Genomic DNA, 49,098 nt, shown 5'->3' with positions numbered 1-49,098 from the left:
CCGGAGCGGACGGCGCAACTGGACCGCCGGGGCCAACGGGCGCTCCCGGGAGCGGCGTAGGAGGATTTGTTGAAACCGTAAAAATAGGCGATATTAATGAAAATATTCCCTTTAATGCGGGAGCCGGCAATAACCAAGCCATCGGGGCTCTTATTTTCAACGGACCGGAAACCGTCATCTCGAATCTGTCGGTTTATATTACGCAGGACGGGGGTGCCGTGACGGGAGCGTTCCAGCTGGCCGTACTGCTGCCTCTTACTACGGATACGTCGCAGGTCATTGGCGTGACGGCCGTGGTCGACTCTATCGCCGACGGGTTAATGACGTTCCGGCTCATATCGCCTGTAACGTTGGCGGCTGCCTCCATTTATCACTTCGCCGTATATAATACAATCAACGGATCCGAAATCGGAGGGAGATTAACTGGATTAGGCACGACCATCGACGCGCCGCCCATCAATTTCAGATCGCAGAATCTAAGCGGGTTTACCATTGGCGATATTATCAATACAAGTGACGAAAGTTTGCAATTATCTCCATGGATTGCAGGTTTCTAAGTTCCGATTCTCCCCTGAGCTTCTAAGTTTTCTGGAAGCTCAGGGGGTTTGTTTTTGTTTAGCTTATTGTCTGATTGTCGTCTGTGACAGGCCGCCGCTCTGTGATAAGATGAAGAAAAATGCTTTTGGAAGGAGCTCCGCCTTCATGATTCCTATCGATAAAATAAGTGCCGAACGCGCTCTGCAAGCGTTCGTCGGCTCCGATGCCTACATCCATAGCGAAGCCACTTCCTTCACGTTCGTCCGCAACTTTAAAGTAAACGTGACGCATGCCTTTCTGGCCGGAGACGGTCCCTACCGCGCCGCGCTGCGGTTCGACGGTCATGGCTGGCTGCGGACGGAAGCTCTTACTCATTATGAGCAGGATGGGAACGGCCGGCTGCTGCTCGCCGGCTTCGATGACAGAGGCCGCATGAATGTGGCATTCCATCTCGGAAAGGAGCCGTTTCCCGAATGAACACGCCAGACAAAACCAAGCAACGGAAGCTTCTCGCGGTATTCGCTCATCCCGATGATGAAACCTTTATTTGCGGAGGGACTCTTGCGAAATACGGAAGCGCGGGCGTCGAGATGACGCTGGTGAGCGCTACCCGGGGAGAAATGGGCAGACGGATGGGCAACCCGCCTTATCTGAACAGGGAGACGATGCCGGCCGCCCGGGAGCAAGAGCTGCGGCAGGCATGCGAGATCCTCGGCATCTCGCGGCTGCAGTTCTTCGACATTCGCGACAAAACGGTCGAGTTCCACGACGCCGCCGAACTCGAGGCCCGGATCGGCGCCATAATCGACGAGCTCCAGCCCGACGTTGTGCTCACGTTCCACGAGACGCTGGGCGGCCATCCCGACCATTGCGCGATCGGCAAAGCGACGAAGGCCGCTTACATGCGAAGCGGCCTCGAAGGCGGACTCTATTATATCTCGTTCGGCAGCACGATGGCCAAGCCCGAGCGTTCCGGATACACTCGCCAGGACATCGTCAAAATCGACGTAAGCAAGCATAAGCGAACGAAGCTTGACGCTTTCCGCGCGCACCGCTGCCAGACGGAAATCGACGAGTGGGTTTGGCTGCCCGACCATGAGGCGATGTCCTACTTCGGCGATTATGAATATTTTATCGTTGGCGACGGAAGGGCTCCGAGAAGAAGCCCGGTTGATTTGTTTTAGCTTAGGGATTAGACCAGATCCTCCAAAGCCGTCGTCGCGAGATTTTGGATGACCGTGCTGTCCATCGGCGGGTTGTGAAGACCCGCCCGGACGTCGCGGTAATACCGCTCGAGCGGGCAGCTGCGGGACAGGCTCGCACCTCCTACAATGCGCATCGCTTTGTCCACGATTCGAATAGCATGGTTCGTGACGGTGTATTTGGCAAGTCCAAGCTCGGGTCTAAGCCCTGGCCGATTCTCAGACTCCCGGTCCCAGCGGTCGGCAGCGGCGTACAGCATCGTTCTGGCAATCCGCAGCTCGGCCTCCATCTCGCCGATCGTCTGCTGGACGGCCGGCAAGGACGAGATGGGCTTATCGAGGTAGTTCGGCTGGTACGTTCGGGCATAATGCAGCGCGTAATCCCGGGCAGCCAAAGCGATGCCCATGTAGCAAGCGGGAATATGCAGCAGCCAGCCGCCTCCGTCGTCGATGCCTTTCCCCTCAATCCTGTCGCCGTCCGCGACAAATGCCTCTTCCAGCACGACGTCGTGGCTGCCGGTGGCGCGCATGCCAATCGTATCCCACGTCTCCACAAGCCGCACCCGCTCCGACTGGCGGACCAGAAATTCGCTTGCCGCGCCTTCTTCCGGGATATAGGCCGTCACAACGAACCGGTCCAGTATCGGGGACAGCGTGCTGAACGTTTTGCGACCCGTCAGCTTCCAGCCCCCGTCCGTCCGTACCGCAACCGTCTCCGGCCTGCCGCCTCGGCTCGGACTGCCCGTCGCCGCTTCGCTCGCGAACGTGTTGATCATCGTGCCGTCCCGTACGACCGATTCGCATAATTCGGCGAACAAGGGGCGCTGCCACTTCCCCGTCGCTCCGAAATGGAACACCTGTCCCAAATGCCAGCCTACCGCAAGCGCCGTAGCGCCATCACCATAAGCGAGCCTCTCCTGGAACTGGACAAGCTCATACAGGGAAATGGCCTCGCCCCCGAACTCGGCCGGAACGGTCAGCTTCAAGCAGCCCGCTTCCTTCAGGTCGGCGAAATTTTCGAAGGGGAAGGAGCCCTCGCGGTCATGACGTTCCGCCCTCTGCGCGAATCGCGCTGCGAGCTCCTCCGCTATTTTCACCCGTTCACGTTCCGTATCATTACGAACGAACTGATCGATATACCGCGTCATCGAGCCTCACTCTCCTTACCAATCCGACTATTATGTAAGTATTAAGCAGACCACGAAATGGATCCGTGAAAACCAAACGATCTGTCTCGAGGACTTTCTTAGAACCTCCATAATGTCTTCCTCCATGAGGGATAAATATATAGAAGCCTAACCTATAAATACTACTGCCCCTTCTCTCCGAAAAGCATTAGGAAGCTCTGCCTCAAGTAATTCTATTCTTTCAATTATTTTTATTATTCTTTCATCGGAAAGGTTTATTTGTGCCCATTCCTTTATTTGAGATAGCTCTTTCATCACGAACGGTAAGTCTTCTTTCTCCATATCTAATCCTACAGAAAACACATTAACCCATTTTAAGTCCAGTTCTCTGATAGCAGGAATCCAACATTCTTCGAAAAAAGCCTCCGACGCTACAGGAAGGTAGAATTTTTTTTCAAACTCATTTTCCGAGTTGAGTATCATAGCTGCAATAGACATTAATTTTTCCCTCCAAATATTACTTCAAATGTGTGGTCAGGAAATTCTTTTCTTAGTTGATTCAGGCTGTTCTCGACAGCCTGCCTAAGTTCAGGCGTATCTCCATCTAATCTAAAGACGAACTTACGAATATTTTGAATTTGGTTTAGCGAGGGTACATCCTGCGAACCATTTTTCGTCGGTCTAGTCGCAACGGCCTCTTTCAGGTTTTGTATTCTTTTTCTGGTCTTTTCTAGTATTTGCTTATCAGCAAACTGTTGAGGAGTTTGGGCAGGTAAACCTGTTTTAGGATTGACTATGTTTAGGCCTTTTGCTGTTTTATCCTCATAAAAAACACCGTTCTTCAAATCAATTTCGTCTAACTCGCCGATTGGTCTTCCATTCTTATCTACAATTTCAACTTCTTTTATCGGCTTGGCAGTACCCAACCCCCTAGGTACCCCAGGCTTCGCAGGAGGAACAGGCTTAACCGAATTCAGCCCGTTCGTGCCCGAGTTCCTGCCCCGGAAGCCTCCCCCGGCGACAAAGCCCAGATTCGGATTGCCTCGTCCGCGCAGGGCCCATAAACTTAGCAGGGACGCCGCTACCGCGATCGCCGCGTCCAATTCAGCTTGCTGCAACGCCAGCAGCTGGCGGAATTCCGAAGCCGCGAGCTCGGCCTCTCTATCATTCGGTCCCGTCAATCTAGCATACCAAATTTCGAAGTCCTCTTCATCGCTGTCCTCGAACACCTTCAAATACCATCTGCGAACATCTTTTTCCGTATCTTCGCTTATTCCTTCGTTCCGGTGCTCAAGGATATAATCCAGCGTAAAATCGACCTCGGTACGGGGTTTCCACTCCTCTGGCACCGGCCGTTGCGGCGGGTGAGCGATATAGATGGCCATCTCCGCAAACGCGTAGCGCGCCTTCGAATCCGTATTCATCTCAACTTTATTCGTTTGCGTCAGACGGCCGAACCATTGTTCGAAGTCTTTATGCTCTGCATACTTGTATACGTCATCGTACAATTCCCGAAAATACTCTTTCATCTCCGCAAACTCAGGATCTCCCTCGCGCAGCTTCATCGTTTCTTGCATGAGGAATTCAATCTCCCGGTTGCGCGGATATATAGGCTGAAGCACTTCCTCCAGCTTGGCTTCATCCATCTTCAATCCCGCAAGCTCGTCCTCAAGCGGGTTATAGTCATCCTCCGAGAAGGGATCGCTGCCGTTATACAAAAACCGCAGATCCGCATCCGAGCCGCTATACGCCTCCGAAATGCCCAATTGCCGCAGCTTCGCCCGCGCTTCCTCCGCCCTTTCATGCTGCTCATCCATGTAGTCCGTAAACCCGTATGCCGCGTAGATGTCCCCGGCTTGCTGGCTTTTGGCGATAACGATTAGGGCATTATTGGTCTCGGCCAATACCTCCCTGGCCTCTGCCTGCTCGACTTCCGTTCCATTCTTCAGCCGATCCAGCCATTCGGCCACTTTCGGTTCGTCTCCGATTTTGGATACGTTGGCGATTAGTAATCGGTCGAATACTTCCCTTAGGAACTCTCTGACATTTTGAATGCGGAACCGCGGCTGCTCGTCACTCTCTACGGCCACCTCTTTCGGCTGCGCGGCCTGCCACGCGCTATTCGCGATCAGGGTCAGCCTGGGAAGGCTTCTTCGTACAACTGACGGTAAAACAAACCGAGGACGAGCTGCCAGCTTCACACGGTTCGCCGCCTCTTGTTCTATCTCTCTATATTCCCGCGATACTTCGAGCAGCGCGCGGGATTGCTGATCCATCTGTTCCAGGATGGCATTCATTTGCTGCCGAATTTGCTCTAAGCAGGCTCCAATTCTATGGGCGGTAGGCCGTGACCGCAATTCGGGATAGGCCGCGTAGACTTGCTCGACCAGCTGCTTAGCCTGATTCGATCTCCCGTATACTGCTCCCTCCAGCCGATTGCGCTTCTGCTTCAACTGCTGGGACAAGCTTTCGATGCGATCGGGATTCGAGTGTAGGTTCATCTTTCGAAGCCCTCCATTCTCCTCACTAAACATACACAAACTGGGTATTCTCCTCAATTATGCTATCCCTTGATTTACCACGCGTCAATGATTAACATTCGACATGATTGCTTGCGCAAGGAGGTTCGCATCGGCTGTTACTAAGCGCTACAATAGATAAAAAACAATCGGAGGACGCCACCCATGAACTCGTCGCGCATCGCGGCTTATAGCGAAATGATTGCCCGGCTTCCCGAGCCTCCATGGAGGAGAGAGGATCTGCTTATTCCAGAGCTGCTGCTGGAAACAGAGCCGAAGCACAGACTTCAGCTGTACTACGCTCCTTACGATGATGTTAAACCGGCAGCTCAGGTGATGATCGTCGGCATTACGCCGGGCTTCACCCAAATGTCGCTGTCGCTCCAGCAGGCGAAGCTGGACCTCGCGGCAGGCGTTCCCCTTGATCGGATTGACCGCAGGGCCAAGCTCGTAGCCAGCTTCGCCGGCTCGATGCGGACGCATCTGCTCTCGATGCTGGACGAGCTCGGCCTTCCCGCTCTGCTTGGCATCAAGGATAGCAGCGAGCTGTTCGGTGAAAGGAGCGAGCTGCTCCACACCACGTCCGTCATTCGTTATCCTCTATTCCGAGATGGGGACAACTACACGGGACATCAGCCCAAGATGCTCGCGTCGGAGCTGATCCGCCGCTATGCGCTTGTTGACTTTGCCGAGCAACTGGCCGCCGTGCCGGACGCGATCGTCATTCCGCTGGGCAAGTCCGTTTCGGATGTGCTGAGGGCTATTGCCGAGGGAGCGGATCCGGTGAACAGCGGAGGGCATCGCCTCGACTCGGCAGCCGTTCAATCAAGCAGCAGCCTCTTGGAACGCTGCCTCCTCGACTTCCCCCACCCGTCAGGGGCGAACGGCCACCGCAAGAAGCAGTTCGAAGCGTTGAAAGACGAGCACCGCCAGAAGCTTGAGCGGTGGTTTGGCGCGAGGCGTCTCATCTGACGCCTCTGCAAGCGTGATTTTCACTGCTGCAGCATTCGCTGGTCGGCAGCTCCACGCTGCAAGCGTGATTTTCACTGTTGCAGCGGGTGCCGGTTGGCAGTTCGACGCTACAAGCGTGATTCCACTGCTACAGCGAACGCCGGACTTTCTCCACCCTCGCGAAACCGACTTTCTTGCCTTCCGCCCACTTTCGACAAAAAACAAGTATAATTTTTACAGCAACACCTAAGTTCTCTTGGGTAGTTGACCCTCCCCCGCTTGTATTACGATGTAAGTGCTTTCATTTTTATGATAGCGCTTTACAAAATTGTATAGGGGGAATGTATCTACATGAATCGGAAGATGAGGCCCATCCTCTCGCTTCTGCTCGCGATCGCCCTGCTCCTTCCTTCCGGCTGGCTTGCTCCGGCGGCGGAAGCGGCGGATCCGGCAGGAACGGACACCGTAGTGATTTATCACGAGGACTTTGCAGACGGCAAAGGACTTGCCGCGCAGTCAGGCGGCGCAACACTGACTCCGGTCACCGGTAAAACGTTTGAAGGCAACGAAGATGGAGCTGCCCTGCATGTTACAAATCGTTTGAATACATGGGACGCAGCCGACTTCAAATTCGCCGATATCGGTCTCTTGAACGGCCAAACTTATACGGTAACCGTCAAAGGTTTTGTTGATGCAGGTGTCGATGTCCCTGCCGGCGCGCAAGCCTTTCTCCAAACCGTCGACAGCTATAAGTGGTATGACGGCGAGAATTTCGCTGCGGGCTCCGCTTTTACGCTGACCGCGGATGTCACGGTCGACACGAGCAAGGATTTGGCCATTCGCGTGCAATCCAACGATTCCGGGAAAACGGTTCCGTTCTATATCGGGGATATTATGATTACGCAGCCAGCCCCCGAAGAAGGCGACCTCGATCAGACTGGCATCAACGCCGATTTCGAGGACGGCATCGGAGCTTGGGCCATCCGCAGCAATAGTGGAGACGAAAGCTCCTCGCTTACAGATGAGGATAATCATACAGCGAACGGGACAAACAGCCTGAAGTCGACAGTCTCGACGCAATACAACGGTCCGATCCTGGACGTTATGGGCAAGATGCATCGCGGCCATAAGTACCGCTTGTCCGCCTGGGTCAAGATGGCTTCCGGTGAGCCGAACACGTCCCTGCGCATCAGCGTACAGAGCGGAGATAGCACCTTCGCGAACGTATCCGCGAATGGATCGGCAACCGACGACGAATGGCTGGAGCTAACGGGTGACTTCACCTTGACGTCCACCCCGACCGTGTTGAAGGCCTACGTAGAGACGGCTCAAGAGCCCGCAGACGCCGTCACCTTCTACATGGATGACTTCAAAATCACCCATCTCGGCGCCGTAGCGGCTCCAAAGCCGATTCAAAATTTAACGCCGATCAAAACTGTTTACAAAGACGACTTCCTGATCGGCGCCGCGGTTGGCGATGCGGAGTTTGACGGGAAACGTCTGGAGCTTCTGACAAAGCACCACAACGTCGTAACGGCGGAGAACGCCATGAAGCCGGATTACGCCTACAACGCGGAGAGACAATTCGACTTCACCGCGGAGGATGCCCTCGTAGCCAAAATCAAGGAGCAAGGACTCTTGCTGCACGGCCACGTGCTCGTCTGGCATCAGCAGATGCCGCTTTGGCTTAGCACGGGGGCGGATGACAAACCGCTGAGCAGAGAGACGGCGCTTGCCAATTTGCGCAATCACATCACGACGGTTATGAAGCACTTTAAAGGCGACGTCATCTCATGGGATGTCGTCAATGAAGCAATGAACGATAATCCGCCGAATCCGACCAACTGGAAAGCGTCGCTGCGCAACTCGCCATGGAAAGCGGCCATCGGTGACGATTACGTCGAGCAATCCTTCTTGATCGCAAGAGAGGTACTGGACGACCCGACTAACGCGAGCTGGGCTTCCGGCATCAAGCTCTACTACAACGACTATAACGACGACAACAAGAACAAAGCGACAGCCATCGCGAACATGGTCGAGGAGCTCAACAACAAGTACGCCGCAGCCCACAACGGGAAAAAGCTCATCGACGGCATCGGCATGCAAGCACACTACAATCTGAGCACGAAGCTTGATAACGTGAAAGCCTCTTTAGAACGGTTCATCGAGTTAGGCGTTGAAGTCAGCGTTACGGAAATCGATATTACGGCTGGCTCCGACTCCACAATGACGGAGAAAGAAGCCAAAGCTCAAGGCTACCTGTACGCGCAGCTCATGAACCTTTACAAAGAGTACGCGGACCATATTGCGCGCGTCACGTTCTGGGGCCTTAATGACGCAACGAGCTGGAGAGCTTCCCAGAATCCGCTTCTGTTCGACGCGGACCTGCAAGCGAAGCCCGCCTACTACGGCGTCATTGACCCGGTCAAGTTTATGACGGAGAATCCGCCGGTAACTACCGTCGCCAATCAGTCCACCGCGAAATACGGCACGCCTGTCGTCGACGGAACCATCGACGCGATCTGGAGCGAGACGGCTTCGATGCCGATCAACAAATTCCAAATGGCTTGGCAAGGAGCAAGCGGAACCGCAAAAGCGCTATGGGATGAAGACAATCTGTATGTTCTATTCCAGGTGAACAACGCCGAACTGGACAAAACGAGCGCGAACGCTTGGGAGCAGGACTCCGTTGAGGTGTTCCTGGATCAGAACAATGGGAAAACGGCGTCTTATCAAGCAGATGACGGACAGTACCGAGTCAACTATGATAACGAAACCTCCTTCAACCCGCCTAGCATTGAAGAGGGCTTCCAATCGGCAACCAAGCTCTCGGGAAGCAACTATACGGTCGAGTTGAAAATCCCGCTTACGGCCATAACGCCGGCCAAAGACGTGAAGCTCGGCTTCGACGTGCAAATCAATGACGGCAAAGCCGGCGCCCGCCAAAGCGCCGCAAGCTGGAATGACACGACCGGTCAAGGTTATCAAGATACATCCGTATACGGCGTGCTGACGCTTACGACGGAATCGAGCACGACTCCAACCTACCCGGTCATAACCGTCCCAGGCCCGCAAGGAAGCGTGGAGCAGTCCGAAGGCGGAGTCGTCATTAAGCCTGTCGTCAAGAACGACAATGGCCGCGTATCGGGCCAAATTTCGAGCGACAATCTGAAAAAGGCGCTCGAGCTGGCTGCCTCCTCCACGGAAGGCAATAAACAAATCGTTGTCGAAGTGCCGAAGCAAGCAGGCGCGAACGCGTACGAAGTGCAGCTGCCGGCTCAGAGCCTGAACGGCGAACAAAGCTTCGTGCTTCACATGCAGACCGAGCACGTGACGATCGCCATTCCAAGCAACATGCTGGCCAATGAAGAAGCGGGAAACGCGCCTGTCTCCGTGCGTGTAGCCAGAGCTTCGTCGGAAAGCATCGATGCTGCGACCCTCGAGAAGATCGGTGACCGCCCGGTACTCGATCTGAGCGTCAGCATCGGTGACAAAACGATTGAGTGGAACAACCCGGATGCGCCGGTCACCGTCTCGGTACCTTACGAGCCGACGGAAGACGAGCTCGCCAATCCGGACTCGATCGTGGTCTGGTACATCGCCGGCGACGGCGAAGTGATCTCGATTCCGAACGGGCGGTACGACGCCGCAAGCGGAACGGTTGTTTTCCGGACGACTCACTTCAGCACGTACGCGGTAGCATCTGTCGTCAAGAGCTTCGAGGATCTGGCTGGCGTGCCATGGGCACAGCAAGCGATCGACGCCATGGCGGCCCGCGACGTCATTAAGGGAACCTCCGAGGATACGTTCTCGCCAACCGACTCTATGAAACGAGCAGATTTCATTGCTCTCCTTGTTAGAGCGCTAGAGCTGCAAGGCGCAGGAGCAGACGGAGCCATGTTCAGCGATGTGAGCGAAACCGACTACTACTACCGCGAGCTTGCCATCGCTCAGGAGCTTGGAATCGCGAATGGCTTCGAGGACGGCACCTTCAGACCGGAGAGCGCGATCTCCCGCCAAGACATGATGGTGCTCGCCGCGAGAGCGCTTGAGGCAGCAGGTATGCTAATGGAAGATGGCGGAGATTTAAGCGCTTATTCCGATGCTGCCGTATTAGCCGATTATGCGGCCAACAGCGCCGCAAGCCTCGTCGGGTCGGGCATCGTGAACGGCAAGAACGGCAAGCTCGCGCCGAACGAGGCGTTGACTAGAGCCGAAGCAGCCGTCATTTTGTACCGGATCTGGCAGCTGTAAGAAGCCGATCACTGCCTGGCAACAATCAAGGAGCCGAGCCATTCAACCAATGGCTCGGCTCCTTTTTTTGTCTGCGGAAAATACAGTACTTGTCTGATGGCATTATTAATGGTATAAGTTTGCAATTTTACCTTAATGCGATAATATATTTGAGGAAGCGTTGCTCCTGGCGCTAAGCGGGGAAACTAGGAAACGCATGCACCTAGCATAGATGAAATATTGCATTGGGAGTGTGATACTCGTGCTTACAAATAGACCACACCAGAATGATTACAATATTTTTTTTGATAGATATGTAAAGCTTCTGGATAACGGAGACCTCATTGAAATTTATAACCAGCAAGAAAAAGCAGTAATCACGATGGTTGAAAGGTTATCTGATAGCGATGCAGACTATCGTTATGGGACAGAAAAGTGGAGTATTAAAGAAGTACTAGGTCACTTGTGTGATGCGGAAAGAATGTTTAACTACTGGATGTTCTGCATAGCAAGAAATGAGTCCAATCCAATTGCTTCGATTCATATCGGAAGATATGTTGAACAGGCTGATTTTGCAAAACGCCCCATATCTGAGGTACTTGAAGAATGGGCAAGCATTAGAAAGTCCAGCCTTACACTGTTAAAGAGTTTGCAACCCGAAGACTTTCAGAAAAAAGCTATGTTTCGAGATTATCCGACTACCGTGCTAGCCATAGCTTGTATTATACCCGGGCACGTTCAACATCACATTCATGTCTTACAAGAACGATATCATGTAAAGTAATCCCTCTTCTATTTACCGAAGTGTAAATTCAATCCCTTAAGCGAAGACAGCTTTACGACGGTCAATTTGCCTGCGATGATGCCGTAGGTACGGTGATTCGTTCGATCGGAATAGGAGTACACCCACATTTTTTTCGATTCGTCGAACCCCATGTACTTCATGAACTCCAGTCTTCTTCTTAGATCCTTTATCGTCATGGCTCTCCCCGTATTCTGCGTAGTGTTACTATATCATTCGGGCTAAGTCAGCGTTTTAGGGGGATATGCCGACAATATTTTTTTATCTAATGCCTATGTGCATTAACACAAGAAATTCTTTAATCACTCCATTATCGGAGTACCAATTAAACGGTAAAATGACGTAGTAAGCAATTGGCATTTAAAGTCATATTCCGATGAAGGCTGGTATGGAGATGAGCGTAAATTACGATTCGAGTCTTGAAGGGATTACGACAGAGTCGCTTCAAGAGTTATTTCTTTCGGTAGAGTGGGAGTCAGGGAAGTATCCCAACGAGCTGTTACAAGCAATTAAAGGCTCTCATTCGATTGTTGCGGCTTGGGACGGGGATAAATTGATCGGAATGATAAATGCTCTATCGGATGGTGTATTGACCGTATATTTTCACTATATGTTAGTCAATCCGAGCTATCAGGGAGAAGGAATCGGCAGAGAAATGATGAATAGGATGCTTGATCGATACAAGGGGTATAGAACAAAAGTGTTGATCTCTTATCCGAACGTGGTGGATTTTTATCAAAAATGCGGTTTTTCCGAAGAAGAAGGAGCCACGCCCCTGTTTATTTCGGAATTGGTATGATTCAACTGGCTGGCAACTCGAGCTCAGTGATAGACATTCGATTCTCCATCGAACTATAGGGAGGTTGAAAGTGATGCACAAAATTGCCCCTTATCAGGATAACGATCATGATAAGCTAATCGAAATTTGGTACCAGGCTGTTTGTCGTACACACGCCTTTTTGACGAGCGAAGATATTGAATTTTATCGTCAAATGCTCCAGAACGGAGCGTTGAAAGAGCTTGAAATTTGGGTGGAAATGCACGGAAATAATGAACCGGCTGGATTTATTGGACTTAACGGAACAAAAATTGAGATGCTATTCGTTGATCCGGACTATCATGGCAAAGGTATCGGCAGGCGACTGATAGAACACGCCAAAAAGATCAAAGGGAGCAAGCTCCAAGTTGATGTGAATGAGCAAAATGATGGAGCATACAACTTCTACAAACGAATTGGTTTTGTACAAGTGGGACGGTCGGAGCTAGACGGCTCAGGACGACCTTTTCCTTTGTTGCATCTAGCATTAAAAGGTTAAACCTCTCGATTCAACAAAAACAGCAGCCGACAGCCGACTGCCGTTTTCCTAGGTGTTGAACGTCTGAACAATCGTCCCGCTCCCGCCTCCCGCTTCAACCTCCGCATGCGCTCCGTTCACGAACGTGATCTGCGGAGGGACATGCCCGCAGTCGATATCGTAGACGATCGGGAGCCCCAGCTCCTCCGACAGCTCGCGGTATGCGTCTTCCTCCGTGTAGTCTTCGACCGCCCGGTTGGCCCCGCTTCTGCCGAACAGAATGCCCGCGCAATGCTCGAACCAGCCTGCCAGCCTCATCTGGACGAGCGACCGGCGCAGATCGGTCGAGGATAACTCGCAATTCTCGAAATACCAGATAATCGGCTCATTATGGATCATCTGCTTCTGAAACAGCCGAACATCGCCGTACAGCGTGCCGATTAAATGCCGGATAATATCGATGCATCCGCCCAGCAGACGGCCTTTGATGAGAACCGGGTCGCAAGGCAACGTCTTCCATTCGGTTGGCTCCGTCAGATGGAAGACGCACGGCGACGGGTTTGCGTGATCCCATTCCTTCTGGTAGCGCACGGAGGAGCGTTGCAGCACCGATTCCCCCGTCTTGGTGGACAAAACGGCGCGCCACATAGCGGTCGTCGGATCCGAGTGCTCGCCCCTCAGATCAATGAGGTTCGTGCCGTGAGCCGTAGCGATCCCCGTCCTCAACGTAATGGCCAATAACAGCGCGCTCGTATCCGAATAACCCAGCACCCACTTGCTCTTCATGCCGTCCCAATCCATGAACTCCAGCATTTCGATCAGCAGCTCTCCGCCCCACGGAGGGAGGATGAGTCCAATGCCGTCGTCGCTCATCATGGCATTCAACTCGGCGGCGCGCACCCGCGCGGGAGCCGATTTCGCTTTCCGCTGGATCCACGGCGTCTCGCCGCAGAAGACGCGAAAGCCCTCCCGCTCCATGCGGGCGCAAGACTGACGCAGCAATTCGTGCAAGTCCTTCGGCACGCCGGACGACGGCGCCGTTACGCCAATCGCCGTACCTTCTTCCAATAACGGATACCGGATCATCGAACCACCCCCGTAAATTTCCATTATCATACGGGAAGTTGGCTTCCGAAGCAATACCTTCCCCTAAGCAAAATCCTCGCGCGCCAAATCCGAATTCATGCCGATCGCCGCCCGGCTCCCTTCCCCCGCCGCGATGACCGCTTGCGCGGGCGCGATCACGGAGGCGTCTCCCGCGGCGTACACGCCGTACACGCTCGTGCGGCCAAGAGCGTCCGTCTCGATGCCGCCCGATTCGTTCATTCGGCAGCCTAGCAGCTCCCCGAGCGGCGAAGCATGCCGCCAGTAAGGCGAGACGAAGCCGCCGGTCCGCTTCGAGGAGCCGCCATTCTCGAACGCGACCGCACGCAGCATCCCCTCGGAGCCTGCCAGCTCCTTGATGCGATCATGCGACACGGCTACTCCCTTGCGCTGCAGCAGCTGAAGCTCCTCTCCGGTTAGCGCCCGCATGGAGCCGTTCGTGCAGACGAGAAGGTTGCGGCTCCACTGGTACGCAAGCCTTGTCAACGAAAAAGCGTTGCTGCCTTCGGCAATAACGACAAGCGGCTGATCTCGAAGCTCCCAGCCGTCGCAATACGGACAATTGAACAGGCTTCTCCCGTAATACTGCCGAATGCCGTGAATGTCCGGCAGCGTCTCGCTTAGTCCCGTCGCCAGCAGCAGCTTGCGGCATTCATACAAGCTCCCGTCGCCAGCCTGCAGGCGGAAGCCGCCAAGGATGGGCATAACACCCGTAATCCGTTTGGCTATCGTCCGGACGGTCGGGTATTTTTTGATATCCTGCCTGGCCAGGCTTCGCAGCTCCTCCGGCTTCGCGCCGTCCCGCGTCATGAATCCATGCGTATGCTTCGTCACCGCGTTGCGCGGTTGATTATCATCGAACAAAGCGACCTGCCTTCTTGCCCTGCCGAGTACGAGCGCCGCATTCAGACCCGCCGGTCCTCCTCCGATAATGGCGCATTCCATTCGCATTCCCTACTCCACCCTCCAAGCCCCCGCGCTCTCGCGAGACGAGGAAATGACCATCATATTATGTATATCGATGGATAGGGCGCGGCATGCAACAGATCCCGCTATCCGTGATGAATGACACGCTCGATTCCGGATAAGGGACAAAGTAGTGGCCGCTTCCACCTCCAGTCTCTTGGTCAACGTGGGCGGGATCTCCACTACGGCTGGACAATCGACGGCTAGCCTTCTCCTCGATTGCGGAAATGTCCGAAAAATAGCTTGCCTCGATCATGGAGATCACGGATTCCGTCGTGCAATTGACGGGTACGGCGGACGAGCCGAAAATGATGCCGACGAGGTTCAACGTGCAGGAAACGCCGGCTGCAGGCGTACAATGAAACAGCGGCTGCCTTGGATATCCAGGACAGCCGCTGTTATTTTGTGTGAACGAGGATCCCGTTTCTCAGGCTGGCCGAACCAGCGTGAACCGTTCGCCCAGTTGGATCGGGTCTTAAGAGTTAACTCACGAACGGGCTCAGCAGCCGGTCGACCGCCAACCCCTCGTCCACGTCTGTGCAGACGCGAATATTGGAACCGGCAAGCGGATGCCTTCGCAAGTCGGCCGCCGTCATGCCCGCGCACAATTCGCTGTCGCAGACAACCGACACCTTCATCAGTCGGGTCGTCACGAGCGACGGATCCTCCGCCACCAGGACGGTAAGCGGATCGTGGATAGGCGCCGAGTCGATGAAGGCGTTGCTGGACCGGTAGAATTCGAAATAATAGCGGTGGGACTCGCGGATGAAATCGACGATCGCCCCGTTCCCGTCATGCCGCAATCGGTCCAGCCTGTCCAGATGGCTGCCCGTCAGCAGCGTCTTCATCGTGACGTCGAGGCCGACCATCGTAACCGGCAAGCCGGACGAGAAGACGACATCCGCCGCTTCGGGGTCGCCCCAGATGTTGGCTTCCGAAACCGGCGTGACGTTGCCGGGAACGCCGACCGCCCCGCCCATCACGTATACCTGTTTGATCCGTTCGCATAGCCCGGGATCCTTCAGCACCGCTTGCGCCACATTCGTCAGGCGGCCTAGCGTGACGATGATTAGCTCGCCGGCAAGCTCCTTCGACTTGCGAAGGATGAAATCGTCAGCACGCTCCTCGAGAGGACGCTGATCCGATGCGGGGATGTCCGCATCGCCAATGCCGTTCCTTCCATGGACATGCGTGGCGAATTCAGGCATACCCCGCTTCAGCGGCTTCTCCGCCCCGATGGCAACCGGCACTTCGTATGGCGCTCCCGCGAGCTTAATGATCCGCAGCGTATTGTCGGTTGCCTGTTCGACGCCGATGTTGCCGAACACGGTTGTCACGCCCTCCACCCGGATGCCCGGCGATTTCAGCGCGTAGAGGATCGCGAGCGCGTCGTCTATTCCCGTATCCGCGTCAATGATCATGTTCCGAACCTGCTTCATTCCTTAGCCCCCCTTCCCCTGAAAATAGGCGGCAACCTCCGCCATCGTCGGCATGCCGTCCTGCGCGCCGAACTTCGTGACGGCGAGTGCCGATACTTGCGCGGCGAACGCTGCCGCTTCCGATATTCCGCGTCCTTCGCATAACCCGTAAGCGAGACCCGCGTTGAAGGCGTCCCCCGCGCCGGTCGTATCCGCCACCTTCATGCGGTGAGCCGGCTGCCGCGCAAGCGAGCCGCCGGCTTTGACCTTCCACGCGGCGCCTTCCGCGCCAAGCGTCGTCACGACGAAGTCCGGGCCTAACGCAAGCAGCGCGTCCATTGCCTCCTCCAGCGCGCGTCCATCTCCGTCCGTGCCCGGGTCGACGCCGGTCAGCACCGCCAGCTCGGTCAGATTAGGCGTCATGTAATGAACGCGGCGCAGCAAGCTGTCCGGCAGCTTCCTCGCAGGCGCCGGATTCAGAATGACCAGCTTGCCGTGCTTCTCGGCCAGCTCGGCGGCATATTCTACCGTCTCCAGCGGTACCTCCAGCTGCAGCAGCACGGCGTCGGCCGCTTCGATCGCCGCCTCGGCCCGCTTTATATCCGCTGCGCGAAGCTCCGCGTTGGCGCCCGAGACGATGACGATGCTGTTGTCCTCGGGCGTGAGCGTAATGCTCGCCGTACCCGTCGGCGCCTGCTCTGCCATCTTCACGTACTCGTTGTTCACGCCGCTGTCGGCCAAGGACGCGAGCAGCGTCCGGCCGAAGCTGTCGAAGCCGATCGCGCCGACCATCGAGACGTCGGCTCCGAGACGGGCAAGCGCTACAGCCTGGTTCGCCCCTTTGCCGCCGGGAACGAAGTGGATTTCGTCACCTTGAATGGTCTCGCCCGCGGCGGGAAACTTCGACGCCTTCACGACGATATCCATGTTCAAGCTGCCGATCACCGCGATATTCGGCCGTTTCATAGCGCGCTCCCCACTCTCCCGCCGATCAACCGGTCCATTAAGAGCCCGACAGCTCTCGCATGGTCGACGCCCAGACAGACGTCCACGGTTCCGGAAGGGTCCAGCGTGGCGATCGTCTGGCCTGTCTGCGGCCGGTGATCGTATTCCACGCGGATATTCATCTTCTCCGTCCGAACCAGCGTGCGATCGAGCAGCAGCGCAATGGTTAGCGGATCGTGCATGTACGAAATTTCTTCCTTCGCGAACTCGAACCACTTCCCGATCATGCGGGCCAGCGCCATATTGAGTGGGTCGCCGGTATCCAGCAGCCTGCGCCGCTCCTCCTCCGTAATCGTCACCTTCAGCGTGACGTCCAGTCCGACCATGACGATCGGCGCGCCGCTGTTGAACACAAGCGATGCCGCTTCCGGATCGCAGACGATATTGTGCTCGACGACCCGCATATGCATGCCGTTATCGCCAAGGCGGGTCACCCCGCCCATGATCACGATCTCTTTCACATTCTGCGCAATGCGGGGCTCGCGAATCAAGCATGCCGCGATATTGGTCAGCGGCCCAATGGCGACCAGCGTAATTTCGCCTGGCTGGCCCATTACTGTTTCAATGATGAAATCGACCGCATGCCGATCCTCGTACGCAAGCTTGTCGTCTTCGGTCAGAAGCCCGTCGCCCTCGTGTCCCGCCATCCAAATCTCGCGGTTGCCGAGCAGCGTCCGATTCAAGCCCGCGTAGACGCGAACGTCATCCCTCTTGCCGTATTGCGCCATTTTCCGCGCCATCTTGGCCCTCAGATCCACGTTGCCGTACACGGTCGTGACGCCTTCGATCTGTATCTCGGGCGAGCGCATGGCGAGCGCCAATGCCATGGCATCATCCACGTCGCTCCCGATATCCGTATCCAAAATGATTCGCACCATATGTCATTCTCCTTAGCCGTTTTTCTTCTTCCGGCGTCTCGTCTCCGCAATGGCGTACACGAGCAGGCCGACGACCGTCGCCGCATACGGGAAGGTCCCGATGAGCTCGGCCGGAATTTTCAAGATTTGCAGCGCGTTCGACATCGCGTTCGTCGCGCCGAATATAAGCGAGGCGACGAACGTGCCTACCGTGCTGCCGCCGCCCAGCGCTTCCGCGGCGATCGCGATCCAGCCGCGTCCGGCGGTCATGTCCCTCGTGAAGAGGGAGAGATAGCCCATCGACATGAACGCTCCGCCCAGGGAAGCGAAGAAGCCGCTCAGCAGCAAAGCGATCGTCTGAATTCTCGTCACGCTGATGCCCACCGATTGAGCTGCTTGCGGGTTCTCTCCGACCGAGCGGATCTGCAGGCCCAGCGGCGTCCTCTTGAGCAGATAGTAGACGCCCGCGACGGCCAGCAGGGATAGATAGGTCAGGACGTTATGGCCCGACAGGATCGGACCCAGCACCGGAATATCCTGCAGCAGCGGGATGTGCACGTTCGGCAGCACTTTGCTTTGCAGCGAAGTCGAGGTGCCCTTGTCCCCGCTGATCAGGTAGAGGATGAAGACGGTGCCGCCCGAAGCGAACATGTTGATGGCGATGCCGCCCAGAATGATATGCGTCTTGATCTTCAGCGTGAAATAAGCCAACACGGCCGAAATCGCGATCCCCGACGCCATCGCCCCGAGCAAGCCGATCCAGGCGCTGCCCGTGTACGCGCTGACGATGACGCCCGCCAAGGCGCCCGTCAGCATCGTGCCCTCCATGCCGATATTGATGATGCCGGCCTTGTTCGAGATTAATGCGCCCAGCGCCGCGAACAGTATCGGCGTCGTGACGCGCAGCACGGAGAAGGCAAAGTCGGTCGAGAAGATGACGCCCCAGAAGTTATCCAAGTTTCTCCGCCTCCTTCAGCAGCTTTCGGTTTTTCCACATCTTCAGGAACTGCTCAGCGGAGATGAGCAGGATAATGACCGCCTGGATAATCGAGACCAGCTCCGCCGGCACGTCGGACAGAATGGACATCTGATCGGCGCCGATCCGGATATAGGCGAGGAACAGCGCCGCGCCAATGACCGATAGCGGATTGTTTTTGGCCAGCAGCGCTACGAGGGCACCATCGAGGCCGTAGCCGGGCAGATCCGTCCATTGGAACCTCGTGTACATGCCGAGCACCTCGACCGAGCCGCCCATGCCCGCCAGCAGACCGGCGATCAGATGGACCGTGACGATGACCCGTCCCGTCTTGATGCCTGAGAATTCGGCGAACGAGCGGTTCGAGCCCGTCATCCGCAACTCGTAGCCCCAGCGGGTATGGTACATGAAATAGTGCGTCGCCAGAATGCAAAGCAGCACCAGGATGAGCCCAGCATGGATGCGGGTACCGGGAATGAGCTTTGCGAGCAACGCGGTCTCCTGGAATTTATACGATACGTTGGCGAACGCCGCGGCATCCCGCAGATGATAGTTCAGGAAGTAGAGCCCGACGCCTGCCAGGATGCTGTTGAACATCAGCGACGTCACGAGCACGTCCGCGTTCCACTTCGCTTTCATGATGCCGGGGATGGCCGACAGCAGCGCGCCGACGACCGCGCCCGCGAGAATCGCGGCGGCCGGATGGAGGAACCCGTTCATGCTGCCGTAAATGGCGATGACGGCCGCGACGAGTCCCGATATATAGAACAGCCCTTCGGCCCCGAGATTGAACATGCCGCTTCGGAACAGGAGCACGACGGACAGTCCCGTGAACATAAGCGGAATCGCCATCTCGACGACGTTGCCCAGCTGGGCGGCCGAGGAGAGGGGCCCCGTCAGGAAGATGCCGATTGTGCCTAGTGGATCTTCGCTGACGAAGGCAATGATGATAAAGGCGATAACGAGAGCTATCGCAACCGATATAAGCGTCCGGATCGCATCAAAGTACTTCAGCATCGGAATGTCCGCCCCTCCTTTCCTGCTTCTTCAGGCCCAGCATGTACAGCCCGAGTTCCTCTTCCGTGACCTCGGACGGCTTGTCGAATTCGGCCACCAGCTCCCCGTCGTACATGACGTACAAGGTATCGCTAAGCTCCAGGATTTCGTTGAGGTCGGCCGAGATGAGCAGAATCGCGCAATTGCGGCTCCGCATCTCGAGCAGCTTCTTATGCACGAGCTGGGCCGCCCCGATATCGACGCCGCGCGTCGGCTGTTCCGCGATAAGCAGGAGCGGTTCGGTCGAGCACTCCCGCGCGACGATGACCTTCTGCATATTGCCTCCGGACAGCATGCCGATCGGCTGGGCAGGCCCCGAGCAGCGCACCTTGAACTCCTCGATCAGCGACTCGGCCAGCTTCACGATCTGCTTGCCCTTCAGGAACAGTCCTTTGTTCCAAGCGCTCTCCCGGTAACGCGTGGAGATGATGTTGTCCGAGATGCTCTCTTCCTTGGCCGCTCCTTGGCTCATCCGGTCCTCGGGCACGTAGGAAACGCCAAGACCCCGGATTTCCCGCATATCGGCTTGTCCAATGTCCGAGCCGTTCACCATCGCCTTGCCCGAGCGGCTTCCTTCGAGACCGCCGGTCAACGCCTTGACGAGCTCCGCCTGGCCGTTGCCTTCGACGCCCGCGATGCCGACGATTTCGCCCGCCTTCACGGAGAGGCCGATGTTGTTCAGCGCCTTGTTGCCCAGCGCGTTCACGTAAGTCAATCCTTCCACCTTCAGCACCGGCGGACCGAAGAACACCTCATCCTTCTCGTACTTCAGCACGACGTCGCGGCCGACCATCAGCCGGGATATTTCCTGTTCGGTAATATCCGCCATATCGAACACGCCGGCCGTCGTGCCGGCGCGCATGATCGTAATGCGGTCGCAGATCGCCTTCACTTCCTTAAGCTTGTGCGAGATGAACACGATCGTATGGCCTTCCCGCTTCAGCGTCAGCAGCTGCTTGAACAGCTCCTCCGTCTCCTGCGGCGTGAGCACGGCCGTCGGTTCGTCGAGGATGAGAATTCGGGCGCCTCGTAGGAGCGCTTTCAAAATTTCCACCTTTTGCTTCATCCCGACGGACAAGCTCTCGACCTTCGCCTTCGGATCGACGGCCAGCTGATATTTGTCGGACAGCTCTTTGGTCATCCGGACCGCCTCGTCGACGTGAATGCTCAGACCCTTCTTCGGCTCCATTCCTAGCACCATGTTCTCCGCCACCGTGAAGGAGGGAACGAGCATGAAATGCTGATGGACCATGCCGATTCCCTTGCTTATGGCGTCCTGCGGGGTTTGGAACCGGACGCGCTCGCCCTTTAGCCATATTTCGCCGTCGCTGGGCTCCTCCATGCCGAACAAAATTTTCATCAGCGTGGATTTACCCGCCCCGTTCTCTCCCGCTACGGCGTGAATTTCCCCTTCCCTTAGCGAGAAGTCCACGTTCCGGTTGGCCGCGACGCCGTTCGGATAGACCTTGATAATGTTGCGCATCTCCAGCAAATGCGGCTGCATGTCGAACCTCTCTCCTTCCCGGGTCCTGATAGAATGAAGGGAATTCTCCGTTGCCGAAGAACTCCCTTGGTTGTCGTCTTATCGTTATGATTAGGCTCGCTTACGGCTTGACCGCGTTCCGGATCTGCTCGATCTCGGCAGTCTCCATGCCGATCGCGTTGCTGACCTCGAATTCTCCCGCGATCAGCTTCTTCTCGATCTCGATCAATTGCGCTTTCACGTCCTCGCTCACGGCGGCTTCGAATATATCGTTCCGCACGATGCCGACGCCGTCTTCCTTCAGACCGACGACTTCCAGCTTGCCCATCTCCAGCGTGCCCGTATGGATGCCGCGCACCGCCAGCAGGATGGCCTTGTCGATCTTCTTCACCGCGGAGGTGATGATCAGGTTCGCCTTCTCGGCGTCCGTGTCCTTCAGCATGGCCGCCTGGTCGGAGTCGACGCCTACCGCGTATTGTCCCTTCTCCTTGGCCGCGTCGAACACGCCGAGTCCCGTGCCGCCCGCCACGTTGAAGATCACGTCCACGCCGGAGTTATATTGCAGCAGCGACAGCTCTTTGCCTTTGCCCGGGTCCGCGAAATCGCCCGCGTAGGATACGGCGACCTTGATATCCGGCACCGCGTATTGCGCGCCTTCGATATAGCCGACCAGGAACTGGTTAATTCCCGGAATGTCCATGCCGCCCAAGAAACCGATCTTCTTGTCCGCGTTGGCATGCGGCATGTCCGACACGCTGGTCAATGCCGCGGCCGCTCCCGCCAGGAAGGAAACTTCGTTCGTCGCGTAAGAGATCGCGTACACGTTGGAAGCCGTCTCCGGGATGTCCGTATCGTAGTTGATGAACTTTTTGTCCGGATGCTGCTCGGCCGTCGCGTTCAGCAGCTCCGTAATTTGCGAGCCGCCGGAGATGATGACGTCCCAGTCTTGGGCCGCCACGGAATTGAACGTCGGCTCCCACTTGCTCGTATCGGTGCCCATCTCGATCACTTTGGTCTCGGCCTGCAGAGCGTCCTTAACCTGAGTAAGCCCGCTGTTCGCCGCGTCGAAGAAGGACTTGTCCCCCAACGTGCCCGGAATGAGCAGCACGACCTTCAGTTGATCGGAATTCGAGCCGGAAGCGCCGTTCGCATCCGTCCCGTTCTCGCCCGCGTTTGCGTTCGACCCGTTATTGGTCCCGCCGCCGCATGCCGACAAGAGCATAACCGCCGCCAGCATGATGGCAAATAAACTGCGTTTCATCGTTTTTTCCCCCTATAAAAGATCTGATCATTGAAAACGCTTAATCCTTTGCAAAAAATCACTTCATGGCAGGAAAGTTTATGATTTGCATCCTTCCATGTTATGATTGTAGCAAACGATGCCTTTACATTTTATCTAAATTCGACCTAGTTTCTTATATGATTTGGCTAATTTACAAGGAAGGAATTGGGCTATGAACAAGCTGGATTTTCTGTTCTTCTCGAAGCGCCGGGAGAACCATTACATTCCTCCGCACTTTCACGAGTGCTATGAGCTAGTCTATTATTACGGTACCGGGAAGACGAAAATCGGAAAGGAATCCGTGTCGTTCAAGCCGAACACCTTCGCTTTGGTGACGCCCTACACGGAGCATGACGAGCTTCACGCGGCCGCTTCCGACGTCCTGTTCGTCGGCTTCTACAGCGACAAGGAAGGCTTGGCGAATTTGTCCGGTCTATACGAGGATAATGAGGAACGTATGATCGAGAACATTCTGCTAAGGATGAAAGAAGAATTCGTGCGGCAGCGGGAAGACTTCTCGGATATGCTCAATCTGATGGTCGGCGAGTTATCCATACTACTTCAGCGCCTTATTGGCGCGAAGAAAGCGCCTAAGCAGCAGACCGACCGCATTCAATATGTACTTAACTATATGGATGAGCATTTTCGCCAAAAAATATCCATACAAGCTCTGGCCGATCTTGCCGGATACAGCTATGGCCGGTTCCGCCACCTGTTCAAAGAAAAGTACGGCGTCGCGCCGCTTCAGTATTTGTATATCAAACGCATGAGCTACGCCCAATCATCCCTGCTCCTCCATCCGGATAAGCTGGTCACGGAAATCGCGCTCGACGCGGGCTTCGTGAACGACGCCCAGTTCTGCAGCATGTTCAAGCGCGAAACCGGCATGACCCCGAAGGGATACAGACAGTCCAAACTGGGTTGAAGTTCGCGGTGATGAGCAAAAGAAAAACAGCACGCGGCGCCAAAGAAATGGCATGCCGGGTGCTGCTGTTTTTGTTCCGCCGGTTACACCGGCCTCACGAGAGTAAATCGTTCGCCCAGCTTGGCATAGTCATTGCCGGCGAGGCGGCTGACGGGAAGCAGCGCGTCCGGGTTGATACGCCCCCGCTCGTAGAGCGCATCGTCCACATGGAAGCGGACGACCCGGCCGATCAGCAGGTCGCAGGACGGCGTTCCATCCTGGCCGCCAAGCGGGATGCTCTGCTCCAGCACGCATTCCATTCGCACGCGGGCTTCCGCCACGCCAGGCACCGCAATCCGTTCGCTCGGCACGGGCGTTAATCCCGCCAGCTCCACTTCGCTAACGTCGGACGGAACCGGCGCGGCCGTCTCGTTGACCGCTTCAATATACCGTTCGTCCGCGATATGGACAACGAACTCGCCCCTGGCGGCGGCATGACGGGCGGTGTCCTTCGGCTCGCCGTTCTTCCTCTGGACAGACACCGATACCATCGGCGGATCCGCCGTCACGATGTTGAAGAAGCTGAAGGGCGCGGCGTTCAGCACGCCCTCCTCCGACAGCGTCGTCACGAACGCGATAGGTCTCGGAATAATGCTGCCAATCAGCAGCTTATAATTATCCTGCGCGCTCTGGCTTTCCGGATCGATGCTTGGCATGGCTGCTCACTCCTTCCCGAATTGCCGCTTGAACCAAACCGCCGCGGTCTCGGCTTCGCTGCCAGTCAGCTGATGCCCGAAGCGCTCCCAGTGCGTCGTGACGGCCGCTCCCGCTCCGCCGAGCAGCTGCTCCAGCTCTCGCGTTTCGCTCGGCGAGCAGATCGGGTCGTTTTCTCCCGCTCCGATGAAGACCGGCAGCCCGGCCATATCTGGCAGCGTTACGCCCCGCAGCGGCACCATCGGATGATGCAGCACGGCTCCGCGCAGCGCGTCCTCGAAGTGGAACAGCAGGCTGGCCGCGATGTTGGCGCCGTTCGAATACCCCACCGCCACGATATTCTTCCGGTCGAAGCCGTATTCTTCCGCGGCGCTGTCCAGGAAATCGCTCAGCTCCTTCGTGCGGAAGATCAGGTCCTCGATATCGAATACGCCCTCCGCCAGCCTGCGGAAAAACCTCGGCATCCCGTTCTCCCTCACGTTGCCCCGAACGCTAAGCACCGAAGAGGCGGGAGAGATCATCTCCGCGAGCGGGAGGAGGTCCCTCTCGGTTCCCCCCGTTCCGTGCAGCAGCAGCAGGACCGGCGCGCTCTCGTCCGAGCCTTTAACGAATAGATGGTTCATTGTCGATGTTGTCATTTCCATTCCCCCTCCAATACTCGAACTTCAAATGGCGTCAGCAGTTTTTCGATTTCGCCGCGGTGTTTCTCGTACCACTCCGGCAGCTTCAGCTCTTCGCCCAGATGCTCCGGCTCTTCGTCGCGGGCGAAGCCTGGAGGATCCGTCGCGATCTCGAACAGAATGCCGCCCTCTTCCCGGAAGTATAGCGCATTGAAGTATTGACGGTCTACGATCGGCGTTGGCTGGTAGCCGTTCTGCGCCACGTGCTCTCTCCAGAGCGCGTGCTCCGCGTCGTCTTTGGCGCGCCATGCGATATGATGCACCGTACCGTGTCCGCCGTGTCCGACAGCCATTGCGGTAGCGTTCACGTCGATGACATTGCCGAGGTCGCCGAAGGAGCGGTAGCGGACGAAGCCGACGTCCTCGCCGATTTTTGTCAGGCCCATTACGTTCTCCAGCAGTTTGCCCGTCGATTCCGGATTGATGCTGAAGAGTACGGCGCCGCCGAAGCCTTTGATCGCTTGGTCAGTCGTAATGCCGCCGAATGCCCATTCGCTGTTCGTTCCTTCCTCGCGCTCCACGATCTCGCTGCGGAGACCGTCCGGATCCGCGAACTGAAGGTAGCGTTCGCCGAAACGCTCCGTTTCTTGCACTTCAACGCCGAACCCCGCCAGGCGCTCTTTCCAGAAGTCGTAAGAACCTACCGGAACAACATATGTCGTAATACCGACCTGACCGCCGCCGATGCGTCCTTTGCGAGAGTTTTCCCAAGGGAAGAAGGTGATGATGGTGCCCGGGCTGCCCGCTTGGTCGCCGAAGTATAGATGATACACTTCAGGAGCGTCGAAGTTAACGGTTTTTTTCACGAGACGAAGTCCCAGAATGCCTGCGTAGAAATCCGATGTGACCTGCGGGTGCCGAACGAATGCCGTAATGTGGTGAATACCTGCCGTTTGTTGAACTGCTTGGTTTTGAGTTGTCATAATGAATCTCTCCCTTTGTTTACTAATTTTTAAGTTTCTTAAATTTAAGATATATGATCTGCGAAAGCAGTCCCCTTGGTGCATTCGCCTGAGATGCTTTACCTTGTGATGACAGCCGACTCAACCATTGCCTGCCGCCATCCCGCTTGACGATGCTACTTGTAGGACTGCTGCGCGTATTTCCCAAGCTTCTTCAGCAGCTCGCTCGCCGCCCGCTTCTCTTCCGGCGTTAACCCTGCCGTTGCTTGCTCGATAACGCTAGTGTGCTCCGGGAAGATCTCTTCTATGAACCGACAGCCTTCATCCGTCACTTCGGCGTAGATCAATCGGCGGTCTTCCTTGGAGGTGCGCCTCCTCACGAGGCTCTTCTTCTCCAGCTTGTCGATGACGTACGTGATGTTGCCGCTGCTCATGAGCACCTTACCGCCGATCTGCTGCAGCGGCTGCGGTCCTCTATGGTACAGAAGCTCCAGCACGCCGAACTCGGTCCGGTTCAGACCATGTCTGCGAATATCTCGGTCTCCATGGGCGTTCACCCACTGGCTGGCCCGGGACAATGCGATGTACAGGTCGAGCGCTTCATTCTTGATGTCGTTGCTTTCGCTCACTGCTTTCACCTCCGCTTGCTCGTTATTTCTTAATTTCGTTTATCTTAATTTAAAGATATCAGACGATTATGGTATTGTCAACACCCGATTTCAAAAAAGATATTCCGACTACGCTGGACTCTTCCATGAATGTTAGCTTGGCCAAACTTGTCGTTCTTATGCATGGGAGTGGTGGTGGGCTATAAGCGTGCGTGGCATGTCTATTCCGCTCGAATGCGGCGTGTCGCGAGTACTAAGCGTGTGTAGCACGTCTATTCCGCTTGAATGCGGGGTGGCGTGAGCATTAAGTTTGCGTGACACGCCTATTCCGCGCGAATACGGGGTGCTGCGGCAATAAGCGTTCATGGCACGTCTATTCCATTAAAAAAAAAGACCGCTTATCCTCAGGCAGGATAAGCGGCCCTTCTGCTCGGTGGTGCCCCACGGCACTAACTCTGGAATGCTCTACGTATGCGCCGCCACCGCATCCGGCTGCACGTCCGGGCGCACCAGCGAGTGCCTCTCCCAGGCGCGGCTGCGCCAGCGGAAGTAGAAGATGACCGCGCGAACCCATTCGTCCGCCGCGATCGCCAACCAAATGCCCACCAGTCCCATATTCATATGGAACACGAACAGATAGCCAAGCGACAAGCTCATGCCGACCATCGTGAACATGCCGACCCACAGCGGATATTTGGCGTCGCCGGAGGCGCGCAGCGAGTTGACGATGACGATGTTGATCGTCCGGCCAGTCTCAAGAATGATGCTATAGAGCAAGACCTGCGCCCCGATCCGGAGCACCTCCGCGTCGTCCGTGAATATCCCGACAAGCTGCTCGCGGAATAGGACGACCACGCCGATCATGAACAACGACACCACGCTGGCCGAGCGAACGCTCATCCAGACGCGTTTGTACGCGTCGTCCGGACGTCCCGCACCGACGAACCGGCCGACCATAATCGACGTGCCGATGCCGACCGCGAACGCGAACAAATAGATGAACATTGAAATGTTCGACGCGTACTGCTTGGCGGCCAAAGCCGCTTCTCCCAGATACGTCGTGTAGAACAGGAAAATCATCTGACAGCAATGATACATGACCTGCTCCAGCGCCGACGGGATGCCGATTTTTAATATTTTGCCGACGTATTCCTTGGACAAATTCAAATAATAGCTAACCTTGATCCGCACTTCCATAATCCGATACAGCAGCCAGAAGAACACAACTACCGCGATGAGCCGGCTTGCGATCGTGGAGATCGCCGCGCCTTCGACGCCCATCGCCGGCATGCCGAAGTTGCCGAAGATCAGAGCGTAGTTGCCGATAATGTGGATGACGTTCATCCCGAGCGCGACGAGCATCGCTTCCTTCGTGAAGCCGTGCACGCGGACAATCGCGGCCAGCGAGTTAATGATTGCCTGCAGGAAGATCGCCCCACCCACGATGCCGAGATAGCTCTGCGCGAACTCGTATACTTCGCCTGTCAGGTTCAGCGAGCGCAGCAGATAACCATTGAACAAAACAAACCCTATGCTCATCACGACGCCAACGATCAAGTTAAGCGTGACGGCGAGCGCGGATATTTTGGCCGCTTCAAAAAACTTCCGCGATCCGATATACTGCGCCACGACGATGGACGCCCCGTTGCCGATGACCTCCAGCAGCAGAATCGCGATGTGCAGATACTGGTTCGCCGCGCCGACGCCCGATACCGCGTTGTCGGAAATCGCGCTCAGCATGAACGTATCCGCGATCCCCATCATCATGAACAATGTCACTTCTAGAAATATAGGCCACGTCAGATAGAACAGCTTTAAATCCTTCGCTCCGTTGTCTTTCTTGGGTGATGCCTGACCAGCATGCCCTTCCATCCTATCACCTTCATTCTGTATCTCTTGTCTTGTTTTCTCTATATGACCATCGTATCGTAGCACACAATGAACTTCGTTGCATCAGCAATTATTGGCGAAAAAGCATGCGATTTTGTGAACCGCACTTCCCCCCACGAGCACGGCAAGAAACACTCGAGCCAGCTAGTCCGTCGAATGGTCGGCATGGCAGCCGACCGATGGGCGCTAACGGAAATGAGCGACGTTATTCATCGGAAATCAGGGCTTTCGGGGGGACATACGGAACTGAGCGCCCTTATTCCTTCGATTTCACTGGGAATCTCCCCTAAAACCATCAAATAACGGCGCTCAGTTCCGCTAGCATGGGAAAATCACGTTTTTTCCCCAAAATAGAGTCGCTCAGTTCCGTTAGGCGCTTGAGGTGTTCGAGGTACTCGTGCCACGGTAAGCGCTCGCTCGCGGCGATCGAGACGCTCGAGAAGATCGTGCGCGGGAAGCGCTCGAGGTGATCGGGCTGATCGATGCGCGCGGGCACGGGAAGCGCTAGCTCGCGGTACTCGAGACGCTCGAAACGATCGTGCCAAGGGAGGCGCTCGAAACGCCCGACAGCGTCCCCACACTAAAAAAAGGCGCAGCCTCCATTCCTGAAGGCTGTGCCTTTTTCATCCATGCAGACCTGCCCAGCGGCTTCCCAGCCTGGCGAAGAGTCTGTTGATCTGTTATTCCGCAGCGCTAGCCATGACCGCGCTCATCAAATGAAACAGCATCATGGCCGTCTGCTCGCGTGTTGCCATCTCCTGTGGCGCGAAGATGACGCCAGCCGCGCTATCCTTGCCCGAGATGATGCCCGCTTGCTGCGCGATGGCCACCGCTTCCTTCGCGTATTCGCTGATGGAGGCTTCATCCGAGAAGACGATCGGCTCATTCGCTTTAGGCAGCTCGATTCCCATTAATTTCGCGTTCCGGACCAGCATCGCCGCCATCTGCTCGCGCGTCACGCCTTCTTCCGGCTGGAAAGAGCCGTCACCCATGCCATTAACAATGCCGTTCTCCGCCGCCCATTCGACAGCCGCCGCATAATAAGCATCCGCAGCTACATCGGTAAAGCTGGACCGGTCCAGCTCACCGAGCTCAACCTCCGCCAGCCTTGCCAGCAGCAGCGTGAAGTCGGCGCGGGTCATGCCTGCCTTCGGAGCGAACTTGTCTTCGCCTACGCCGTTCATATAGCCGAACGTCGCGAGCATTTCAATCGCTTCCTTGGCATAGCTGTCCTCAATGTCCGTGAACGAAATTTCGGAAAGAACGCTCTCCTCCGCCACTTCGAACACGCCGACCTTACCGCCGACTTCGAAAGCCACGAGCAGCAGCGGATTGCCGGTCGGGCTGTCCTCGGCCGAGATAAACTCCAGTCCCTCAGGCGCTGTATCGGTGTCCAGAATCACTTCGCCTTCCGTATCCGCGAACTCGCGCGTGTTCACATAGCTGACGAACGATGGCTCGAGCGGATTCGTGACGTCGTACATCATAACGCCGCCGATGCGCTCGAGGCCGATGAACGCGTACGTCCGGTCGCCGATGACGCCAATCTTCACGTCCTCCGGCTCAGGGCCTTTCTTCTCGCTGCGGTCGTCCAGCTTCGCTTTGCTGTTGCTGGTATTGAAGTATTCCGGCACGGCAGTCGCCGTAATCCGCTCGAAGTCGCTGCCGCTGTCGAATACTTGCTTCATCGTGTCCGCCTCGTAGATCGAGAAGGAGCGTCCGCCGTACATATAGATGGCGTCATTGCCGCGGTCCGTCATCGCCTCGACGCCGTCATAAGCGTCCGTTCCCTGCAGAAACTTATAAGCCTCCGACTCCGCATCCAGCTTGCCCTTCAGCTCGCCCACTTCGCTGACGCCCACGCGATTCGGCCACTCCGTCGCGTCGCCTTCGTTCGCCGTCACGACATACGTTTTGCCGTCGACGGTATACGAAGCGATGCCATCCGGCATGTAAGCACCGAGGAAAGGCACGTTCTCGAACTTGATTTCGCCGTCCTTCACGATATCCAGCTCATTGGCAGGATCGTTGTAGTCCTTGTAGCCAAGCGACTTCACCGACACGATCTCGCCCTTCGCGATGTCTACCGTCGCGATCGCATTGTTCTCCTGCAGCGTCACGTAAGCCAGCTTGCCGTCCTCGGAGATCGTGATGTACTCCGGCTCCAGATCGTACAGCGCGTCCGCTTTGGTGCCAGCGCCGGCAATAATGCCGTTCGCATCTACGGCTCCACGAATATGGACATCGTCCGCAATAACCGCCGGCTTGTCAAAATACACCTGAACCGACTTCCCGCCCACCGTATCGACGATCGTCACGCTGCCCTTCGGATCCGCGCCCGGAACGCCCGTGCGATGCTCCGCCTCGTCCGCCGTCAGCACGTATTTGCCGTCGGCCGTCGCCGTAATCATGTCCGGCTGGATGCCCGCCGCGTATTCCTTCACAAGCTCGCCGTCGTAGTCGAGCGCGAGAATTTTGCCCGGCTTCGCGGCATCCGCCTCCTGAACCGCCACGTACACCAGATCCGTCTCGGTATTCACGACGACGCTAGTCAGGTCGCCGAACACGAAGCCGTTCGTCTCGGCCAGCTCCTTCACCAGCACCGTCTTCTCCTTCTTCAGCTCGCCTTGGCCGTCGCCCAGCGACACGATATCCAGGCTTGGAGGATTGCTCGAGCCGTTCACCAAGTAGAACTTGCCGTTGTCCTTATTGTATTTCACGATTTCGGCGACGCCGCCGTCCTCGTTATGCGTTCCTACTTCATAAGAGCCGATTTTGTTAAGCGCATATGTAGCTTGCGCTTCCTCGGCCGGAGCGGCCTCTTCCGCCATTACCGCGCTTCCTCCCAGCATCGTGCCCAGCGCAAGCTGCGACGCGACAAAGATGGACAGCGCTTTTTTGCTAACCTTCTTCACTTCTCATCCACTCCCTATAACATGATTAAGCCAAGTGTATAGAGGGTTTGTTTTCATGATGTTAATAATGGCGTTAAAGTATTGTAAAGGCTTGTCCGATGCCGGCAGCCGCCTACTTGACTCCGAAGGCTTTAACGGATATTCTAGGTAACAATAACCGATAACATACAGACACAGCCATGATGGGAAGTAGTACCCTATGGCGCCCATGCTATAGCGAGCCGGCGATTGGTGAAAGGTCCGGCGCATGAGCCCTTGGCGAATGGATCCCATCGCTTCGAACCGAACCTCCTCCGGGGGCAGTAGGCTTCGACGGCAGCTCCCTCCGTTACCTTGGGGAGGCATGATCGAAAGCACGCAAGCGGACGCGGCATATGCGCCTTATTGCTCCGTTCATGACAGAGTGCGGCCGGCTGGCCGAATTCGGGTGGTATCGCGGAGCATCGCTTCGTCCCTTGCATGGGGACGGGGCGTTTTTTTATGGCCTTATGTCCCCGGGAAAGACGCGCATTTCATTATTTAATGAGAAGAGAGGGTTCATCCATGGTAAAAAGAATTTTATCCGGAATCAAACCAAGCGGCGATCTGAACATCGGCGGCTACGTCGGCGCGCTTCGCCAGTACGTGATGTTCCAGAACGAATACGAGGGCTTCTTCTTCATCCCCGATCTGCATGCGATTACGGTGCCGCAGGATCCGAAGGAGCTGCGGGAGCGCTCCCGCCAAATCGCCGCGCTCTACATCGCCGCAGGCGTCAATCCCGACAAGAGCACCATCTTCCTCCAATCGCAGGTTCCGGCTCATGCCGAGCTTGGCTGGATCATGGAGACGCAGGCGCACTTCGGCGAGATGAGCCGCATGACGCAGTTCAAGGACAAGTCGGAGGGCAAAGACGTCGTTAGCTCCGCTCTCTTCACGTATCCCGCTCTGATGGCCGCGGACATCCTGCTCTATCAGGCGACGCACGTGCCGGTGGGCGACGACCAGAAGCAGCATCTCGAGCTGACCCGCGACCTCGCGACCCGCTTCAACAACCGTTTCGGCGAGACGTTCACCGTGCCGGAGCCGGTCATCCAAGAGATCGGCGCGCGCGTCATGGGCCTCGACGACCCGTCGAGCAAAATGAGCAAAAGCAATCCGAACACCAGCAGCTATGTGCTGCTGCTCGACACGCCGGCCGTCATTCGCAAGAAGTTCTCCCGCGCCGTCACGGACTCCGACATGGCTGTGCGCTATGACTGGGATGCGAAGCCGGCCGTCAGCAACCTGATCGAGATCTATTCCGTCTTCGGCGACGTCTCGATCGCGGACGTCGAGAGACGCTTCGAGGGCCAAGGCTACGGCGCGTTCAAGAAGGAGCTGGCGGAGGTCGTCATCGCGAAGCTGACTCCGTTCCAGGAGAAGTACGAGGAGCTCATTCAGTCCGAGGAGCTCGATCGCATCCTCAAGGAGGGCGCCCGCAAAGCGTCCGAGGAAGCGCAGAAGACGCTCGACGCCGCCAAACGCGCGATGGGATTACTGGTGTACTAATGGTCATACGCTTAGAACGGAGACTTCCTCGACCCGAGGAGTCTCCGTTTTTTGCGTATCCTAGCAGACACCAAATTTGATAGACTTTTCCTACCGATTGCATTATACTCTCTTGAGAATTTCACTTAAAATAGCGTGTTCAAAAAGTCCAGTTTTCAGCACAAGAGCTTATGCTTCCGATGCTGCGTTTTTTTCAAAAACGCTGCAGAAGATCGGATGAAGCTAGGAAATGAGGAGCGGAGCGTAGTGGAAGCTACGTGAGCACCTGAAGCGTTTCCGTAGGAAACGCACTTCGAAAGCATACGCTCAGTTTCGGCTGAATTCGATATTCGACGTCGAGTATGCTCCCCGATATGCTTCGTGATCAAAAGTGGACTTTTTGAACAACCTCTTAAAAGAAAAGGAGCCTATTTCAACATGAAAAAAGCAGTAAGCGTATGTCTCGCCCTCATCTTGCTAACCGCCCTCATGCCCGCCGCCTACGCAGGCATAGGTTCCGGCACGGCGTCCGCGAAGGATTCGAAGTACCTGCCCTACGCGGAAGTAGGACCCCTCAGCGAAGGATTGGCCTGGTATTATTCATTGGGAACGAGTGCCGATACATATGGATTTATCAACGCAAAAGGGAAGATTGTCATCCGAGCTCAGTATCTGGATGTCACCAGCTTCAGCGAAGGCCTGGCCGGCGTGTACGTGGACGGCAAATGGGGCTATATTGACCAAACCGGCCAGCTTGTCGTGCAGCCGCAATACGAGCTTGGCGCCGCCCAGTTTAAAGACGGACTCGTGCAAGTGACGAGAAACGGAAAGTGGGGCTACATCGATCGCACAGGCAAGGAAGTCATTCCGCTGCAATACGACGATGCGAATACGTTCGGGGAAGGTCTCGCGCACGTCAAGCTTAACGGCCAATACGGTTACATCAATAAGCAAGGCACGCTCGTCATTCACCCGCAATTTGAAATCGCGACGGCGTTCAGCGACGGACTAGCCGCCGTTCGGAAGGATGGAAAGTGGGGGTATATCGACAAAACGGGAGCAACGGTCATTCCTTTCAACTACGCTTCCGCGCTTCCCTTCCATAACGGACTAGCCGCGATTGAAGCCAATGGCAAATGGGGCTATATCGACAAGAACGACAATTTCGTCATCCGGCCCCGGTACGAAGCCGCGGACAGCTTCAGCGAAGGACTCGCGGCCGTTCAGCGAAACGGCCTTTGGGGTTTTACCGACAAATCGGGCAAGGAAGTCATTAAACCGAAGTATTCCGGCTTGTATCAGGAGTTTACGGAAGGCTATGCTATCGTCTCGAAAGCCGACAATAACGGAACCGAGATTCAAGGGTATGTGAACAAAAAAGGCGCGGAAGTCATCGGCTTCAAGGAAGGCCAGGATGGCTATAGCGGCACCGCATTCAGCAACGGCCTCGCCGTCGTGTCCGACGGCGGCCAGCGCGCGTATTATTTCGTCCAGAGACCTGTCGCGAAGGCGACGGCCAAGCCCACTTCTTCCAAGGTGGAGGTAGACGGGGAGACGGTCGCGTTCGAAGCCTACAATATAGAGGGCAGCAACTATTTCAAGCTGCGCGACCTCGCCATGGTGCTGAACGAAACGGCCAAAACCTTCGAAATCGAATATGACGCCGAAAAAGATGCGATTTACCTTACTTCCGGCAAGCCTTACACGCCGGTATCCGGCGAGCTCTCCGTCTCCCCGAGCACCGCGGCGAAGAGCGCCACGGAAGCCTATTTAAGCCTTTATGTGGACGGCCAGGCTCTGAAGCTGCTGGCCTACAACATCGGCGGCAACAATTACTACAAGCTGCGAGATATCGCGCAAGCGATCGACTTCGGCGTCACCTGGGACAGCGAGACCAAACGAATCGGCATCGATACGTCTTCGGCATACGTGCCGGAATAAGACCAAGCACGGCAGCGAACAGCAAAGCACCTGCTCCGAGAGGAGACAGGTGCTTTGTTCTTGTGCTTGCTTCTATTAGCAGCTAGGCCCCGCGCCACCATTTGGCCGTCGGATACGCCGGCGCCCCGATCGTGACGCTTTCGCCGATCATCGGCGTCGCGATGCGCACGCCCCGGCGCTCCGCTTCCCGCACGACTCTCTCCGGCGGATCGTTCCAATCATGCAGCGCCAGGGTGAACCCGCCCCAATGGATCGGGATCAGCACATTCCCGCGCACATCCTCGTGCGCCTGTACCGTCTGCTCCGGCAGCATGTGAATCGCCGCCCAGCGCTCGTCGTACTGTCCGCACTCCATCATCGTCAGGTCGAACGGACCGTACCGCTCCCCAATTTCCTTGAAATGAGGGCCATACCCGCTGTCGCCGCAGAAATATAACCGGCTCTCCTTGCCATGGATGACCCAAGAGCACCAGAGCGTGCTGTCCCGGTCACCCGTGCCTCTTCCGGAAAAATGGCGCGAAGGCGCGCAAGCAATTTTGAGCGGCCCCAGCTCCATCTCCTGCCACCAGTCCAGCTCGGTAATGCGCTCCCCTTCTACGCCCCAGCGGCGAAGATGGTTGCCGACGCCCAGAGGGACAAGGAAATGGCCGACCTTGGCCTGCAGCTTCTTGATCGAGCCATAGTCGAGATGATCGTAATGGTCGTGCGTGATGAATACGTAGTCAATAGGAGGCAGCTCCGCCAGATCCATCGGCAGCTTCCCTCCGAACCGCTTGCCCCCTACGATGGGGAAGGGCGAAGGCGCGTTGCCGAACATCGGATCGAACAAGATCGTCAGCCCGTCCGTCTGCAGCAAGGCCGCGGAGTGACCGAACCAGATGACCCGAGGCTCTGCCGGGTTCTCGAAGTCGCGCCGTCCCAACTGAAGCATTGGATATTCTCCCGTCGGCTTGCGGCTGGGGCTGCCTTTGAGAAACTCCCACGCGACCGGGAACATGTCTTTGACGCTTGTGGTCATTCGGGTAGGGACCGGATAGCGGAACGTCCCGTCTTCATAATGGGGCAGCGGCTCGAACCGCGTCCGCTGGCTTGCCGTGACTCGCCTTCCGAATGCCGGCACGATGCGCTGCACGACGGGCACAGCAACCGCTATGAGAAGAATGAGGCCCAGCAAAGTAATCGCAACGATCATCTTATATTTTCCTCCGTCTAGAGCTATAGTCTGTTCAGGTCCAGAACTTTCCAGTACAATCATTTTATCATATCTCTAGCGCAGGAGGCATCTCACCCATGGATTCATCGGTCGTCATCGGCATAGACGGAGGCGGGACGCATACGCGCGTCATGGTCTGCGACCTTCAGGGCAGCAAGCTCTCATACGTTGAAGGTCCCGCGTCGTCGCTTCACAAAGACAAAAACGCCGTGCATAACGTGCGGCAAACGATATTGGAGGCGCTCGCGGCGGCTGAGCGCGGGCTCGAAGACGTTCGGTACGTCGCGGCCGGGATAGCGGGCTATGATAGGCCCGAGGATCTGGAATGGGTATCGGAGCTGACGGACGTGCCGGGTCTTGAATGTCCTAAGCTGCATGTGAACGACGCGGTAGCCGCCCATGCCGGAGCGCTGCTGGCGAAGCCCGGCATCGTCGCGATATCCGGAACGGGCTCCATTATACTGGGCATTACAGAGTCCGGACGGCAGATCCGCAACTACGATTTCCATCATTATGCACCTTCCGCGGCGCGCTTCATTGCCTATGAGGCCGTGTTCGAGGCGCTTGCCGGCCAGCGGGACGACTCCGATACGCGCCTGATCGCCGCCATGCTGCGGCACTTTCAAGCGGACAATCTGGAAGAGCTGGCGGAATACGCGCGGCAAGGCTTCCATGCCGACCGGAGAGAACGAGACAAGCAGTTCGGCCAGTTCGCACCTGTCGTCACGGAAGAAGCCGAAAGAGGAAGCTCCATTGCGGCTTTCGTCCTGAATCGCGCCGTTCGCCAATTGAAAACCGGCATCGAGCTGATCGCCTCCGCCTTCGATGGCGACGAGGTTCGGGTCGCTTTGATCGGCAGTGTCCTTACTAGCCCTTATGTCTCCCGCGTCTTGACCGAGCAGCTGGCGGATGGCCGGAACAAACGTTACTTCGTCGAGCCTCCGCGTCATGAACCCGTCTTCGGGTCGGTGCTGCTTGCGCTGAAGGCGCTTGGGCAGCCGGAAGACTCCTATTCAATTGAGGCCTGATCGGCTGACGACGACGAAGGAGGCGCAAGCTACAGCAGCTTGCGCCTCTTGTGCGCGATATTGCGCTCCAAGAAACCGATCAGTTTGCCCTCCGCGTATTTGCCGTCCGGATGAATCATACTGTAGAGCCAGGTGACGACAGCCATTCCCATCGACCAGATGCCGCCGAACAGGAGGATATCCCGCCATGTCGCTCCCTCTGACCCTTCCGCCAATAAGAAAATCAGAGAAGACAAACTGAAGTTCACAACGATCGAGATCGGGTCCGTCAATCCTCGGAACGTAACGAACGTCACGCGCGTCTCTCCCTTTCTTCTGCTGATCCGCCCGAGCGCCTTGTTGAACACCCAATACCCCCTGCTCAACTTCCCCGTGTTGTAGCTTACTCTGAACCAGCCCAGCTTCGTCCATCCCGTAGCATGCTCCTCGCCGTAGAGCAGGGTGAAGGCGTCCAAGTTATCTCGGATAAAAGCTTTACATGCCGCTGGCGTCAGCTCCGAGACGTAGCTCCTGATTTTGATCATTGCGCGCACCTCCGATGCCATTACCTTTCATACGCCGGGGCGAACGTGTTTGTTGCATAAGAGAACGACGAAGAAGCCGCTCCTTTGCGGGCGACTTGATGCGGCGGATGCGGAGACAGGCGGCATGCTTCAAGGATGCTTCCCACCCACCCTTATAAAGCTATACCGCCGCTTTCCGACCCTCTTGCATATGTAGAGCCGACTACGATTTTGCGTTGTCGGCGAAATGCGCCATAGCATCGCGCATGAAAACGGCAAGACCTTCGCCGAATTCGTCGATGTTGTTCTTGAAGCGCGGATCGTTGACGTACATCTGCCCCAGGCCTCTGAATGCCTCCATCGAATAGGTGTTCACGCGGCTAAGCAATTTATACCATTCGCCGATCGCTTGTTGAGCTTTCGGGGATTTCGGGTCCTCATGGCGCATATCCGCCAATCTTTGGTACAAGTAGTTCAGCTCGTCCTCAAAGTTCCACAGCTGGCCCTTCCTCAGCATCGCGTCCACCTTGGCGTTCGACTCGTCGACCTTCTTGTCGCCCCATAGCTTGCGCGCGTCCTTCTCGAACGGGTTGCTGCCGCTGAAGTCAAAGGCCTTTTTCTTGTTCTTATTCGTCATGTGAACCTCTCCTCTTGTGTGCTGGATCATCTTCTTCATCGCCGCTGCAGACCAGGAAAGCCGACAAGACGGCAAACGAATTCGCATTGCGGTCTGGAATAAGCTCACGCTTCGCGTCATAAGGTGTACGGTCGCATGAATTCCATTGATCCCGCAAATTGTCGACCAACCAATCGCTTAACGTTCGCGCCCTTTCCTATAAAATAACACGCAACGCAGCAGTCAATACAATATTTTAAACTTTTTTTGCCCGAAAGGGAATCTGTCCCAAATATTCGCTTCATAATGAGGGCCTAAGACGCGTTCCAAAAAGCTGCTCTTACCCCGCTTCACATACCCAAACCATTGGGGAAGCCTGTTTATACAATATAGAAGCTTTGAAAATATGAAGCAGACGGAGGGATACGCTCTTGTCCATTCTGAAGCAAGTGAAGGCCGTGCTAAAAACAAAAGAGGCTTCTCAAATGGTGGTCGAGTTCAACGATGGGAGCACGAAGGAATTAACGCTGGAAGGCCGCAAATCGGAAATAAAGAGCATGCTGAACCAGATCAATTGGGATGACGTCGCGGAGGTCCAATTCGTTATCATCGAAGAAGAAGCAGAGGAGCTTGAAGAAGAAAAAGCCATTGTCCGATCCGCCGACGACGATGATGACGATGATGACGACGAGGACGACGATGATGAAGACGATGACGATGACGACGACGATGACGATGACGACGACGATGACGGCGACGATGACGGCGACGATGACGATGACGATGATGACGACGAGGTCGACGATGATGAAGACGATGACGACGATGATGACGACGACGACGATGACGACGACGACGACGACGATGACGATGACGATGACGACGACGACGACGACGATGACGACGATGACGATGACGACGATGATGATGACGACGATGATGACGATGACGACGATGATGACGACGATGATGACGACGTCTAAGCAAAACAATACAACCCTGCCGTTAATCGGCAGGGTTGTCGTTTTTTATTCCCGCGTGCTGTCGTCCTCCGCATCAGACGCCTCTGCAGCCGATATGGTGGCCGCGACTCTCGACCACACATCCAAAATATTGCCGGCCACATGGTTCCACGTGAAGTTCTCTTCGACGAGCTTGCGGCCGTGAAGGCCCATCTGCCGGGCGCCGCCGAGGTTCGACAGCATGCTGTTCAGATGGGACGCGTATTCGGCGGGATCCTCGGGATTCTGAATGATGACGCCGTTGTTGCTCCGGATTATCTCCGGATTCCCCCCTCTGGCCGTCGTAATGAGCGGAAGGCCGGCCGCCATCGCCTCATAATGCACGCGAGCGAGCGGCTCCTCCCAGATGGACGTGCAGACGAAGACGTCCGCCGCGCAGAACCATTTGTGCACCTCGCTCGCCTGGACATAGCCCGTCGTGATGACCGGAATAGGAGATTTCTCCGCCATAGCCCTTAGGTAAGCGATGTAATCGCTGATGTGGTCATCGCTGTACCATGCGGCGCCGACAATGACGAGCACGGCGTCGGAATGCTTCAGCTGATTCATGGCCCGGACCAGCACATGCGGTCCCTTGTTGCGGGACAGACGGCCGACGAACAGGATGACTTTTTTGTTGCCGAGATTATGCTGGGACCGGATGCTCTCGCGATCCCGCTGAGCGGACTGCGACTGCTTCCACGGCGCGAAGCGCGAAAGGTCGACTCCCGAATAGATCGTGCGAATCTTGGATGCCGCCTTCGGATAATATCGAACGATCTCCGAGCCGATATAGTTGCTGATCGTGACGATCGTCTCGACGCGATCGACGACGGCATCGCCCTCCTGCCTGCTCAGCTTCACCGGGTTGAACATATCGTTATGCATGCTGAGCACGATACGGGCGTTCGGTCTGACGGACGACACGGGCATCACCATCTTCGGACGGTTGAAGATATGAATGACGTCGTATTGCTCTTTGCTCGATTCCAAATACGGTATGACGTTGCTCATATAGATGTCCAGAACGCCTTGGGATTCGAACCGAATATAGCGGATGCCGCCTACCCTCTCGTCATTCGGCAGATCGGGGTCCGACCTGCCGATGATCGTTAGGTTATGATGCTTGCTCAGCAGCCGCGCGACGCCCCCGATATAGGTCTGGATGGCCCCTCCCCGAATATTCGGCACCGGAAGCTTCTCCGTGCATATCATCAAAATGTTCATCTCGCGATCTCCCTCATCGTTGCGCTTCTTCTAAAAGCGGTGATAAATGCCTTGGCGGACGGCTTGCGGGCGTAGGACTTCACCGAATTCCTATTGACCGCTTTGCCGACCGCCTTCTTCTTCACGGGCTTCTGAAGCGGGCTTCGAACTACGGTTTTGACCACCTGTGCCGATTGCTTCTTCTTCACCGCCGGCTTAGCGGTTGATTTCTTCAGTCTGCCGGTTGTTGTCCCAGCGGCTTGCCGCTTAGGCTGCGGCCGGGCAGCACGCGGCTGAGCCTGCTTCGGCTTGGACGCACCCGTCGGCCTGCTTGCTTGTTTGCCCGATTGCAGTCTCCTCGGCTTGGTTGACTGCGCGGTTCCCGCCGCTCTGCGCGGCTCGCCGCTGCGTCTGCGCTGGACCTTCTTGCGCACCCTTCTCGCCGGATTGCCGACAAGCGGCTGCGATTCCGCTCCCGGCGCCGTGCGGACGACACGTCTCGGCTCGGTTGCCGGACGCGGTCCTTCGACGAGTCTGACCGAACCGTCCGGCTGCACGACGAGCCGGATAATTTTCGAGCTTCGCCGTCTCTCCTCTTGAACCGGTCTGAGACTCTCCGCAGGTGCGCCGCCTTCCACAGGCCGGCTGCCTCTCGCGTAATCCCGGTACGCATATGGCTCGCTCGCCGCCTCTTCTTCGACATCCGGATAATTGCCGGACGGATAGTTCGCCATATCCTTCTCGAGCTCGCGAAGCACTTCCCATTTGTTCGCTTCCGTCGCCACGACGCGGTCAAGAATGGCGTCCAGCTCCGTGTTCATGAACTCCACAGGACGGAATACAACCTCTTTCACGTGCTTGTAGAATTCGTTCGGGAACGCCATGTCGATCCACAGCAGCTCGAACGTCTCCCGGTCAAGCGGATTGGCGCGGTGGTAAGCGTCAATAACGCCGCGGATCCAAGCCAGATCCCAGGCTCCCATGTCGTCCATCGTGCTCGTGATGATCTTCCGGAGATCCCGGATCGGCAGATCGTACGCGACGCCGTCCAGGTCGATGACCCAGATGCCGTTCGGGCCCATCTGTCCGTTGGACCAGCCGTAGTCCTGATGCGCCAAGCCCCAATGCGACTCGCCTTTTCGAATCATTTTGCGGTAGGACGAGGCTTGGAATCTGGCAAAAATATCTTTGGCCTGCTGCTCGAACGTATCCAGCACCGACAGCAGATGCGGGCTCGCGGCCGCTTCGGGATAAGCGAGCCCGATGTGGCGGAACCAGCCGATCTTGGTCATAATCTTCTCGTATTGGCTTTCCCACTTGAAAATCCGCGAGGAACGGCCGGCTTCAAGCGGCGGAACATAACCCTTCGTCCAGCTGTGAAATTCGCCCAGACCATGGCAGAGCGTCATCGCTCCGTCCAAATCGATCTTCGCGACGGGTGTCAGGGTGTCGATCCAATCGGTTACGATCCACAGCTTGCCGCCGGCGACTACGGAATTATTGCCGTCCTTCGTGTGAATAATGGCAGGCACGCGGCCTCCCTTGCCTACCACGTATTCCTGCGCCCCCACGCTGAACAAGCTGCGCTCCGGCGTTCGATGGAGAACCTTCAAACTCCGGGGGCCGTGATTCGTCTCGATCCGCCAAATCGCCCCGCCCTTATCGGGCTTGGAGGTGATCAGCGTCATGCCTTTAACGTCCATCGCATAGGACTTGCATACTTGATAAGCGAGCTGCTCGAGCTCGGGGGGAACGTATTGTTCCAGGTTAATTCCGGACGTTTCTTCTGTCAGCATGTCATCCCAAGGCACAATCCGGTATTGTTCCAAATAAGCAACCTCCACTCATGAGTAACGAATAAATACGAAGTTCCTATATTTATATGTTTCATGAACGTTAGCGGAAAGGTATACAAGTGGAGTTTATGTGGAACTCGCCCTGAATTGGGATATACTAGTGTGGACCAGTCATAAGAAGGCGGGGATTCCTAGTGGTAGATGTGTTGACGGAAATTTTGATACGCCGCCCATGCGGCCAGGTTGCCGACTATGCGGCCAACCCGGATCGGGCCCCGGAATGGTACGTGAATATTAAGAAAGCCGAGTGGCGCTCGCCAAAGCCTCTGCAGATCGGATCCCATATCGCGTTCAAGGCCTCCTTCCTCGGAAGGGAGCTCGCTTACGTCTACGAGATTGCCGATTACGATCCAGGCAGGCTGCTGGTGATGCGGACGGCGGACGGCCCGTTCCCGATGGAGACGACGTACACCTGGGAGCCGGTCGAGGAGAACATGACCCGCATGACGCTCCGCAACCGGGGCAACCCGGCGGGCTTCTCCGCTCTCGTCGCTCCGTTCATGGCCTTCATGATGAGAAGAGCCAATCGGAAGGACTTGCGGAATATCAAGAGAATTCTGGAGTCCTGAAGCCGGAAGAAGGCTGCCTGCCCGCCGGAACGGGTATGGCAGCCTTTTTTACGTTATGCCTGTATAGAAGCATCGGTGTGGATAACGGCTAGTCTTCGAATCTTAATAAATTGTAAACCAACTGTGCGGCCTGCGCTCGCGTGCCGGTACCCTCCGGTCGGAACTCTCCGCCGGGATAGCCCTGCATCAGGTTCAGCTTATGAGCCTCCGCAACAGCCTGCCGCGCCCATTCTGGCGCTTCCGCCATGTCCGAGAACGACTGCGGCAAGGAGTCTCCGGAGACGGCTTCTCCCGTCCGGTACGCATGCGCGCGCACAATCATGGCGGCCATCTCCTGGCGCGTCACTTCGTCATCCGGCGCGAACTCCCCATTACCTGTGCCGGTGACAATGCCGGCCTCTACGGCGAGACCGACCTCATCCGCATACCAGGCCGTCTCCGGCACATCCGCGAACTCGGCTTCGGCTTCGCCTTGCCCTTGCTCTTGCAGCTTCAGAGCCCGGACAAGCAGCGCCGCGAACTCGGCTCTCGTGACCCGGTTCTCCGGATCGAAGCGGTCCGCTTCGACTCCTTGCGCTACCTGCCAAGCCGTCAGCGCGGCGATCGCATCGGCCGCCCAATGGCCAGCGGCCACATCCCGGTACGGCTTGCGGAATTCGAGCGCGGCATAGACGCTGAAGTGCGTCAGCTCGGCGGACAGCCAGCCGTCCTTCCACGCTCCGCCCGCATATTCAAGCTCTCCCTCATCCGAGATAAAATAAATACCCGTCAGCTCCCGGTCCGTCGACCCTTGCGCGGCAATCGCAACCGTCAGCGGATGCTCGAATCGGCTGACCGACGTCTTCTTGCCGCTTGAATCGGCGACAACCAGATGGAAGGCCAGCAGACCGCTCGCCGCTTGCAGCTCGGCGTCTGCCTGCCCGCTCGCTTGCTCGAGCAAGTCATGGGCCTGCTGCTCCTCGACGCGTTCCACATGCAGCGTCAGAACGCCGTCTCCTCGCAGATCTGCCGGCAGCTTGGCGGCCACCTCCTGCAGCCATTCCGATGGCAGGGTGAGCCGCAGCGCTTCCGACTGCACGATCAGATCGCTGCCATCCAGCAGCTCCGCCGCGTCGCCAGGGATCGTCAGCTCGCTTAGCAAGCCCTCCATTTGAATAACGACGGCTTTGCCGCTCGCAGCCGGCTTCAGCTGTTCGTCCTTGAGCGCCAGCTGACCCGGCTTCACAGTCGGTGCAGGCGTCGGAATGGGCACTGGCAATGGAGTTGGCTTTTCTTTTTTGACGATATCGAACGTATCCACGAGCTCCCCCGTAACCGTCTTGGCAGTCAGGGTGATAGCGTCACCCGCGATTTCCACGGCTGTATAGATATTAACGTTTTCGTCGAAGACGACCTCCTGCCAGTACCTCTCCGTCCGATCGTAATATTTCGGGCCCGTGGAGCCGCCGATGACGTAGCGCGTGCCTTCGCCGTCCTTCACGATTTCCCCGCCCTTCATCGGGAAGGTCCGGAGGTAAATATGGTCGTGCCCGTTCAGAACCAGATCGACCTGATGCTTGTCGAAGACCGGTACCCAGCGGGTCTGAACGTTTTCGTTCGAATAGATGCTTCCGTACGGACCTTGATGGAAAACGACGACCTTCCATTTCTTATCCGACGCCGCAAGATCCCGATCCAGCCATTCGGCCTGCTCCTGCATCGCCTCGGTGCCTAGCTCGGTGTTCAGCATGGCGAAATGCGTGTCCTTCACGTCGAAGGAATAAGCGCTGCCCTTCGCCGATGCCGGACCGTTCTGCGGATTGTGGAAGTGCGCCAAGTAGTCGCCCGCACCGTTCGTGCCCGTCACCTCGTGATTGCCCACGACCGTGAGGAGCGTGTGGTTCATGAAAATATGCTGCGCCGCGCCGAACCACATCTTCCACTGCTCTTCCTCGTGCCCGTGATCGACCATGTCTCCTGCGTGAATTAGCAGCTCGGCGTCCGGCATGTCGGCCAGCGCCGCTTCGAGCGACGCGCCCCACTGGTCGAAGCCGGCCTGATCCGAGGCTTGCGAATCTCCGAAGAACAGCAGCTTCAGGCTGTCGCCGGTCGCCGCGGACGTGCGGAATTCCCCTTGCGCGCTCACATTACCGTCGCCATCGCCGACGCGGTAAACATAAGCCGTATCCGGCGCGAGACCGGTCACTACCGCCTTGTGCACCCGGTAGGTGCCGTCGTTGTTGGAGTTATACAGGCTGCTCGAGCCCTCCGTGCGAGTGACGTTATCCGCGCCGAAATCCGTAAATGCCGCCTTCGGCGCCCATTCCACGACCGTCTCCGACGAGTCGGGATGCGTATGCCATGTCAGCTGTCTGGACGTCGTCGCCTCTTCGCCCATCGACACATTCATATTGAAAGGCGCTGCTTCGCCCGCGTACGATGCAACCGGGAACGTGATGACCGGGCTGTAGGCGTCGCCCTTCTTCGCCTGCACCTGGAACGTGCCTACGGCCGTCGTCGCATCGGAGGTCGTCAGCTTGCCTGCCGCATCCGACAGCTGGCCTCCCGCGATTTCCGAACCGTTCAGCAGCAGAGTCGCTCCTTCGACGGGAACGCCATTCTCGCTGATGACAAACTCGGCAGGCTGACCCAGCGCAATATTCGCATGCGTCCATAGCAGCTTCAGCTTCGTGCGAATCGTCGACTCGATAGGAGCGCCGTAGAACGGCCTCGGCGCGCCGTCTCCTTCTATCATCACAATCGAACCGGACAGGAATTCAATCGTGTGAGGAAGAGTCGTCTCCTCGCCTTTGGACTGCTCGAGCCCGATCGGCCCGATGACGTCGCTCTTCACCGTATAGCGGATGGTCGCCAGCACATCGTCATCCGTCAGCGCCGCCGATTCCAGATCGGCGAACTCGGCGCGTACGATGCCTTCCGTTTCGTCGATTGCAGCGGTTGCTTGTGCCTCGGTTAGCTTCGGACCGCGGATGACCTCGAACGATCCCGCAGCGGCCGGATCGAACTTGTACTCCGCATGGCCGCCTTTCAGCTTGGCGGCGGATTCCGCCTTGATCGGCATCTCGTAGGTTTCTCCCGCGAACAGCTCCGCCGGCGATTCGTAAAGATATTGCGGCGAACCGAGATTCACGTTGAAATACCATTCCTTGATCGTCTGGTTGCCGCTCAGATCCCGAACGGCGACCTTCGCCTTATGTCTGCCCTCCGTCAGAGGCTCGGTCGGCGAATAGGTGATCGTGCCTTTCGGCGGATACAAGCCGTGCTGCACCGGCTGATCGTCCAGGTAAACCCGGATGGATGCCGGATCGATGAGCGTCGTCGCCGGATGCTGCACCGGATCGTAGCCGTCGTCCTCGGCGATCGCGCTGATCGTCGGATGCGCGTTTCTGACCGTATGGTTGGCGGCCGGCGAAATATCGCGAATGACCGGAGGCGCGATATCCTCCTCCACTGCCCCGTACAGGGCGCGGATATCGTCCACGTAGATGGCGCCGGCGTCCTTCTTGGCGTTACTGGTCTCCATGTAGCGGACCGGCATGTCGATGGTGAACGGCGGCGTTTTGCCTGCTGGCACGTTAGCCTCGACATAACGCCACCCCGTCCAGGTCACGCCCGTCGTCTGTTCGGTGAAGTCGAGCGGGAACGCGCCGTTGTTGCCGTCCCTCATCTGCATGCGAAGCCAATGCTTCTTGCCGTCGCCGTAAACCCACATGCTGATTTTTTGCGGATAACCCGGCACCTGTATTCTCGTCTCAGTTGATTTGGCCTGCAGATATGCGCCCGAGGTGCCCGTCTTCCCGGTAAAATCATACGTCAGCTTGAGCGAAGTATCGCCCGACCGGACGAAGTCCGGATTCGTCTCCTCGGCGATCGTCACCGTGTTGTAAGCCGCTCCGCCTTGCGTGTAGTTGGCAAGCCCGGACTCGAAATCTTCCAGCATCGCCGGCGGGATGCCCACGCTGACGTTCATGGACGCTTCGAGCTGGCCGTACTTGGCGATGATCCGGCCGATCTTGCCATTCTCGCTGGTCGCCGTGAACACGCCGTTCTCGTCGACGGAGCCGATCTCCCCTTCCACGCTCCATTCGAAGCTCTCGTTGCCGGCTTGAATGACTTGCCCGCTACGGGTCGCGACGACCGACAGCCGGTCCTGCATGCCGGATTCGTACGTCTTGACTTCGTCCGGGAATGCGATAGCGGTCAGCTGATCGACAACCTCGATCTCGGCCGCGCCTTGCACGCCGTCCGCTTGAACGGTTACGGGGCCCGTGCCGGCCTGCGCTCCGGCCGTGAACGTGCCGCTCGCGTCGACCGTCCCAAGCGAAGCTTCGACCTGCCACTCGGGCGTCCCGTTCAGCTGCGCGGGATGTCCGTTCGCATCCACGCCTAGGGCTTGGAACGCGAAGGACGAGCCCGCCAGAATGCGCTCCGCGTTCGGCCGAACCGCGAGGCTAGCGGCCGTGCCGAGCTCCGGCGCTTTGTTCACCAAGAGCAGGCTGTTGCCGGTTTTACGCTCGCCGCCGTCCGACGGGCTGTTCATGACTTGGAACGCCGTGCCGCCCGGCAACTTGGCCGCCAGCGTCGACGAGCCGCCTCCGTCGAGGTTCATGGCGTTGACGACGCCGAGGTCGGCCATTATGGCGGCCAGCTCATGCGTCTCGACGCCCTCGCTGAAGCCCGGCTGCCGGCCGTCGATTTCGAACAGGACGATCGTGCCGTCCGCCTTGGTGCCGATCGCCGTTCTCGGATGGACGCCGGCCGGACCGACGCCCGTCTGAACAATGCCATCCTTGATCAGCGGTCCCATGCCGCCGATCGCCACCTGCACGTCGCTCCATTCGCCGCTCAGCGTGAACTCCGCGGTTACTTCGTCGCCGGCTTCGAGTCCCGCCAGCACTGCACGCATGCCGCCCGATGCGGACAGGACAACTTGTCCCGCATTCAGCGGCGAGTTGCCTTGGCCGGCGCGCACCTCCGCCACCTTCAGCTGCATGGGCGCGCCGTGCTTCACGTCGCCCGACAGAATGTCTAGCACCACCTCGTCTCCCTCGTTCGAGGTCATCGTCGAGGTGTAATAGTCTGTGGTGTACAGCACCAGCTGATTATCGCTGCGGAACCGGTTAATATGCGTAATCGGCGTCACGGTGCCTTCGATCGTGATGTTTTTCTGCAGAATCGGACTGCCGTAGATGGATGTGCCGTCCGATCTCAGGCCGAACGCGAAGGCGCTGGTGGAGCTGTTCAATATTTTGCCGCCTCCGATGAACAGGCCGTTCGGCACGCCCGTCGCGTTGCCGCTGATCTCGTAGAAGTCGCCGTTAATGCCGGCGATAACTCTGCTGCCCGGCGCATCCGCATAGGCCGCCATCTGCGTGACGCCCTCCATGCCGCGAACCTTGCCGGACTTCGTGCCCGCGACGAGCTCCAGATTCATGCTGCCCGGATGGAACGAAACGAAATGAGCCTTCTGCGTTCCTCTTTCCGTCTCCATGTCGTACCACGTGTACGTCGCGCCTGGAGCCAGTTCCGTCTGCCGCTTGTCGATGACCTGCCCGTACGTAGTCGCCGGAGGATCCATTCCCCCTGCTTGAACCGCCGGCGCCAGTAACGAGATGAGCATCATGAGGGCTAGTACCAAACTGGCCGCGCGCTGCCTGACCTTCATTCCTTTCTACCTCCCTGCTGTTTTTGGACTATAACATTGTGATTATAGGCGAAATATTATTTCACCGTCAGTAATCTATATGAAATAAAATATTATCTTAACACTAGTCGTCCGATTTTCTTTTTTGTTTACGCGGCGGACATAATTTCCGGGACTAAAGCCATGGGCGGCGGGTTATTTCGGTGCTGTGCGGGTAGGAGCAGCTTGACGGGCTTATGTTAGCCTAGAGGGCTGGAGCTGCTTCGAGCTCGAAAGGGGACATTGTTGTAAAAGCGCATCATCTTTTGGTGCCGCGCAAAACGGCAGAGCGGATTCCTGCATAAGTGCAGCATTTTGATGCCAATCTGAGCCGAAAGCGGCGGATGCCGGAAAAATGCTGCACTTTTTGACACAATTCCAACGGAACAGCCCCGTTTCGCCGAAAATTCCTGCACATTTCAGGCTGTTGAGAAAGTTATAAACTTCAATAAATCACCGCGTTAATATGGTATAATGTAGTTAGTAACCATCCCACAGAAAGCGCGGTGTTTTTTTATGCTTCGCACGAATGATCCCAATCCGCAAT

General features: G+C 56.8%; 38 protein-coding genes and 1 pseudogene. 13 read left to right on the top strand and 26 right to left on the bottom strand.

Translation table 11 applies throughout. The annotated features are described in order from the left end of the window. The 3 genes and pseudogenes from NQZ67_RS14795 to NQZ67_RS14785 form a co-directional block, all read left to right on the top strand. Positions 1-557: pseudogene (locus NQZ67_RS14795) on the top strand (hypothetical protein); the annotation flags it as partial. Positions 558-702: 145 nt separating this feature from the next. Beyond that, complete coding sequence (locus NQZ67_RS14790) at positions 703-1,014, top strand: DUF1806 family protein (protein ID WP_257447122.1); 312 nt, start codon at positions 703-705, stop codon at positions 1,012-1,014. After that, positions 1,011-1,721, top strand: a complete 711-nt coding sequence (locus NQZ67_RS14785; protein WP_257447121.1) for a PIG-L family deacetylase — start codon at positions 1,011-1,013, stop codon at positions 1,719-1,721. Before NQZ67_RS14790 ends, NQZ67_RS14785 begins: the two co-directional genes overlap by 4 nt. An 8-nt stretch (positions 1,722-1,729) precedes the next feature. Here the strand turns inward: NQZ67_RS14785 and NQZ67_RS14780 are convergent, their stop codons facing one another. The 3 genes from NQZ67_RS14780 to NQZ67_RS14770 form a co-directional block, all read right to left on the bottom strand. Then, positions 1,730-2,887 carry an acyl-CoA dehydrogenase family protein gene (locus NQZ67_RS14780; RefSeq protein ID WP_257447118.1) on the bottom strand — a complete coding sequence of 386 codons (1,158 nt, stop codon included), beginning with the start codon at positions 2,885-2,887 and terminating at the stop codon, positions 1,730-1,732. Positions 2,888-3,034: 147 nt separating this feature from the next. Beyond that, positions 3,035-3,364: a hypothetical protein gene (locus tag NQZ67_RS14775; protein ID WP_257447115.1), complete on the bottom strand. Its 330-nt coding sequence runs from the start codon at positions 3,362-3,364 to the stop codon at positions 3,035-3,037. After that, positions 3,364-4,836: a hypothetical protein gene (locus NQZ67_RS14770; RefSeq protein ID WP_257447112.1), complete on the bottom strand. Its 1,473-nt coding sequence runs from the start codon at positions 4,834-4,836 to the stop codon at positions 3,364-3,366. Before NQZ67_RS14770 ends, NQZ67_RS14775 begins: the two co-directional genes overlap by 1 nt. 714 nt (positions 4,837-5,550) lie before the next feature. Here NQZ67_RS14770 and NQZ67_RS14765 point away from each other — a divergent pair. From NQZ67_RS14765 to NQZ67_RS14755, 3 genes are all read left to right on the top strand, one after another. Continuing rightward, positions 5,551-6,357, top strand: coding sequence for a hypothetical protein (locus tag NQZ67_RS14765; protein ID WP_257447109.1), 807 nt, complete (start codon positions 5,551-5,553; stop codon positions 6,355-6,357). Positions 6,358-6,687: 330 nt separating this feature from the next. Beyond that, on the top strand, positions 6,688-10,590 hold the full coding sequence (locus NQZ67_RS14760) for an endo-1,4-beta-xylanase (RefSeq protein ID WP_257447106.1): 3,903 nt from the start codon (positions 6,688-6,690) through the stop codon (positions 10,588-10,590). Between the two features lie 241 nt (positions 10,591-10,831). Beyond that, positions 10,832-11,353, top strand: coding sequence for a DinB family protein (locus NQZ67_RS14755; RefSeq protein ID WP_257447102.1), 522 nt, complete (start codon positions 10,832-10,834; stop codon positions 11,351-11,353). Between the two features lie 8 nt (positions 11,354-11,361). Here NQZ67_RS14755 and NQZ67_RS14750 read toward each other — a convergent pair whose 3' ends face one another. Then, positions 11,362-11,550 carry a hypothetical protein gene (locus NQZ67_RS14750; protein WP_257447098.1) on the bottom strand — a complete coding sequence of 63 codons (189 nt, stop codon included), beginning with the start codon at positions 11,548-11,550 and terminating at the stop codon, positions 11,362-11,364. A gap of 215 nt (positions 11,551-11,765) precedes the next feature. Here NQZ67_RS14750 and NQZ67_RS14745 point away from each other — a divergent pair, with 215 nt between their 5' ends. Continuing rightward, positions 11,766-12,170, top strand: a complete 405-nt coding sequence (locus tag NQZ67_RS14745; RefSeq protein ID WP_257447095.1) for a GNAT family N-acetyltransferase — start codon at positions 11,766-11,768, stop codon at positions 12,168-12,170. Between the two features lie 73 nt (positions 12,171-12,243). Then, positions 12,244-12,687, top strand: a complete 444-nt coding sequence (locus NQZ67_RS14740) for an acetyltransferase (RefSeq protein ID WP_257447093.1) — start codon at positions 12,244-12,246, stop codon at positions 12,685-12,687. A gap of 48 nt (positions 12,688-12,735) precedes the next feature. On the opposite strand, the gene NQZ67_RS14735 is transcribed toward NQZ67_RS14740, so the two are convergent. From NQZ67_RS14735 to NQZ67_RS14695, 9 genes are all read right to left on the bottom strand, one after another. Beyond that, the gene (locus NQZ67_RS14735; RefSeq protein WP_257447091.1) at positions 12,736-13,752 is read right to left on the bottom strand and encodes a S66 family peptidase; all 1,017 of its coding nucleotides are present in this window, start codon (positions 13,750-13,752) and stop codon (positions 12,736-12,738) included. Between the two features lie 63 nt (positions 13,753-13,815). Further along, positions 13,816-14,721, bottom strand: a complete 906-nt coding sequence (locus NQZ67_RS14730) for an NAD(P)/FAD-dependent oxidoreductase (protein ID WP_257447089.1) — start codon at positions 14,719-14,721, stop codon at positions 13,816-13,818. Positions 14,722-15,218: 497 nt separating this feature from the next. Beyond that, positions 15,219-16,175: a nucleoside hydrolase gene (locus tag NQZ67_RS14725; RefSeq protein WP_257447085.1), complete on the bottom strand. Its 957-nt coding sequence runs from the start codon at positions 16,173-16,175 to the stop codon at positions 15,219-15,221. Between the two features lie 3 nt (positions 16,176-16,178). Continuing rightward, positions 16,179-17,120 carry a ribokinase gene (gene rbsK / locus NQZ67_RS14720; protein ID WP_257447082.1) on the bottom strand — a complete coding sequence of 314 codons (942 nt, stop codon included), beginning with the start codon at positions 17,118-17,120 and terminating at the stop codon, positions 16,179-16,181. Beyond that, the gene (locus NQZ67_RS14715) at positions 17,117-18,037 is read right to left on the bottom strand and encodes a nucleoside hydrolase (RefSeq protein WP_257447079.1); all 921 of its coding nucleotides are present in this window, start codon (positions 18,035-18,037) and stop codon (positions 17,117-17,119) included. Before NQZ67_RS14715 ends, rbsK begins: the two co-directional genes overlap by 4 nt. A gap of 12 nt (positions 18,038-18,049) precedes the next feature. Then, entirely contained in the window at positions 18,050-18,973 is a 924-nt protein-coding gene (locus NQZ67_RS14710; RefSeq protein ID WP_257447074.1) for an ABC transporter permease, read from the bottom strand. Further along, positions 18,966-20,009: an ABC transporter permease gene (locus NQZ67_RS14705; RefSeq protein ID WP_257447071.1), complete on the bottom strand. Its 1,044-nt coding sequence runs from the start codon at positions 20,007-20,009 to the stop codon at positions 18,966-18,968. Before NQZ67_RS14705 ends, NQZ67_RS14710 begins: the two co-directional genes overlap by 8 nt. Further along, complete coding sequence (locus NQZ67_RS14700) at positions 19,993-21,552, bottom strand: ABC transporter ATP-binding protein (RefSeq protein WP_257447068.1); 1,560 nt, start codon at positions 21,550-21,552, stop codon at positions 19,993-19,995. The genes NQZ67_RS14705 and NQZ67_RS14700 overlap by 17 nt, the downstream gene beginning before the upstream one ends. A 100-nt stretch (positions 21,553-21,652) precedes the next feature. Continuing rightward, a complete protein-coding gene (locus NQZ67_RS14695) occupies positions 21,653-22,792 on the bottom strand; it encodes a BMP family ABC transporter substrate-binding protein (protein ID WP_257447066.1) in 1,140 nt (379 codons plus the stop codon). Positions 22,793-22,985: 193 nt separating this feature from the next. Here NQZ67_RS14695 and NQZ67_RS14690 point away from each other — a divergent pair, with 193 nt between their 5' ends. After that, positions 22,986-23,738: a helix-turn-helix transcriptional regulator gene (locus NQZ67_RS14690; protein WP_257447063.1), complete on the top strand. Its 753-nt coding sequence runs from the start codon at positions 22,986-22,988 to the stop codon at positions 23,736-23,738. Positions 23,739-23,821: 83 nt separating this feature from the next. Here NQZ67_RS14690 and NQZ67_RS14685 read toward each other — a convergent pair whose 3' ends face one another. The 6 genes from NQZ67_RS14685 to NQZ67_RS14660 form a co-directional block, all read right to left on the bottom strand. Then, positions 23,822-24,433, bottom strand: coding sequence for a flavin reductase family protein (locus NQZ67_RS14685; protein WP_257447060.1), 612 nt, complete (start codon positions 24,431-24,433; stop codon positions 23,822-23,824). 6 nt (positions 24,434-24,439) lie between these two features. Then, a complete protein-coding gene (locus NQZ67_RS14680) occupies positions 24,440-25,054 on the bottom strand; it encodes an alpha/beta hydrolase (RefSeq protein ID WP_257447456.1) in 615 nt (204 codons plus the stop codon). Positions 25,055-25,065: 11 nt separating this feature from the next. Beyond that, the gene (locus NQZ67_RS14675) at positions 25,066-26,034 is read right to left on the bottom strand and encodes a VOC family protein (RefSeq protein ID WP_257447057.1); all 969 of its coding nucleotides are present in this window, start codon (positions 26,032-26,034) and stop codon (positions 25,066-25,068) included. A gap of 155 nt (positions 26,035-26,189) precedes the next feature. After that, positions 26,190-26,642, bottom strand: coding sequence for a MarR family winged helix-turn-helix transcriptional regulator (locus NQZ67_RS14670; protein WP_257447055.1), 453 nt, complete (start codon positions 26,640-26,642; stop codon positions 26,190-26,192). Positions 26,643-27,086: 444 nt separating this feature from the next. Then, entirely contained in the window at positions 27,087-28,493 is a 1,407-nt protein-coding gene (locus NQZ67_RS14665) for an MATE family efflux transporter (RefSeq protein ID WP_257447052.1), read from the bottom strand. 698 nt (positions 28,494-29,191) lie between these two features. After that, positions 29,192-31,426 (bottom strand): choice-of-anchor I family protein, encoded by a 2,235-nt coding sequence (locus tag NQZ67_RS14660; RefSeq protein ID WP_257447049.1) that lies wholly within the window; start codon positions 31,424-31,426, stop codon positions 29,192-29,194. A gap of 543 nt (positions 31,427-31,969) precedes the next feature. Here NQZ67_RS14660 and trpS point away from each other — a divergent pair. Further along, a complete protein-coding gene (gene trpS / locus NQZ67_RS14655; RefSeq protein ID WP_257447047.1) occupies positions 31,970-32,956 on the top strand; it encodes a tryptophan--tRNA ligase in 987 nt (328 codons plus the stop codon). 417 nt (positions 32,957-33,373) lie between these two features. After that, positions 33,374-34,876, top strand: coding sequence for a WG repeat-containing protein (locus tag NQZ67_RS14650; protein WP_257447044.1), 1,503 nt, complete (start codon positions 33,374-33,376; stop codon positions 34,874-34,876). Between the two features lie 82 nt (positions 34,877-34,958). Here NQZ67_RS14650 and NQZ67_RS14645 read toward each other — a convergent pair whose 3' ends face one another. Further along, positions 34,959-36,068, bottom strand: a complete 1,110-nt coding sequence (locus tag NQZ67_RS14645) for an MBL fold metallo-hydrolase (RefSeq protein ID WP_257447041.1) — start codon at positions 36,066-36,068, stop codon at positions 34,959-34,961. A gap of 98 nt (positions 36,069-36,166) precedes the next feature. Here NQZ67_RS14645 and NQZ67_RS14640 point away from each other — a divergent pair, with 98 nt between their 5' ends. Continuing rightward, entirely contained in the window at positions 36,167-37,117 is a 951-nt protein-coding gene (locus NQZ67_RS14640) for an N-acetylglucosamine kinase (protein WP_257447039.1), read from the top strand. 29 nt (positions 37,118-37,146) lie between these two features. Here NQZ67_RS14640 and NQZ67_RS14635 read toward each other — a convergent pair whose 3' ends face one another. The 5 genes from NQZ67_RS14635 to NQZ67_RS14615 form a co-directional block, all read right to left on the bottom strand. Then, positions 37,147-37,641 carry a hypothetical protein gene (locus NQZ67_RS14635; protein WP_257447036.1) on the bottom strand — a complete coding sequence of 165 codons (495 nt, stop codon included), beginning with the start codon at positions 37,639-37,641 and terminating at the stop codon, positions 37,147-37,149. A gap of 202 nt (positions 37,642-37,843) precedes the next feature. After that, positions 37,844-38,257 (bottom strand): TipAS antibiotic-recognition domain-containing protein, encoded by a 414-nt coding sequence (locus NQZ67_RS14630; RefSeq protein ID WP_257447033.1) that lies wholly within the window; start codon positions 38,255-38,257, stop codon positions 37,844-37,846. A 500-nt stretch (positions 38,258-38,757) separates the two neighbouring features. Next, the gene (locus NQZ67_RS14625) at positions 38,758-39,228 is read right to left on the bottom strand and encodes a hypothetical protein (protein WP_257447030.1); all 471 of its coding nucleotides are present in this window, start codon (positions 39,226-39,228) and stop codon (positions 38,758-38,760) included. 36 nt (positions 39,229-39,264) lie between these two features. Next, positions 39,265-40,464 carry a glycosyltransferase family 4 protein gene (locus NQZ67_RS14620; RefSeq protein ID WP_257447027.1) on the bottom strand — a complete coding sequence of 400 codons (1,200 nt, stop codon included), beginning with the start codon at positions 40,462-40,464 and terminating at the stop codon, positions 39,265-39,267. Continuing rightward, a complete protein-coding gene (locus tag NQZ67_RS14615) occupies positions 40,461-42,272 on the bottom strand; it encodes a CotS family spore coat protein (protein WP_257447024.1) in 1,812 nt (603 codons plus the stop codon). Before NQZ67_RS14615 ends, NQZ67_RS14620 begins: the two co-directional genes overlap by 4 nt. 161 nt (positions 42,273-42,433) lie before the next feature. Here NQZ67_RS14615 and NQZ67_RS14610 point away from each other — a divergent pair, with 161 nt between their 5' ends. Next, positions 42,434-42,868 (top strand): SRPBCC family protein, encoded by a 435-nt coding sequence (locus NQZ67_RS14610; protein ID WP_257447021.1) that lies wholly within the window; start codon positions 42,434-42,436, stop codon positions 42,866-42,868. An 88-nt stretch (positions 42,869-42,956) separates the two neighbouring features. Here NQZ67_RS14610 and NQZ67_RS14605 read toward each other — a convergent pair whose 3' ends face one another. After that, positions 42,957-48,533: a phosphodiester glycosidase family protein gene (locus tag NQZ67_RS14605; RefSeq protein ID WP_257447017.1), complete on the bottom strand. Its 5,577-nt coding sequence runs from the start codon at positions 48,531-48,533 to the stop codon at positions 42,957-42,959. Positions 48,534-49,098: the final 565 nt, after the last annotated feature.

It is taken from the genome of Paenibacillus soyae (assembly GCF_024623455.1).
GTDB lineage: Bacteria > Bacillota > Bacilli > Paenibacillales > Paenibacillaceae > Pristimantibacillus > Pristimantibacillus soyae.
This window is presented reverse-complemented; position numbering and strand designations above follow the sequence as displayed.

What these genes read in the sequence shown, in the direction of transcription:
- NQZ67_RS14790 (WP_257447122.1), top strand. Translation starts at nt 703, where the DNA reads ATGATTCCTATCGATAAAATAAGTGCCGAACGCGCTCTGCAAGCGTTC.
- NQZ67_RS14785 (WP_257447121.1), top strand. Translation starts at nt 1,011, where the DNA reads ATGAACACGCCAGACAAAACCAAGCAACGGAAGCTTCTCGCGGTATTC.
- NQZ67_RS14780 (WP_257447118.1), bottom strand. Translation starts at nt 2,887, where the DNA reads ATGACGCGGTATATCGATCAGTTCGTTCGTAATGATACGGAACGTGAA.
- NQZ67_RS14775 (WP_257447115.1), bottom strand. Translation starts at nt 3,364, where the DNA reads ATGTCTATTGCAGCTATGATACTCAACTCGGAAAATGAGTTTGAAAAA.
- NQZ67_RS14765 (WP_257447109.1), top strand. Translation starts at nt 5,551, where the DNA reads ATGAACTCGTCGCGCATCGCGGCTTATAGCGAAATGATTGCCCGGCTT.
- NQZ67_RS14760 (WP_257447106.1), top strand. Translation starts at nt 6,688, where the DNA reads ATGAATCGGAAGATGAGGCCCATCCTCTCGCTTCTGCTCGCGATCGCC.
- NQZ67_RS14750 (WP_257447098.1), bottom strand. Translation starts at nt 11,550, where the DNA reads ATGACGATAAAGGATCTAAGAAGAAGACTGGAGTTCATGAAGTACATG.
- NQZ67_RS14745 (WP_257447095.1), top strand. Translation starts at nt 11,766, where the DNA reads ATGAGCGTAAATTACGATTCGAGTCTTGAAGGGATTACGACAGAGTCG.
- NQZ67_RS14740 (WP_257447093.1), top strand. Translation starts at nt 12,244, where the DNA reads ATGCACAAAATTGCCCCTTATCAGGATAACGATCATGATAAGCTAATC.
- NQZ67_RS14735 (WP_257447091.1), bottom strand. Translation starts at nt 13,752, where the DNA reads ATGATCCGGTATCCGTTATTGGAAGAAGGTACGGCGATTGGCGTAACG.
- NQZ67_RS14730 (WP_257447089.1), bottom strand. Translation starts at nt 14,721, where the DNA reads ATGCGAATGGAATGCGCCATTATCGGAGGAGGACCGGCGGGTCTGAAT.
- NQZ67_RS14725 (WP_257447085.1), bottom strand. Translation starts at nt 16,175, where the DNA reads ATGAAGCAGGTTCGGAACATGATCATTGACGCGGATACGGGAATAGAC.
- rbsK (WP_257447082.1), bottom strand. Translation starts at nt 17,120, where the DNA reads ATGAAACGGCCGAATATCGCGGTGATCGGCAGCTTGAACATGGATATC.
- NQZ67_RS14715 (WP_257447079.1), bottom strand. Translation starts at nt 18,037, where the DNA reads ATGGTGCGAATCATTTTGGATACGGATATCGGGAGCGACGTGGATGAT.
- NQZ67_RS14705 (WP_257447071.1), bottom strand. Translation starts at nt 20,009, where the DNA reads ATGCTGAAGTACTTTGATGCGATCCGGACGCTTATATCGGTTGCGATA.
- NQZ67_RS14700 (WP_257447068.1), bottom strand. Translation starts at nt 21,552, where the DNA reads ATGCAGCCGCATTTGCTGGAGATGCGCAACATTATCAAGGTCTATCCG.
- NQZ67_RS14695 (WP_257447066.1), bottom strand. Translation starts at nt 22,792, where the DNA reads ATGAAACGCAGTTTATTTGCCATCATGCTGGCGGCGGTTATGCTCTTG.
- NQZ67_RS14690 (WP_257447063.1), top strand. Translation starts at nt 22,986, where the DNA reads ATGAACAAGCTGGATTTTCTGTTCTTCTCGAAGCGCCGGGAGAACCAT.
- NQZ67_RS14685 (WP_257447060.1), bottom strand. Translation starts at nt 24,433, where the DNA reads ATGCCAAGCATCGATCCGGAAAGCCAGAGCGCGCAGGATAATTATAAG.
- NQZ67_RS14680 (WP_257447456.1), bottom strand. Translation starts at nt 25,054, where the DNA reads ATGAACCATCTATTCGTTAAAGGCTCGGACGAGAGCGCGCCGGTCCTG.
- NQZ67_RS14675 (WP_257447057.1), bottom strand. Translation starts at nt 26,034, where the DNA reads ATGACAACTCAAAACCAAGCAGTTCAACAAACGGCAGGTATTCACCAC.
- NQZ67_RS14665 (WP_257447052.1), bottom strand. Translation starts at nt 28,493, where the DNA reads ATGGAAGGGCATGCTGGTCAGGCATCACCCAAGAAAGACAACGGAGCG.
- trpS (WP_257447047.1), top strand. Translation starts at nt 31,970, where the DNA reads ATGGTAAAAAGAATTTTATCCGGAATCAAACCAAGCGGCGATCTGAAC.
- NQZ67_RS14650 (WP_257447044.1), top strand. Translation starts at nt 33,374, where the DNA reads ATGAAAAAAGCAGTAAGCGTATGTCTCGCCCTCATCTTGCTAACCGCC.
- NQZ67_RS14645 (WP_257447041.1), bottom strand. Translation starts at nt 36,068, where the DNA reads ATGATCGTTGCGATTACTTTGCTGGGCCTCATTCTTCTCATAGCGGTT.
- NQZ67_RS14640 (WP_257447039.1), top strand. Translation starts at nt 36,167, where the DNA reads ATGGATTCATCGGTCGTCATCGGCATAGACGGAGGCGGGACGCATACG.
- NQZ67_RS14635 (WP_257447036.1), bottom strand. Translation starts at nt 37,641, where the DNA reads ATGATCAAAATCAGGAGCTACGTCTCGGAGCTGACGCCAGCGGCATGT.
- NQZ67_RS14630 (WP_257447033.1), bottom strand. Translation starts at nt 38,257, where the DNA reads ATGACGAATAAGAACAAGAAAAAGGCCTTTGACTTCAGCGGCAGCAAC.
- NQZ67_RS14620 (WP_257447027.1), bottom strand. Translation starts at nt 40,464, where the DNA reads ATGAACATTTTGATGATATGCACGGAGAAGCTTCCGGTGCCGAATATT.
- NQZ67_RS14605 (WP_257447017.1), bottom strand. Translation starts at nt 48,533, where the DNA reads ATGAAGGTCAGGCAGCGCGCGGCCAGTTTGGTACTAGCCCTCATGATG.